50 protein-coding genes and 2 pseudogenes (1 of these 52 cut by a window edge) are annotated in these 56,801 nt (G+C 71.0%); 42 read left to right on the forward strand and 10 right to left on the reverse strand.

Going from position 1 to position 56,801, the window contains the following annotated elements:
* The 6 genes from ACH47Z_RS17275 to ACH47Z_RS17300 form a co-directional block, all read left to right on the forward strand.
* Nucleotides 1-1,681 carry the 3' portion of an ABC transporter substrate-binding protein gene (locus ACH47Z_RS17275; protein WP_399074346.1) on the forward strand. The gene continues 44 nt to the left of window position 1, outside the view, so 1,681 of the gene's 1,725 nt are visible here — the last part of the coding sequence; the start codon falls outside the window, past its left edge; it ends in the stop codon at nt 1,679-1,681.
* Between the two features lie 90 nt (nt 1,682-1,771).
* On the forward strand, nt 1,772-2,782 hold the full coding sequence (locus ACH47Z_RS17280; RefSeq protein WP_399074348.1) for an ABC transporter permease: 1,011 nt from the start codon (nt 1,772-1,774) through the stop codon (nt 2,780-2,782).
* Nucleotides 2,779-3,861, forward strand: coding sequence for an ABC transporter ATP-binding protein (locus tag ACH47Z_RS17285; protein ID WP_399074350.1), 1,083 nt, complete (start codon nt 2,779-2,781; stop codon nt 3,859-3,861). The genes ACH47Z_RS17280 and ACH47Z_RS17285 overlap by 4 nt, the downstream gene beginning before the upstream one ends.
* Before the next feature lie 11 nt (nt 3,862-3,872).
* Complete coding sequence (locus ACH47Z_RS17290) at nt 3,873-5,165, forward strand: ABC transporter ATP-binding protein (RefSeq protein WP_399074352.1); 1,293 nt, start codon at nt 3,873-3,875, stop codon at nt 5,163-5,165.
* 100 nt (nt 5,166-5,265) lie between these two features.
* On the forward strand, nt 5,266-6,657 hold the full coding sequence (locus ACH47Z_RS17295) for a M1 family metallopeptidase (protein WP_399074354.1): 1,392 nt from the start codon (nt 5,266-5,268) through the stop codon (nt 6,655-6,657).
* A gap of 47 nt (nt 6,658-6,704) precedes the next feature.
* Complete coding sequence (locus ACH47Z_RS17300) at nt 6,705-7,364, forward strand: trimeric intracellular cation channel family protein (protein WP_399074356.1); 660 nt, start codon at nt 6,705-6,707, stop codon at nt 7,362-7,364.
* Here ACH47Z_RS17300 and ACH47Z_RS17305 read toward each other — a convergent pair.
* Nucleotides 7,273-8,520: an alpha/beta hydrolase gene (locus ACH47Z_RS17305; RefSeq protein ID WP_399074358.1), complete on the reverse strand. Its 1,248-nt coding sequence runs from the start codon at nt 8,518-8,520 to the stop codon at nt 7,273-7,275. The two genes, ACH47Z_RS17300 and ACH47Z_RS17305, sit on opposite strands and share 92 nt — an antisense overlap.
* Nucleotides 8,521-8,693: 173 nt before the next feature.
* On the opposite strand from ACH47Z_RS17305, the gene ACH47Z_RS17310 reads away from it, so the two are divergent.
* Entirely contained in the window at nt 8,694-9,563 is an 870-nt protein-coding gene (locus ACH47Z_RS17310) for a thioesterase family protein (protein ID WP_399074360.1), read from the forward strand.
* Nucleotides 9,564-9,790: 227 nt separating this feature from the next.
* Here ACH47Z_RS17310 and ACH47Z_RS17315 read toward each other — a convergent pair whose 3' ends face one another.
* Nucleotides 9,791-10,387: a TIGR03086 family metal-binding protein gene (locus ACH47Z_RS17315; RefSeq protein ID WP_399074362.1), complete on the reverse strand. Its 597-nt coding sequence runs from the start codon at nt 10,385-10,387 to the stop codon at nt 9,791-9,793.
* 104 nt (nt 10,388-10,491) lie between these two features.
* Between ACH47Z_RS17315 and ACH47Z_RS17320 the strand changes: the two genes are divergently transcribed.
* Nucleotides 10,492-11,517, forward strand: coding sequence for a helix-turn-helix transcriptional regulator (locus tag ACH47Z_RS17320; protein ID WP_399074364.1), 1,026 nt, complete (start codon nt 10,492-10,494; stop codon nt 11,515-11,517).
* 44 nt (nt 11,518-11,561) lie between these two features.
* The gene (locus ACH47Z_RS17325; RefSeq protein ID WP_399074366.1) at nt 11,562-11,837 is read left to right on the forward strand and encodes a hypothetical protein; all 276 of its coding nucleotides are present in this window, start codon (nt 11,562-11,564) and stop codon (nt 11,835-11,837) included.
* 74 nt (nt 11,838-11,911) lie between these two features.
* On the opposite strand, the gene ACH47Z_RS17330 is transcribed toward ACH47Z_RS17325, so the two are convergent.
* A complete protein-coding gene (locus tag ACH47Z_RS17330; protein ID WP_399074368.1) occupies nt 11,912-12,547 on the reverse strand; it encodes a TetR family transcriptional regulator in 636 nt (211 codons plus the stop codon).
* 130 nt (nt 12,548-12,677) lie between these two features.
* Between ACH47Z_RS17330 and ACH47Z_RS17335 the strand changes: the two genes are divergently transcribed.
* The 4 genes from ACH47Z_RS17335 to mnmA all read left to right on the forward strand — a co-directional run bounded on the left by ACH47Z_RS17335 (nt 12,678) and on the right by mnmA (nt 15,882).
* Nucleotides 12,678-12,845 (forward strand): hypothetical protein, encoded by a 168-nt coding sequence (locus ACH47Z_RS17335; protein ID WP_399074370.1) that lies wholly within the window; start codon nt 12,678-12,680, stop codon nt 12,843-12,845.
* A gap of 32 nt (nt 12,846-12,877) precedes the next feature.
* Nucleotides 12,878-13,156 (forward strand): DUF4190 domain-containing protein, encoded by a 279-nt coding sequence (locus ACH47Z_RS17340; protein ID WP_399074372.1) that lies wholly within the window; start codon nt 12,878-12,880, stop codon nt 13,154-13,156.
* An 85-nt stretch (nt 13,157-13,241) separates the two neighbouring features.
* Entirely contained in the window at nt 13,242-14,411 is a 1,170-nt protein-coding gene (locus tag ACH47Z_RS17345; protein ID WP_399074374.1) for a cysteine desulfurase family protein, read from the forward strand.
* Nucleotides 14,412-14,757: 346 nt separating this feature from the next.
* Nucleotides 14,758-15,882, forward strand: a complete 1,125-nt coding sequence (gene mnmA / locus ACH47Z_RS17350) for a tRNA 2-thiouridine(34) synthase MnmA (protein ID WP_399074376.1) — start codon at nt 14,758-14,760, stop codon at nt 15,880-15,882.
* A gap of 33 nt (nt 15,883-15,915) precedes the next feature.
* Here mnmA and ACH47Z_RS17355 read toward each other — a convergent pair whose 3' ends face one another.
* Nucleotides 15,916-16,698: an alpha/beta fold hydrolase gene (locus tag ACH47Z_RS17355; protein WP_399074378.1), complete on the reverse strand. Its 783-nt coding sequence runs from the start codon at nt 16,696-16,698 to the stop codon at nt 15,916-15,918.
* Between the two features lie 37 nt (nt 16,699-16,735).
* The gene (locus ACH47Z_RS17360) at nt 16,736-17,059 is read right to left on the reverse strand and encodes a DUF427 domain-containing protein (protein WP_399074381.1); all 324 of its coding nucleotides are present in this window, start codon (nt 17,057-17,059) and stop codon (nt 16,736-16,738) included.
* A 51-nt stretch (nt 17,060-17,110) separates the two neighbouring features.
* On the opposite strand from ACH47Z_RS17360, the gene ACH47Z_RS17365 reads away from it, so the two are divergent.
* The 5 genes from ACH47Z_RS17365 to ACH47Z_RS17385 all read left to right on the forward strand — a co-directional run bounded on the left by ACH47Z_RS17365 (nt 17,111) and on the right by ACH47Z_RS17385 (nt 24,181).
* The gene (locus tag ACH47Z_RS17365) at nt 17,111-17,650 is read left to right on the forward strand and encodes a TIGR00730 family Rossman fold protein (protein WP_399074383.1); all 540 of its coding nucleotides are present in this window, start codon (nt 17,111-17,113) and stop codon (nt 17,648-17,650) included.
* Between the two features lie 7 nt (nt 17,651-17,657).
* On the forward strand, nt 17,658-18,356 hold the full coding sequence (locus ACH47Z_RS17370; RefSeq protein ID WP_399074385.1) for an SDR family oxidoreductase: 699 nt from the start codon (nt 17,658-17,660) through the stop codon (nt 18,354-18,356).
* Between the two features lie 49 nt (nt 18,357-18,405).
* Nucleotides 18,406-19,413, forward strand: coding sequence for a methionine synthase (locus ACH47Z_RS17375; RefSeq protein ID WP_399074387.1), 1,008 nt, complete (start codon nt 18,406-18,408; stop codon nt 19,411-19,413).
* 15 nt (nt 19,414-19,428) lie between these two features.
* Nucleotides 19,429-21,627: an NAD-dependent DNA ligase LigA gene (gene ligA / locus ACH47Z_RS17380; RefSeq protein ID WP_399074389.1), complete on the forward strand. Its 2,199-nt coding sequence runs from the start codon at nt 19,429-19,431 to the stop codon at nt 21,625-21,627.
* A 259-nt stretch (nt 21,628-21,886) separates the two neighbouring features.
* Entirely contained in the window at nt 21,887-24,181 is a 2,295-nt protein-coding gene (locus ACH47Z_RS17385; RefSeq protein WP_399074391.1) for a putative bifunctional diguanylate cyclase/phosphodiesterase, read from the forward strand.
* 417 nt (nt 24,182-24,598) lie between these two features.
* Here the strand turns inward: ACH47Z_RS17385 and ACH47Z_RS17390 are convergent.
* Nucleotides 24,599-24,869 (reverse strand): annotated as a pseudogene (locus ACH47Z_RS17390) (TetR family transcriptional regulator); the annotation flags it as partial.
* Between the two features lie 93 nt (nt 24,870-24,962).
* Between ACH47Z_RS17390 and ACH47Z_RS17395 the strand changes: the two are divergent.
* From ACH47Z_RS17395 to ACH47Z_RS17455, 13 genes are all read left to right on the forward strand, one after another.
* Nucleotides 24,963-25,334 (forward strand): DUF4267 domain-containing protein, encoded by a 372-nt coding sequence (locus ACH47Z_RS17395; RefSeq protein ID WP_399074393.1) that lies wholly within the window; start codon nt 24,963-24,965, stop codon nt 25,332-25,334.
* A gap of 36 nt (nt 25,335-25,370) precedes the next feature.
* Complete coding sequence (locus ACH47Z_RS17400; protein WP_399074395.1) at nt 25,371-25,865, forward strand: cupin domain-containing protein; 495 nt, start codon at nt 25,371-25,373, stop codon at nt 25,863-25,865.
* A 94-nt stretch (nt 25,866-25,959) separates the two neighbouring features.
* A complete protein-coding gene (gatC, locus tag ACH47Z_RS17405) occupies nt 25,960-26,256 on the forward strand; it encodes an Asp-tRNA(Asn)/Glu-tRNA(Gln) amidotransferase subunit GatC (RefSeq protein ID WP_006130840.1) in 297 nt (98 codons plus the stop codon).
* Nucleotides 26,257-26,261: 5 nt separating this feature from the next.
* Complete coding sequence (gatA, locus tag ACH47Z_RS17410) at nt 26,262-27,761, forward strand: Asp-tRNA(Asn)/Glu-tRNA(Gln) amidotransferase subunit GatA (protein WP_399074397.1); 1,500 nt, start codon at nt 26,262-26,264, stop codon at nt 27,759-27,761.
* On the forward strand, nt 27,758-27,997 hold the full coding sequence (locus tag ACH47Z_RS17415; protein WP_399074399.1) for a hypothetical protein: 240 nt from the start codon (nt 27,758-27,760) through the stop codon (nt 27,995-27,997). The genes gatA and ACH47Z_RS17415 overlap by 4 nt, the downstream gene beginning before the upstream one ends.
* A 16-nt stretch (nt 27,998-28,013) precedes the next feature.
* Nucleotides 28,014-29,528, forward strand: coding sequence for an Asp-tRNA(Asn)/Glu-tRNA(Gln) amidotransferase subunit GatB (gene gatB, locus ACH47Z_RS17420; protein ID WP_399074401.1), 1,515 nt, complete (start codon nt 28,014-28,016; stop codon nt 29,526-29,528).
* A gap of 83 nt (nt 29,529-29,611) precedes the next feature.
* Nucleotides 29,612-29,959, forward strand: a complete 348-nt coding sequence (locus ACH47Z_RS17425) for a hypothetical protein (protein ID WP_399074403.1) — start codon at nt 29,612-29,614, stop codon at nt 29,957-29,959.
* A 205-nt stretch (nt 29,960-30,164) separates the two neighbouring features.
* On the forward strand, nt 30,165-32,396 hold the full coding sequence (locus ACH47Z_RS17430; protein WP_399074405.1) for an MMPL family transporter: 2,232 nt from the start codon (nt 30,165-30,167) through the stop codon (nt 32,394-32,396).
* Complete coding sequence (locus ACH47Z_RS17435) at nt 32,374-32,949, forward strand: GNAT family N-acetyltransferase (RefSeq protein ID WP_399074407.1); 576 nt, start codon at nt 32,374-32,376, stop codon at nt 32,947-32,949. Before ACH47Z_RS17430 ends, ACH47Z_RS17435 begins: the two co-directional genes overlap by 23 nt.
* A 35-nt stretch (nt 32,950-32,984) precedes the next feature.
* Entirely contained in the window at nt 32,985-33,566 is a 582-nt protein-coding gene (locus ACH47Z_RS17440; protein WP_399074409.1) for a hypothetical protein, read from the forward strand.
* 215 nt (nt 33,567-33,781) lie between these two features.
* Nucleotides 33,782-33,973, forward strand: coding sequence for a hypothetical protein (locus tag ACH47Z_RS17445; protein WP_399074411.1), 192 nt, complete (start codon nt 33,782-33,784; stop codon nt 33,971-33,973).
* Nucleotides 33,974-34,110: 137 nt separating this feature from the next.
* Nucleotides 34,111-37,152 (forward strand): AAA family ATPase, encoded by a 3,042-nt coding sequence (locus ACH47Z_RS17450; protein ID WP_399074413.1) that lies wholly within the window; start codon nt 34,111-34,113, stop codon nt 37,150-37,152.
* Nucleotides 37,153-37,188: 36 nt separating this feature from the next.
* Complete coding sequence (locus tag ACH47Z_RS17455; RefSeq protein WP_399074415.1) at nt 37,189-37,386, forward strand: DUF6191 domain-containing protein; 198 nt, start codon at nt 37,189-37,191, stop codon at nt 37,384-37,386.
* Nucleotides 37,387-37,423: 37 nt separating this feature from the next.
* Here the strand turns inward: ACH47Z_RS17455 and ACH47Z_RS17460 are convergent, their stop codons facing one another.
* Both ACH47Z_RS17460 and ACH47Z_RS17465 read right to left on the reverse strand, forming a co-directional pair.
* Nucleotides 37,424-38,566, reverse strand: coding sequence for a PQQ-dependent sugar dehydrogenase (locus tag ACH47Z_RS17460; protein ID WP_399074839.1), 1,143 nt, complete (start codon nt 38,564-38,566; stop codon nt 37,424-37,426).
* Between the two features lie 91 nt (nt 38,567-38,657).
* Nucleotides 38,658-39,656 (reverse strand): aldo/keto reductase, encoded by a 999-nt coding sequence (locus ACH47Z_RS17465; protein WP_399074417.1) that lies wholly within the window; start codon nt 39,654-39,656, stop codon nt 38,658-38,660.
* 74 nt (nt 39,657-39,730) lie between these two features.
* Between ACH47Z_RS17465 and ACH47Z_RS17470 the strand changes: the two genes are divergently transcribed.
* The 6 genes and pseudogenes from ACH47Z_RS17470 to serA all read left to right on the forward strand — a co-directional run bounded on the left by ACH47Z_RS17470 (nt 39,731) and on the right by serA (nt 49,783).
* Nucleotides 39,731-40,708: a 2-hydroxyacid dehydrogenase gene (locus ACH47Z_RS17470; protein ID WP_399074419.1), complete on the forward strand. Its 978-nt coding sequence runs from the start codon at nt 39,731-39,733 to the stop codon at nt 40,706-40,708.
* A gap of 496 nt (nt 40,709-41,204) precedes the next feature.
* A pseudogene (locus tag ACH47Z_RS17475) lies at nt 41,205-44,191 on the forward strand (putative bifunctional diguanylate cyclase/phosphodiesterase).
* Nucleotides 44,192-44,434: 243 nt separating this feature from the next.
* Nucleotides 44,435-46,282, forward strand: a complete 1,848-nt coding sequence (locus tag ACH47Z_RS17480; protein WP_399074421.1) for an acetolactate synthase large subunit — start codon at nt 44,435-44,437, stop codon at nt 46,280-46,282.
* A gap of 22 nt (nt 46,283-46,304) precedes the next feature.
* A complete protein-coding gene (gene ilvN, locus ACH47Z_RS17485; protein WP_018544678.1) occupies nt 46,305-46,829 on the forward strand; it encodes an acetolactate synthase small subunit in 525 nt (174 codons plus the stop codon).
* 120 nt (nt 46,830-46,949) lie between these two features.
* The gene (gene ilvC, locus ACH47Z_RS17490; RefSeq protein ID WP_399074424.1) at nt 46,950-47,948 is read left to right on the forward strand and encodes a ketol-acid reductoisomerase; all 999 of its coding nucleotides are present in this window, start codon (nt 46,950-46,952) and stop codon (nt 47,946-47,948) included.
* A 245-nt stretch (nt 47,949-48,193) separates the two neighbouring features.
* Nucleotides 48,194-49,783 (forward strand): phosphoglycerate dehydrogenase, encoded by a 1,590-nt coding sequence (gene serA / locus ACH47Z_RS17495; protein ID WP_399074426.1) that lies wholly within the window; start codon nt 48,194-48,196, stop codon nt 49,781-49,783.
* Between the two features lie 65 nt (nt 49,784-49,848).
* Here serA and ACH47Z_RS17500 read toward each other — a convergent pair whose 3' ends face one another.
* On the reverse strand, nt 49,849-51,375 hold the full coding sequence (locus ACH47Z_RS17500; RefSeq protein WP_399074428.1) for an MFS transporter: 1,527 nt from the start codon (nt 51,373-51,375) through the stop codon (nt 49,849-49,851).
* Nucleotides 51,376-51,473: 98 nt separating this feature from the next.
* Here ACH47Z_RS17500 and ACH47Z_RS17505 point away from each other — a divergent pair, with 98 nt between their 5' ends.
* The 3 genes from ACH47Z_RS17505 (at nt 51,474) to ACH47Z_RS17515 (ending at nt 52,816) form a co-directional block, all read left to right on the forward strand.
* A complete protein-coding gene (locus tag ACH47Z_RS17505) occupies nt 51,474-52,061 on the forward strand; it encodes a TetR/AcrR family transcriptional regulator (RefSeq protein WP_399074430.1) in 588 nt (195 codons plus the stop codon).
* A gap of 91 nt (nt 52,062-52,152) precedes the next feature.
* Nucleotides 52,153-52,602, forward strand: a complete 450-nt coding sequence (locus ACH47Z_RS17510) for a DUF5753 domain-containing protein (RefSeq protein WP_399074432.1) — start codon at nt 52,153-52,155, stop codon at nt 52,600-52,602.
* A 4-nt stretch (nt 52,603-52,606) separates the two neighbouring features.
* A complete protein-coding gene (locus ACH47Z_RS17515) occupies nt 52,607-52,816 on the forward strand; it encodes a DUF397 domain-containing protein (RefSeq protein WP_399074434.1) in 210 nt (69 codons plus the stop codon).
* Nucleotides 52,817-52,820: 4 nt separating this feature from the next.
* Here the strand turns inward: ACH47Z_RS17515 and ACH47Z_RS17520 are convergent, their stop codons facing one another.
* Nucleotides 52,821-54,026: a PucR family transcriptional regulator gene (locus ACH47Z_RS17520; protein WP_399074436.1), complete on the reverse strand. Its 1,206-nt coding sequence runs from the start codon at nt 54,024-54,026 to the stop codon at nt 52,821-52,823.
* A 163-nt stretch (nt 54,027-54,189) separates the two neighbouring features.
* On the opposite strand from ACH47Z_RS17520, the gene ACH47Z_RS17525 reads away from it, so the two are divergent.
* Both ACH47Z_RS17525 and pruA read left to right on the forward strand, forming a co-directional pair.
* On the forward strand, nt 54,190-55,116 hold the full coding sequence (locus ACH47Z_RS17525) for a proline dehydrogenase family protein (RefSeq protein WP_399074438.1): 927 nt from the start codon (nt 54,190-54,192) through the stop codon (nt 55,114-55,116).
* Nucleotides 55,117-55,154: 38 nt separating this feature from the next.
* Nucleotides 55,155-56,786, forward strand: a complete 1,632-nt coding sequence (pruA, locus tag ACH47Z_RS17530; protein ID WP_399074440.1) for an L-glutamate gamma-semialdehyde dehydrogenase — start codon at nt 55,155-55,157, stop codon at nt 56,784-56,786.
* The last annotated feature ends 15 nt before the right edge of the window (nt 56,787-56,801 follow it).

Here is a 56,801-nt window from a genome sequence, read left to right on the forward strand (position 1 = left end):
CGCGTGCGGCGGCGGGGGCGGCAAGAGCAGCAGTGGCGGCAACGGAACAAAGGACGCGGCGCTGGACTCCATCGTCAACGCGTCGAGCAAGAAGGGAGGTACGGTCACGCTGGAGGACTCCGACGTGCCGGACTCCCTGGACCCGGGCAACACCTACTACGGCTTCGTGCAGAACTTCTCGCGCCTGTACGCGCGGACGCTCGTCACGTTCAAGCCGGCCGCCGGCAAGGACGGCCTCACCGTCGTCCCGGACCTCGCGACGTCCCTCGGCACGCCGAGCCCGGACGCCAAGACCTGGACCTACCACCTGCGTCCGGGCCTGAAGTACGACGACGGGTCCCCGATCACGTCCAAGGACGTCAAGTACGCCATCGAGCGCTCCAACTTCGCGCCCGAGGCCCTGTCCAACGGCCCGACGTACTTCAAGTCGTACCTGCAGGGCGGTGACAAGTACCAGGGCCCCTACAAGGACAAGAAGGGCCTGGACTCCATCGCCACCCCGGACGACAACACGATCGTCTTCCACCTGAACCAGCCGTTCGCCGACTTCGACTACCTGGCGACCTTCTCCCAGACGGCCCCCGTGCCGCAGGCGAAGGACGACGGCGCGAAGTACGTCCAGCACATCGTGTCCTCCGGCCCCTACAAGTTCGCGTCGTACCAGGAGGGCGCCAGCGCCAGCCTCGTCCGCAACCCGAACTGGGACCCGAAGACGGACCCGATCCGCAAGGCGCTGCCGGACAAGATCGACGTCAAGTTCAAGGTCAACCCGGTCTCGATCGACAACGACCTGCTGGCCGACAAGATCACGGCCGACATCGCCGGCGCCGGTGTGCAGCCGCAGACCCAGCCGAAGATCCTGAGCGGCAAGTACGCCAAGGAGACGGACAACTCCTACGCGGGCGCGACCTCGTACATGGCGCTGAACCAGCACGTCGCGCCGTTCGACAACGTCCACTGCCGCAAGGCTGTCCAGTGGGCGGTCGACAAGCAGTCGGCGCTCGACGCCATGGGTGGTGCGCCGAAGGGTGACGTCGCCAGCACGCTGCTGCCGCCGAGCGTCAACGGCTACACCAAGTTCGACGAGTACCCGACCCCGGGCAACAAGGGCGACGTGGCCAAGGCCAAGGACGAGCTGAAGCAGTGCGGCAAGCCGAACGGCTTCTCCACCACGCTGACGGCCCGTTCCGACCGTCCCGCCGAGGTCGCGGCCGCCACGGCCATCCAGAACTCGCTGAAGGCCGTCGGCATCAACGCCGACATCAAGCAGTTCCCCGCCGGTAAGTACTTCTCCAACTTCGCCGGTGTCCCGAGCTACGTCCACGACCACAAGCTCGGCATGATGATGACCGCGTGGGGTGCCGACTGGCCCACGGGCTACGGCTTCCTGGACCAGATCGTCGACGGTTCGGCCATCAAGCCCTCGGGCGGCAACAACCTCAGCGAGCTGAACGACCCGAAGATCAACGCGGCGCTCAAGGCCGCCATCTCCAACACCGATGCCGCCGCCCGCACCAAGGCGTGGGGTGACATCGACAAGATGGTGCAGGACAACGCCTCGATCGTCCCGCTCGTCTACCGCAAGAACCTGCTGATCAGGCCCACGTCCGCGACCAACGTCACGGTCACGCAGGCGTACCTCGGCATGTACGACTACCTGCTGATGAGCTCCTCGAAGTAACAGCAGGCCGGATACCCCTGAAAGGCAGGTGAAGGCACCGGGTGGCCGGGGCGGACACACACCGCCCCGGCCACCCGGAGCCGCACAGCTGTGGCTGCGTACATCATCCGACGCGTCTTCGGCGCATTGGTACTGCTGCTGGTGGTCAGCGCAGTCACCTTCGCCATCTTCTTCCTGGTCCCCCGTCTGGGCGGCCAGACAGCCACCCAGCTGGCCACCCAGTACGTCGGCAAGGACGCCAACCCCGAGTCCATCGCCGCGATCAAGCACAACCTGGGTCTCGACCAGCCCATCTACGTTCAGTACTGGGACTACATCAAGGGCCTGTTCGTGGGCGCCGACTACAAGTTCGGCCCCGACGCGACGCACTGCAGCGCCCCCTGCTTCGGGTACTCCTTCAAGAGTCACGTCGAAGTCTGGCCCCAGCTCCAGCAGCGCATCCCGGTCTCCTTCTCGCTGGCCGTCGGCGCGGCGGTGATCTGGCTGATCTTCGGTGTGACGACCGGTGTCATCTCGGCGCTCCGCAAGGGCAAGCCGGTGGACCGCATCTCGATGTTCATCGCGCTCGCCGGCGTCTCCCTCCCGATCTTCTTCACCGGCCAGGTGATGAACGCGTTGTTCGTCTACCAGTGGCCCATCTGGGACAGCACGGACTACGTGCCGTTCACCCAGAACCCGGCCGACTGGGCCTGGCACCTGCTGCTGCCCTGGATCAGCCTCGCGTTCCTCTTCTCCGCCACCTACGCCCGGCTCACCCGGGCGGGCATGCTGGAGACGATGAGCGAGGACTACATCCGGACGGCACGTGCCAAGGGCCTCAAGGAGGCCGTCGTCGTCACCAAGCACGGGCTGCGTTCCACGCTCACCCCGATCGTGACCATCTTCGGCATGGACTTCGGCACCCTCATCGGTACCGCGGTGCTCACCGAGACGGTCTTCTCCCTGCAGGGTGTCGGCGCGTACTCCATCCAGGCCATCAAGGACAACGACCTGCCCATCGTGATGGGCGTGACCCTGGTCGCCGCGTTCTTCATCGTCTTCTGCAACCTCGTCGTCGACCTGGTGTACGCAGCCATCGACCCCCGCGTGAGGTACTCGTGAGCAAGCTCGACAAGGCGGCGCTCGGCGAACCGGCCGGCTCCGCCCCCTCCGACGCCGACGACGCGTTCCTCTCCGTACGCGATCTGCGTATCCACTTCAACACCGACGACGGCCTGGTCAAGTCGGTGGACGGAGTCAGCTTCGACGTGCAGCGGGGCAAGACCCTGGGCATCGTCGGCGAGTCCGGTTCCGGCAAGTCCGTCACCTCGCTCGGCGTGATGGGCCTGCACCGTCAGGCCAACGCCCGGGTCTCCGGCGAGGTGTGGCTGGACGGCCAGGAACTGATCGGCGCCGACCCGGACGAGGTCCGGCGGATGCGTGGCCGCAAGATGGCGATGATCTTCCAGGACCCGCTGTCCGCCATGCACCCCTACTACACGGTCGGGGCGCAGATCGTCGAGGCCTACCGGGTCCACCACAAGGTCAGCAAGAAGGTCGCCAAGCAACGGGCGATCGAGATGCTGGACCGCGTGGGCATCCCGGAGCCGGCCAAGCGCGTCGACGGCTACCCGCACGAGTTCTCCGGTGGTATGCGCCAGCGCGCGATGATCGCGATGGCGCTGGTGAACAACCCCGAGCTGCTCATCGCCGACGAGCCGACCACCGCTCTGGACGTCACCGTCCAGGCGCAGATCCTGGACCTGATCCGGGACCTGCAGAAGGAGTTCGGCTCCGCGGTCATCATGATCACGCACGACCTCGGTGTGGTCGCCGAGATGGCCGACGACCTGCTGGTCATGTACGGCGGCCGGTGCGTGGAGCGCGGGCCGGCCGAAGAGGTCTTCTCCGCGCCCCGCCACCCCTACACCTGGGGCCTGCTCGGCTCGATGCCGAGGCTGGACCGGGAGGACACCGACCGGCTCATCCCGGTCAAGGGCTCCCCGCCCTCCCTCATCAACGTCCCGTCCGGCTGTGCCTTCAACCCGCGCTGCCCGTACGCGGACATCCCGAAGGACAACGTCACCCGCACGGTCCGGCCCGAGCTGACCGAGGTCGGCAGCGGACACTGGGCGGCCTGCCACATGACGCAGGAGCAGCGGGAGCGTATCTGGACCGAAGAGATTGCGCCGAAGCTGTGAGCGACGAAAAAGTGAGCATCCCCGCGCAGAGTGAAGGTGCCGCCACCGAGGAGGCCGCCGTCTCCGACGGCGAGATCCTGCTGAAGGTGACCGGGCTCCAGAAGCACTTCCCGATCCGCAAGGGCCTGCTGCAGCGGCAGGTCGGGGCGGTGCGCGCCGTCGACGGCATCGACTTCGAGGTGCGCAAGGGCGAGACCCTGGGCGTCGTGGGCGAGTCCGGCTGTGGCAAGTCGACCATGGGCCGGCTGATCACCCGGCTGCTCGAACCGACCGCCGGCACGGTGGAGTTCGAGGGCAAGGACATCACGCACCTCGGCGTCGGCGGGATGCGTCCGCTGCGCCGCGACGTGCAGATGATCTTCCAGGACCCGTACTCGTCGCTGAACCCGCGCCACACCATCGGCACCATCGTCGGCGCGCCCTTCAAGCTCCAGGGCGTCGAGCCCGAGGGCGGCATCAAGAAGGAAGTGCAGCGGCTGCTGTCGGTGGTCGGCCTCAACCCCGAGCACTACAACCGCTATCCGCACGAGTTCTCCGGCGGTCAGCGCCAGCGCATCGGCATCGCCCGCGCGCTGGCCCTGAAGCCGAAGCTGGTCGTCGCGGACGAGCCGGTCTCCGCGCTGGACGTGTCGATCCAGGCGCAGGTCGTGAACCTGCTGGACGACCTCCAGGAGGAGCTGGGCCTGACGTACGTGATCATCGCGCACGACCTCTCGGTCGTCCGGCACGTCTCGGACCGGATCGCGGTGATGTACCTCGGCAAGGTCGTGGAGCTCGCCGACCGGGACTCGCTGTACAAGGCGCCGATGCACCCGTACACCAAGGCGCTCATGTCCGCGGTGCCGATCCCGGACCCGAAGCGGAAGAACGCCAAGAGCGAGCGGATCCTGCTCAAGGGCGACGTTCCCTCGCCGATCGCGCCGCCGAGCGGCTGCCGCTTCCACACCCGGTGCTGGAAGGCGACGGAGATCTGCAGGACGACCGAGCCGCAGCTCGTCGAGCTGCGCCCCGGCCAGCGGGTCGCCTGCCACCACCCGGAGAACTTCGCGGACCAGGCCCCGCAGGACACCGTCCTGCTGACCGCCGCGAAGGAGGCCGCCGAGCTGGTCGCCGACGAGGTCCTCGCGGAGTCGGCGGAGACGTCGGCGGCGGTGGCGGCGGAACTGGCCGAGGAGGCTGCCGAGGAGACCTCGGAGGAGGCGACTGCGGAAGAGACGACCGCGGAGGCCACCGAGGCCTCTGAGCCGGCCTCCGAGGAGGAGACCCCCGGGGCCCCCGAGACCCAGGAGTCAACCGACAAGTAGCACATGACAACTGGGCAAAGTCATGTACATGCCTGAACGGGAGAGTGCAGAGTCGTCCGTGTCCGACCACTGATCGGTACACGCTCGAAAGGGACGACGCATGGCACTCTCCCGTTCGGCACGTCTGGGGGCTGTCGCGACCGCGGCGGCCTCCTTCCTGCTCATCGCCGCCGCTCCCGCCCCCACTCCGGGCGCCCCCGGCATCGGCGACCCCTACTTCCCGAACCTCGGCAACGGCGGCTTCGACGCCCTGCACTACGGCCTCGACATCGCCTACGCCCCGGACACCGGCCGTCTGGACGGCCGTACGACGCTCACCGCACGCGCCACCCAGAACCTGTCCTCCTTCGACCTCGACCTCCAGCAACTGGACGTCAGCGGCGTCGAAGTGAACGGCAGACGGGCCGAGTTCACGCGCACCGGGGACGAGATCGTCGTCACCCCGCGCCACAGCGTCGCCCGGGGTCGGGACTTCACCGTCACCGTCACCTACGGCGGGATACCCCAGCCCCTCAGCGGGCCCATCGTGTTCGGCTCCAAGTACGGCTGGATGAAGACCTCCGACGGCGTCTTCGTGGCCTGTGAGCCCAACGCCGCCTCCACCTGGTTCCCGTCCAGCGACCACCCCTCCGACAAGGCCACCTACGACATCCGGATCAAGGCACCCGAGGGCCTCACCGCCGTCTCCAACGGCCGGCTGGTGTCGACGTACGACAAGGACGGCTCGACGTACACCCACTGGCGCGAGTCGAAACCGATGGCGACCTATCTCGCGACCGCCACCATCGGGAAGTTCGACGTGCGCACCGGGCGGACCCCCGGCGGCATTCCGATCTACGTCGCGATCGACCCGGTGCTGAAGAACAGCAACAGCGTCGACGTCTACGCCGTCACCGCCGCCGCCACCGACTACTGGTCGCAGGTCTTCGGGCCTTACCCGTTCGAGGAGACCGGCGCGATCGTGGACGACATGCCCGAGGCCGGTTTCTCGCTGGAGGTGCAGAGCAAGCCCGCCTATTCGGCCGTGCGCAACGAGACGACCATCGTGCACGAACTGGCCCACCAGTGGTTCGGCGACTCGGTGAGCGTGGCGCGGTGGAGGGACATCTGGCTCAACGAGGGATTCGCCACCTACGCCCAGTGGCTGTGGGCCGAGCACCAGGGGACCAGGCCGGCGCACGATTCCTTCCTGGCCGCGTACAACGCCCGCCCTGCTGACAACGCCTTCTGGCAGATCAAGGTCGCCGACCCGCAGCGCGACACCATGTTCGCCTCAGCCGTCTACCAGCGCGGCGCGATGACGCTCCAGATGCTCCGGGAGCGCATCGGCGACAGGGCCTTCTTCCGGCTGCTGCCCGCCTGGACGAAGCTCCACCGGTACGGCAACGCGGACACTGCCGACTTCATCCGCCTCGCCGAGCGCGTCAGCGGGCAGAACCTGGACGGCCTGTTCCAGACCTGGCTGTTCACCCAAGGGAAACCCGCCCTGTGAGCCTGGCTTTGTAAGGTTCACGCCCTTCGAAGGGTGAGAATGTAGGGGTGCAGCTCCAGCCTCTCTTCACCCCCTCCGTCCAGCACACGCTGGATGTCATCGGCATCTTCGTGTTCGCGATCTCCGGCGCGCTGCTGGCCGTCCGGAAGAACTTCGACGTGTTCGGCATCGCCGTCCTCGCCGAGGTCACCGCGCTGGGCGGAGGGCTGTTCCGCGACCTGGTCATCGGGGCCGTCCCCCCGGCCGCCTTCACCGATCTCGGGTACTTCCTCACCCCGCTCGTCGCCGCGCTCGTCGTCTTCTTCCTGCATCCGCACGTGGAGCGGATCCAGGCGGCGGTGCTCGTCTTCGACGCGGCCGGCCTCGGCCTGTTCTGTGTCAGCGGTACGACGAAGGCGTACAGCTACGGCCTCGGCCTGACCGCGTCGGCGACGCTGGGCCTCGCCACCGCCGTCGGCGGCGGCGTGCTGCGGGACGTGCTCGCCAACGAGGTGCCCTCACTGCTTCGCTGGGACCGCGATCTGTACGCGGTCCCAGCGATCGTGGGCGCCACAATGGTGGTGCTGTGCATCCGTTACGGCGCCCTGACCCCCCTCACCAGTGGGCTCGCGGTCGTCACGGCTTTCGCGCTCCGCCTGCTCGCGATGCGCTTCCACTGGCGAGCTCCGCGTGCGTGGAACCGCCGGACGACGGTGTCAGAGGACTGAGCGGGGTGGACGCGGAGGTGTGCCCGGGGGCGCTGTGCCCCGTCAGCTCCATGGTCAGCCACTCGAACACCGTGGGCACCTGCGGCCGCCACAGCGCCATCGAGTGCCCGCCCGCGCTGCGCGGCAGGAACACCACCCGCACATACGTCGGCGGCTTCGCGATCTGTTCCAGCGCCACACCGGCCTGGTAGCCGTCGCCGTTCTCGCCGGAGATGTACAGCGCGATCCTCGGCGGGGTGCGGTAGCCCTTCAGGATGTCATAGGGGTTGTTGGCCCGACGCAGATCAAGGCTTCCCGCGGCCAGCGAGTTGCGCTCGCCGATCGGGTCGTTGTAGCCGGAGAGGCTGACGGCGGCCCGGTAGCGGTCGGGGTGCGCGACGGTGAGCTTGGTCGCGCAGTGCGCGCCGGCCGAGTAACCGGCCGTGGCCCAGCCGTCCGGCCCGGACTGGGCACGGAAGTTGTCCGTGATCATCTTCGGTACGTCGATGCTCAGCCAGCTGTCCGCGTTCACGGTGCCGGGGATGTTGGCGCACCCGGTGTCGATCTTGGCGATCAGGTTCGTGCGCGGGGACACCAGGATGAACGGGGCGACCCGGCCGCTCTTCATGAGCGGCGCCAGCTGCTCGTGCACCTTCAGGGAGCCGAACCATGCCTTCGCCGAGCCCGGGTAGCCCGAGAGCAGCTCGACGACCGGGAACTTCCTGTTCTTGTACGCCGGCTCGTTGTACTCCGGCGGCAGCCAGACGTAGACCTCGGCGTTCACGCCCGACACCCGGCCCTTGAGCTGGGTGACCTTGACCCCGCCGGCCGCGTGCATGGCGGGACCGTCCGCCTGGGAGAACTTCTGCTGCACCTTGGGCAGCTTCTTGTACGCGATACCGCCCGTGCCGTCGGCGCCGAGGTTGGCGGCCTGCTGCACATGGTTGCCCGTGCCGATCAGGTCGGCCCAGTTGTCGTACAGGTTGTTGGAGTTGTTGACCAGCACGAAGACGAGCGTGATGGCGGTGCCCTGGGCGAAGAGCAGCATCAGTACACGGACCGCGGCACGCAGGGCCTTGGGCCCGCGCACTCGCGACCACAGGACGAGCGGCAGTATCAGTGCGACCACGGCCAGCACGATGGTCGTGTAGAGGAACGGAGTCCCGGTGAGGCTCATGTCCCCATAGAGGGGAATCAGCGGCCAGGGGTTGTGGACGTCTCCGGGCACTTACCTAGAAATTGCCGGAACCTCACCCGGACGGCGGATCCACGGGTGTATGCAACCCGCCGTTCAGAGTATCGTAACGTGAAAAGCTACCGCTTAGTAATTTCCTGTTGTACCGTTCATCCATGTCAGAAGCAGCTTCCGGGGGCGTGGCTCCCGCCGTGCGGGCCGTCATCGGCGACAGCGAGTTCGACCGCGACACCGCGGTCACCCGCCGCGAGCCCGGCGTCTACGACATCGACCTCTCGGCCGGCTGGACCATCATCAGCGCCGTCAACGGCGGCTATCTGCTGGCCGTGCTCGGCCGGGCCCTCGCGGACACGCTGCCGCACCCGGACCCCTTCACGATCTCCGCGCACTACCTGACGGCGACCCGGCCCGGCCCGGCGGTCGTCCGCACGGAGACGGTCCGCACGGGCCGCACCCTCTCCACGGGCCAGGCCTCCCTCTACCAGTACGACGACGAGGGAAACGAGGTCGAGCGCATCCGCGTCCTCGCGTCGTACGGCGACCTCGCCCAGCTCCCCGACGACGTCCGCACGGCGGCGGCGCCGCCCCCGATCCCGCCGCTGGAGCAGTGCTTCGGCCCCGAGGACGGGCCGGCCCCGGTCGAGGGCAGCTCGGCGATCGCCGACCGCCTGATGCTCAAGCTCGACCCGTCGACCCTCGGCTGGGCGCTCGGGCAGCCCTCCGGCAAGGGCGAGATGCGCGCCTGGTTCGGCCTGGCCGACGGCCGCGACGCGGACCCCTTGTCGCTCCTCCTGGCGGTGGACGCCCTGCCGCCCACCGCCTTCGAGATCGGCCTCAAGGGCTGGGTCCCCACGGTGGAACTCACGGTCCACGTCCGCCACCGCCCGGCCCCCGGCCCGCTCCGCGTCTCCATCACCACCCGCAACCTGGCCGGCGGCTTCCTCGAGGAGGACGCCGAGATCTGGGACGCCGACGACCGCCTGGTCGCCCAGTCCCGCCAACTCGCCCGCGTCAGGCTCGGCTGACGGTTCCCTCCGGGGGTTCGGCGGCGGCCGGTCGGCCGTCGTCCGGCTTGGCCGAGCGGCGTGCGGCCCAGCCGGAACGCCGTGCGGCAGGCCGCGGCGGCCCCGCGACTCGGTCGGCCGTGATCAGGCCCGGCCGATCGGAGAACCGGCTCCGCCCGGCCGTGGTCGGGCTCGGCCGGCCGGAGTGCCGGCCCTGCGTGGCCGTCTCGGGCGCCCGCGCTCCGGCTTCAGGCCCGGCTGAGCTGCGTGCGGCCCAGCCAGGCCGCCAGTTCCTCGTAGGGGCCGGCGTTCTCCGGGGCCTCGGTACGGGGGGCGAAGGGGACGGCGGCGTCGCGGGGGCGGGAGTCGGGGAGGACCGTGCGGGCGAGGGCGAGGGCGAACTCGGCCAGGTCCGGCTCGAGTGCGTGCGGGTGGCCCAGGGCCTCGGCGAGGTCCCAGGTGTGCGTCACGATCTCCATCACGTAGCCGGAGAGCGCCGCGTGGCCCGGGACCTCGCCCCAGGGCACGCGCACCAGGCTGGTCATCCGCTCGTCGGTCTCCCAGGCCTTGAGCACCCGGGTCCTGATCTCGTCGTAGGCCGCGGCCCAGCCGTCGTCCTCGATGCCCTCGGCGACCGGCTCGACGGCCATCCCGTCGCCGCCCTCGCCGACCACCGAGATCCGCCGGGTGGCGCCGACGATGTGACTCAGCAGGCCGCGCACGTCGAACTCGGTACAGGGCGTGGGCCCGGTCAGGTCCTGCGGTCGGGTCCGGATCAGCGCGGCCGCCTGCGCGGTGGCCGCGACGTAGACGGGGCGGGGGTCGGTGAAGCCGGTGGTGGTCATGCGATACCTCTTCCTCGTGGGCTGGTTCACCGAGCATCCCCGGATAACCTGACAGATTCCGTCAACATTTGCGCCGGGGCCGGAAAGGGCGGGATGCTCCCGGCGTGAAGTCCGACCGGCTGCTGTCGATCCTGCTGCTCCTGCAGACCCGGGGCCGGGTCCCCGCGCACGAACTCGCCGACCGGCTGGAGGTGTCGGTCCGCACCATCTACCGGGACATCGAGGCCCTGTCGGCCTCCGGCGTCCCGGTGTACGCCGAGCGCGGCAGGCGCGGCGGCATCGAACTCCTCGCCGGATTCCGCACCGACGTCACCGGCCTGACCGCCGACGAGTCCCGCGCCCTGTTCATCCTGGCCGCGCAGGGCGCCCACGCCGCGCTCGGCCTCGACGCGGCCCTCGGCTCCGCCCTGCGCAAGGTGATGGCCGCGCTCCCGGCGCCGTACCGGCCCGCCGCCGAGGTCACCAGCCGCCGCATCCTGGTCGACGCCACCCGCTGGCGCAGCGGACCCCGGCAGACGGCCGACCTGGAGGTGCTCCAGGACGCGGTCTTCTCCGACCGGCGCCTGCGCCTGCGCTACCGGCACAGCGGGCAGCCGGAGCCGCGGACGTACACCGTGGACCCGTACGGACTCGTCGCCAAGGCCGGGGTCTGGTACCTGGTCGCCGACCGGCGCGGCCGCCCCCAGCTGTTCCGCGCCGACCGGGTGCGCTCGGCCCGGCTCCTCGACGACCCCGTGCGGCGCAGGCCCGGCGTCGAACTCGCCGACGCCTGGGAGGTGTTGCGCCGCCAGGTGGAGGAACGGAACGGCGGGACCGAGGTCACCGTCCGGGTCCGGCGCTCCTTCCTGGACATCTTCCGGCGGATGGCGGCCGCCGAGCTGACCGCCCCGCCCGACGACGACGGCACCGGCGAGTGGGTCACCGCCCGGCTGACGTACCCGGGGCTGCGCGCGGTGCGCCAACTCCTCGCCTTCTCCGACCGGGTGGAGCTGCTGGACCCGCCCGAGGCCCGCGCGGAGCTGCTGGCGGGTGCCCGTTCCGTCACGGCTCTGTACCAGGAGCCCCCGGAAGCGGAATTGACAGCCGGCGGACAGGAGGAGCCCAAGTACCGCCCAGGCACCGTTGGTTGAGTGCGGCTCTCAGGACTTCCCCATCCTCACCGGAGCTGACTCTCATGAAGCGTGTCCGTCTCGCCCCCGCCGTCGCCCTGCTGGCCCTCTCCCCGCTGCTCCTCGCCGCGTGCGGCTCGGGCGACTCGTCGTCCTCCGGGTCCTCCGGCGGCGGCAACTCCGGGCAGCGGCAGGCCTGTACGGCACCGTCCGGCATGCCGAGCGCCGGCCAGGGCGGACCCGGCGGTGGCCAGGGCGGCGGCTGCGGCGGTCAGAGTGGCCGCGGCGGGGGCGGTACGGCACCCAGCGGTGCCCCGACCCGGCAGGCGACGAAGAGCTGACCCCAGGGGGGCGTACGACAGGGGCGGCGCGTCCGGTGAACGGGCGTGCCGCCCCTGTGTGCCGAGGCCCCGGGTCAGTCCAGCCAGTGCTGACGACCGATGCTGATCAGCCGCATCTGGCGGGTGGCCACGTGGGCGACGCGCCGCCGCTCCGCCTCCGAGGGCTCCGGCGCCTCCAGGGCCTCCAGGAACAGCGAGGCGGTGATGAGCATCTGGTCGACGTAGAGGTGGGCGAGCATCAGCAGGTCGTCGTCGGTCCAGCCCTCGGCCTCGGGGTCCTTGGCCAGCTCGGCCTTGACCTCCTCGGCGAACCGGGCCAGTTGGGCCTGTATCGCCTCGCGCACCGGTTGCACGCCGCCGTGCCGCTCCCGGGCGATGAACCGCACGTGCGACGGGTGGGCGGCCACATGATCGGCGATCAGCCGCACGGCTCGCGTGATGCGTTCCTCGCTGTCGCCCGCCGTCGACACCGTCGTACGCACCATCGGGTGCAGGCTGCCCAGCGCCTCGTCGACCAGCGCCACACCGAGGTCGGCGGTCGAGCGGAAGTGCCGGTAGAAGGCGGTCGGGGCGACGCCGACGGCCCGGGTGACCTCGCGCAGCCCCAGGCTGCTCAGGCTCTGCTCCTCCAGCAGCGCGAGCGCGGCGTCGAGGAACGCCTGCCGGGTCTTCTGCTTCTGCGCCTGCCGGATGCCGAGGGTGTGACTCATGTCATCCAGTTAACAACTGTTCTCTGGAATTGGAAAGCCGAGCAACGCGCTAGACTCAAAGTCAGTGAACAACTGTTACTACAACTGTTCACCCAAACTTCACATGATCCCAGAGGGGGGATCCGATCCCATGCTGTTCCTCGTCGCCGCACTCATGCTCTTCGGAGTCGTGCTGGGCACCGTCGCCCACGCGCCGCTGACCGTCACCGCCCTCATCGCCACCGGCATCGCCGTCTGGCTCGGCGTCTTCGCGATCCGCGAGCGCCACGGCCGCCGTCGCCGTACGCAGGCCAACTGACCGTCCGCCACGACTTCCTGGAGCTGAGCACCATGCAACTCACCGCACCGGTCACGAGCGGTACCGACACCCGCAGGAGCGCGCGGGACGCCGACGGCATGGCCGTGGGGTCCTTCATCCTCGGCCTGCTCGGCCTGCTCGTCCTCAACATCTTCCTCGGCCCGATCGCCATCGCCCTGGCCGTGGTCTCCCTCTGGCGAGGCACCACCCGCCGCGGCCGCGCCTGGCTGGGCCTGGCACTCGGCGTCGCCGACCTGGCGGTCCTGGTGCTGTCGATGCAGCTGAGCCACACGGTGTCCTGGAGCCTGTGACCGGGACGCCGAGCCCGGTCGCGATCCCGGCATGGCGCATACGGGGCCGAGGCCGGCCGTGAAGGGCCCGTAGAATCAGGGCACCATGGCTTACCTCGACCACGCCGCGACAACCCCCATGCTCCCGGAGGCGGCAGAGGCACTGACCGCCCAGCTGAGCATCACGGGCAACGCCTCCTCCCTGCACGCAGCCGGCCGCCGGGCCCGCCGCACCGTCGAGGAGTCCCGCGAAACCCTCGCGGAAGCGCTGGGCGCCCGCCCCAGCGAGGTCGTCTTCACCTCGGGCGGCACCGAGGCCGACAACCTCGCCGTCAAGGGCCTGTACTGGTCCCGCCGCGCCGCCGACCCGGCCCGCACCCGGGTGCTGTCCAGCCCCGTCGAGCACCACGCCGTCCTCGACGCCGTGCACTGGCTCGGTGAGCACGAGGGCGCCACGGTCGAGTACCTCCCCGTCGACTCCTACGGCCGCGTCCACCCCGACGCTCTGCGCGAGGCCATCGCCCGCGACCCCGGCGACGTCGCCCTGGTCACCGTGATGTGGGCCAACAACGAGATCGGCACGATCCTGCCGGTCCGCGAACTCGCCGACGTCACCGCAGAGTTCGGCATCCCGCTGCACGCCGACGCGGTCCAGGCCTTCGGCCAGGTCCCGGTCGACTTCGCCGCCTCCGGCCTCGCCGCGATGACCGTCTCCGGCCACAAGATCGGCGGCCCGTACGGCATCGGCGCGCTGCTCCTCGGCCGCGAGTACACCCCCGTCCCCGTCCTGCACGGCGGCGGCCAGGAGCGCCATGTCCGCTCCGGCACCCTCGACGTCCCCGTCATCGCCTCCTTCGCCGTCGCCGGCCGGCTCGCCGCCGAGCGGCGCGAGGGATTCGCCCGCGAGATCGGCACGCTGCGCGACCAGCTGATCGACGCCGTCCGCAGTGCCGTACCGGACGCGATCCTCGGCGGCGACCCGGCCTCCGAGGGGCGGCTTCCGGCCAACGCCCACTTCACCTTCCCCGGCTGCGAGGGCGACTCCCTGCTGCTCCTGCTGGACGCCCAGGGCATCGAGTGCTCCACCGGATCCGCCTGCACCGCGGGCGTCGCCCAGCCCAGCCACGTGCTGCTCGCCACCGGCACCGATCCGGAGCTGGCCCGCGGCACCCTGCGCTTCTCGCTGGGCCACACCTCCACCGAGGCGGACGTGGAGGCGGTCGCGAAGGCGATCGGCCCGGCGGTGGAACGGGCGCGCGCGGCGGGCCTGAGCTGAGCTTCCGTACGCGGGCATGAAAGCGACCTACGAGGCGGGTTCCCTTCGCCGGTATTGTCCGGATCAGGTAGCTGGGGGTCGCCTTCCGGTCCCGTACCGGCAACCTTCGGGCCTCTCAGTCCGAGCGTCGATGTCGGCACCAGCGGAGATCTTGTACCTCTCGTGAAGGGAGATCCTGTATCTCTCGCTGAAGTCGGCTACTCCGCTTGAACTCCCTCACTCGTCTCGTAGGCCTATTACCAGAGTAAATCGGCACGTATCGGACGCAAGGGTCTGGGCCTTGATTTTTTCGTCCGCTTCATTTTTTTCTGGGGGGCCTCCCGCCGCCCCGTACCCTGGAGGGGCTATGACTGAGACCCCGCAGCGCCCCCTCCGCGTCCTCGCCGCCATGTCCGGCGGAGTCGACTCCGCCGTCGCCGCCGCGCGCGCCGCGGAAGCCGGCCACGACGTCACCGGCGTCCACCTCGCGCTCTCCGCGAACCCGCAGTCCTTCCGCACCGGCGCGCGGGGCTGTTGCACGATCGAGGACTCGCGCGACGCCCGCCGCGCGGCCGACGTCATCGGCATCCCCTTCTACGTCTGGGACCTCGCCGACCGCTTCCGCGAGGACGTGGTCGAGGACTTCATCGCCGAGTACGAGGCCGGCCGCACCCCCAACCCCTGCCTGCGCTGCAACGAGAAGATCAAGTTCGCCGCGCTGCTCGACAAGGCGCTCGCCCTGGGCTTCGACGCGGTGTGCACGGGCCACTACGCCAAGGTGATCGTGACCGAGGACGGCTCCCGTGAGCTGCACCGCGCCTCCGACATGGCCAAGGACCAGTCGTACGTCCTCGGCGTGCTCGACGACCGGCAGCTCGCCCACGCGATGTTCCCGCTCGGCGACACCGTGACGACGAAGGACGAGATCCGCGCGGAGGCCGAGCGGCGCGGGCTGGCGGTCGCCAAGAAGCCCGACTCGCACGACATCTGCTTCATCGCCGACGGTGACACCCAGGGCTTCCTCGCCCGGCGGCTCGGCAAGGCCGAGGGCGACATCGTCGACGAGTCCGGCACCAGGCTGGGCACGCACGAGGGCGCGTACGGCTACACCATCGGCCAGCGCAAGGGCCTCAGGATCGGCACCCCGGCCCCCGACGGCAAGCCGCGCTACGTCCTCGACATCTCCCCGGTGACCAACACGGTCACCGTCGGCCCGGCCGCCGCCCTGGACGTCACCGCCCTGACCGCGATCAAGCCCCGCTGGTGCGGCACCGCCCCCACCGGCCCCGGCACCTACACCGCCCAGCTGCGCGCCCACGGCGGCGAGACCGAGGTCACCGCGGAACCGGTCGACGGCGAGCTGCGCGTGACCTTCACCGAGCCGGTCCGCGGCGTCGCCCCCGGCCAGGCGATCGTCCTCTACGACGGCACGCGCGTGGTGGGCTCGGCGACGATCGCGACGACCACGCGCGCGACAGCGGCCACGGTGTAGCTCTCCAGGGGTACCTCTCCAAGGGGTACGGCCCTAGTCCGTGCAGTAGTCCGCCAGCACCGGCCCCAGCACGTCCGGCTCCACCATGTGGGTCTGCCTCGGCAGTACGCGGTACGTGCCCTGGGGCACCGCTTCGGCGACGGCCTGGCTCGCCCGGTGCATCCACTCCGGGCTCGCCCCGCCCGCGACCGACAGCACGGGTACGGAGATCGCGGCGAGCCGCTCGCGCGGAAGCAGCCCGTCGCCCATGACCGCGTCGTCGTACGCCAGGCTGGGCGCCACGGCCTCCATGCCGGCCCACATCGGCGACTGGCGGGCGCCGTGGATCATCTCCTCGCCGAGCCCGGTCAGCCGCAGGAACAGCTCCACCGCGTCCCCGCGGCGGCCGTCCGCGAGCGCCTTCGTCAGGGCCTCCTTGTACGCGGCCTCGCGCTCGGCGCCACCCCGCAGGAAGTCGGCGTACGGCACCTCGTACACGGCCACCCGGCGCACCGGCAGCCCGCTCGCCGCCGCCTCGAGCACCAGCGCGCCGCCCGAGGACACCCCGAACAGCGAGGCGTCGCCGCCCACCGCGTCGAGCAGTGCGGCCAGGTCCTCGACCTCGCGCGCGACCGCGTACGGCGCCGTGTCCCCGCTCGCGCCGCGGCCCCGGCGGTCGTAGACGACGGCAGTGCAGCGGTCCGCGAGCCGGGCGGCCAGGGGTGCCACGGTGCCGCCGGTGGACATCGCGCCGCACACCAGGATCACCGCGGGTCCCTGGCCGGTCACTTCGTACGCGAGGGCGGTGCCGTCGCGGGAAGTCGTCTTCTTGTCCATGTCCGTGCAGACTGCCGTACCGGCACGGACTCGTCGCTCACGACACGTCGACGTCGTAGAAGCAGTAGTGATCCTTGATCTCTGCGACTCCCGGCTTGGGGTCCGGATAGGCCCAGACCAGGTCCGGCGCGTCCGGCAGCGACCAGTACGACGCCGTGCCCTTGAAGGGGCAGACCGTGTGCGTGGCGGACGGGGTCAGCAGGTCGAGGCGTACGTCCTCGGCGGGGACGTAGTACCGCGCCGGGCTGCCGGTCTCGCGCAGCACCAGGGGACGGTCGGACTCCGCGAGCACCAGATCGCCGTGCACCACGCGCACGTGCCGCTCGCTCTTCTCGATGGTGATGGTGTGTCCTTCGGTCATACCTGGACAGCGCCGGCGGGCGCCCACTTCTTCCCGCGTACGGTGGGGGCCATGAACATCTGCGTCTTCCTGTCCGCCGCCGACCTCGACGAGCGTTACACGCGCCCCGCGCGCGAGTTCGCGGAACTGCTCGGCAAGGCCGGCCACACCCTGGTGTGGGGCGGCTCCAACGTCGGTCTGATGAAGGTCGTCGCCGACGGGGTGCACGAGGCGGGCGGCAGGCTGCTGGGCGTGTCCGTGGAGTTCCTGGCGAACAAGGCGCGGCCCGGCGCCGACGAGATGGTCATCGCGCCCGACCTCGCCGAGCGCAAGAGGCTGCTGCTGGAGAAGGCCGACGCCGTGGTGATCATGGTGGGCGGCACCGGCACGCTGGACGAGGCGACGGAGATCCTGGAGCTGAAGAAGCACGGCCGCACCGACAAGCCGGTCGTCCTGCTGAACACCGCGGGCTTCTACGACGGCCTCAAGCAGCAGTTCCGCCGCATGGAGGACGAGGGCTTCCTGCCGCGCCCGCTGTCCGAGCTGGTGTTCTTCGCCGAGGAGCCGGTCGGCGCGCTGGCCTACCTGGAGGAGACCGTGCCCGCCCGCTGATGCGAGCATGGCGGGCATGGCTACTCATGTGATCACCGGCGCCGGTTCCGGCATCGGCGCCGCCGTCGCCCGCCGGCTGCACGCGCGCGGGGACGAAGTCGTCCTCCACGCGCGCGACGCGGGCCGCGCGAAGGAGCTGGCGGCCGAGTTCCCCGGCGCCCGCACCCTGGTGGGCGACCTGGCCGACCCGGACCGCCTGTCCTGGGCCTTCTCCCACCAGACGCTCCCGGACCGGGTGGACTCGCTGCTGCACATCGCGGGCGTGGTCGACCTGGGGGAGGTCATCGACCTGACCCCGAGGTCCTGGCACCACCAGCTCAACGTCAACCTGATCGCCCCGGCGGAACTGACCCGTCACTTCCTGCCCCAGCTCCGCGTGGCCCGGGGTCATGTGATCTTCGTCAACTCCGGCGCCGGCCTCAACGCCAACGCCGGCTGGTCCGCCTACGCCGCCTCGAAGCACGGCCTGAAGGCCCTGGCCGACTCCCTGCGCCAGGAGGAGCACACCAACGGCGTCCGCGTCACCTCCGTCTACCCCGGCCGCACCGCCAGCCCCATGCAGGCCAAGGTCCACCGGCAGGAGGGCAAGGACTACGACCCCATGGAGTGGATCGACCCCGAGTCGGTCGCCACGACGATCCTCATGGCCCTGGACCTGCCGCGGGACGCGGAGGTCAACGACCTGACGGTACGGCCGGGCCGGTGAGCTTTCGGCCGACGGTTCCGGGCGGCGCGGGACGACTTACCCTTCCGGGGTGAGTGAGAACAGCGAGTTCACGTTCCCCCCGGCCACCGGGGTCGGATCCATGCCCGGCGGGGACGCGCGGGAAGCGGCCAGGACAGTCACCGGCAGCTTCGAGGACTTCCCGTTCCTGCCCGAGTTGCCCGCGCGCGGACCCGGCGCCGACATGATCGGCCGTACCGCGGGGATGCTGGTCGAGCTGTACGCGCGCGTGGAGCCCAGTGGCTGGCGGATCGGGGACCGGCCGGGCCGGGACACCAAGCGGGCGCGGTCCTGGCTGGGGGAGGACCTGGACGCCCTGGAGGAGTTCACCCAGGGGTACGAGGGCGACCTCAAGGTCCAGGCCGTCGGGCCCTGGACGCTCGCCGCCGCGCTCGAGCTGAGGAACGGCGAGGCCGCCCTCTCCGACCCCGGCGCCTGCCGTGACCTCGTCGGCTCGCTCGCCGAGGGCCTGCGCCTCCACCTCGCCGAGGTACGGCGCCGTGTGCCCGGCGCCCGCCTCGTCCTCCAGCTCGACGAGCCCTCGCTCGCCGCCGTCCTGCGCGGCCAGGTCCGTACCGCCAGCGGCTACCGCACCCACCGCGCCGTCGACCGCCAGATCGTGGAGTCCACCCTCCGGGACCTCGTCGCCGTCCACGGCGACGGCCCGGTGGTCGTCCACTCCTGCGCCCCCGACGTGCCCTTCGCCCTGCTGCGCCGGGCCGGTGCGGCCGCCGTCTCCTTCGACTTCTCGCTGCTCACCGAGCGTGACGACGACGCCATCGGTGAGGCCGTCGAGGCCGGGACACGGCTGTTCACCGGTGTCGTGCCGGGCACGGACGGCCCATTGTCAGACCCTGCCGGTAGCGTCATGGGTGTCAGGACGCTGTGGCGCAGGCTGGGGCTGCGACCAGGGCTGCTCGCGCAGGCCGTCACGGTGACCCCGGCGTGCGGTCTGGCGGGCGCTTCCCCCGCCTATGCGCGCCAGGCGCTCGCCCACTGCGTCCGGGCGGCGAGATCCCTCGCGGACAACCCAGAGTAACGGGAGGACAACACGGTGGCCGGCGACAAGCAGCAGGCGGAGACGGCGGTGCCCGCCGAGGCACGGGACAAGCACGCGCAGCTGGCGGAGCAGGTCGAGGAGCACCGCTTCCGGTACTACGTGAAGGACGCTCCCGTCATCAGCGACGCGGAGTTCGACAAGCTCCTGAAGTCCCTGGAGGCCCTGGAGGGGGAGTATCCGGAGCTGCGCACCCCGGACTCGCCGACCCAGAAGGTCGCGGGGTCGTACGCGACGGAGTTCACGGCGGTCGAGCACCGCCAGCGCATGCTCTCCCTCGACAACACCTTCAACGACGACGAGCTGGCCGCCTGGGCCGACCGCATCGCGCGTGAACTCGGCGACCAGAAGTACCACTTCCTGTGCGAGCTGAAGGTCGACGGCCTCGCGGTCAACCTCACGTACGAGAACGGCCGCCTCACGCGCGCGGCCACCCGTGGCGACGGCCGCACCGGCGAGGACATCACGCCCAACGTCCGTACGATCGCCGAGATCCCGGACCGCCTGGGGGGCGACGAGGTGCCCGGCCTGGTGGAGATCCGCGGCGAGGTCTACTTCCCGATGGAGAAGTTCCTCGAGCTGAACGAACGCCTGGTCGCGGCCGGTGACAAGCCGTTCGCCAACCCCCGCAACGCCGCCGCCGGTTCGCTGCGCCAGAAGGACCCGCGGGTCACCGCCACCCGCCCGCTGCACATGGTCGTCCACGGCATCGGCGCCCTGGAGGGCTTCACGGGCATGACCCGCCTCTCCCAGGCGTACGACCTGCTGAAGACCTGGGGCCTGCCCACCTCGCCGCACAACCGGGTGGTCGAGGACCTCGAGGGCGTACGGCAGTTCATCGCCCACTACGACGGCGAGAACCGCCACTCCGTGGAGCACGAGATCGACGGCGCCGTCGTCAAGCTGGACGAGATCCGCCTCCAGGGCCGCCTCGGCTCCACCGCGCGGGCGCCCCGCTGGGCCATCGCGTACAAGTACGCGCCGGAAGAGGTCAACACCAAGCTCATCGACATCAAGGTGGGCGTCGGCCGCACCGGCCGGGTCACGCCGTACGCCCAGGTGGAGCCGGTCACGGTCGCGGGCAGCGAGGTCGAGTTCGCCACCCTGCACAACCAGGAGGTCGTCAAGGCCAAGGGCGTCCTCATCGGGGACACGGTCGTCATCCGCAAGGCCGGTGACGTCATCCCGGAGATCCTCGGGCCGGTGGTCGACCTGCGGGACGGCAGTGAGCGGGAGTTCGTGATGCCGGGCGAGTGCCCCGAGTGCGGCACACCGCTGCGGCCCATGAAGGAGGGCGACATCGACCTCCGCTGCCCCAACGGCCGTACCTGCCCGGCCCAGTTGCGCGAGCGCGTCTCCTACCTCGCGGGCCGCGAGTGCCTGGACATCGAGGGCTTCGGCGCGGTGGCCGCCGCCGCGCTCACCCGGCCGCTGGAGCCGGCCGACCCGCCGCTGGTGGACGAGGGCGACCTGTTCGACCTGACGGTGGAGAAGCTGCTGCCCATCAAGGCCTACGTCCTCGACCCGGACAGCGGTCTGCCCAAGCGGGACCCGAAGACGGGCGAGGAGAAGGTCGTCACGGTCTTCGCCAACCAGAAGGGCGAGCCGAAGAAGAACACCCTCGCCCTGCTGGAGAACGTCGAGGCGGCCAAGCAGCGCCCGCTGGCCCGGTTCCTCAACGGACTGTCCATCCGGCACGTCGGACCGGTGGCCGCGCAGGCCCTCGCCCGCGAGTTCCGCTCCATCGACCGCATCGAACAGGCCACCGAGGAGGAGCTGGCGACCACCGACGGCGTCGGCCCGATCATCGCCACGGCGCTCAAGGAGTGGTTCGCCGAGGAGTGGCACCGCGAGATCGTCCGCAAGTGGAAGGCCGCCGGAGTCCCGCTCGAGGACGCCGCGACCGGCGAGGACGAGGGCCCGCGCCCGCTGGAGGGGCTGACCGTCGTCGTCACCGGCACGCTGGAGAACTTCACCCGGGACGGCGCCAAGGAGGCGCTGCAGAGCCGGGGCGCGAAGGTGACCGGATCGGTATCGAAGAAGACATCGTTCGTCGTTGTGGGTGACAACCCCGGATCGAAGTACGACAAAGCCATGCAATTGAAGGTCCCGGTCCTGAACGAGGACGGTTTCTCCGTCCTCTTGGAGCAGGGCCCGGACGCCGCGGCCGAAGTCGCGCTTCCGACCGAGGAGTAGCGGTTGAAGGCCACCCGATCGGCGCATATCAGTTGCATACGGGTGGCCTGGGCGCATTCGGGCAACCGTCGACGACCGGTGCCCGTGGAAGCCTTCAGCGGCCTACTGTTGAGGTGTGCGCCTGCCGTGCCCAACTGCGGTCGGGGCATCTCCGCGTGCTCTCAAGGCGCGGGGAACGTTTCTTCAACGCGCAGCCGCTGATGGGTGTCGGACATCGGGCCGCGTGGCGTGGGCACCGCCGGGTGTGAGAGGGACGGGAATGGAACCGACCGAGAGTGTCGCCCCGGACTCACGGCTGCGGCTGCGCCGTCGCGCGAGCGCCTGGCGGGAAACCCTGTGGACGGGACGGGTGGACGGGCGTACGGGACGGGGTGACCGACGCGCGGCCGGCAGGGTCCGCCCGGCCGGACCGGGCGCCGTCGCCGAGACCCATCCGCCGATACCCCTGGCCGGACCGCTGGCCGCCGTCGGAACCGCCCGCGCCCTGACCGGCACCGGAGCCGGCACCGGCTCGGACACCGACCGGCATCCGCACCGGCCCGACCTGCCCGCGGCCGTCGTGGCCGCCGCCGCACTCGTCCTGGGTGCCGGCTTCTACCGCGCCTTCGCCGGCCACCACGCCCTCTTCCCGGGCGGCACCGTCGGCTGGTCGCTGGCCCTGCTCACCGGCGTCATCGTCGGTCACCTCGTCATGCTCGGCCGCGCCCGCTGGTGGGGCGGCACCGGCTCCGGCGCCGCCCTCACCCTCGCCGTCCTGCTGCTCTACGGCTGGGTGCCCGCCGGCATGGTCAGCCTCACCGTCGTCGTCCTCGTCGGCATCGCCCGCCGCCACCGCTGGCGGCAGGGCGTCCTGCACGGCGCGGTGGACATCCTCGGCATCGGCACCGGCGCCCTGCTGCTCGGCGCGTTCGGCCGTTTCCCGAGCGTCGAGACGCCCTGGCGGCCCGGCGGCTGGAGCGTCGCCACCGCACCCGAGGTCGTCCTCGTCGCCGTCGCCTACCTCGCCGTCAGCCGCGGCCTGCTGTGGTTCCTGCACGCCCCGCGCGACGGCAGGATGCCCGTCGTCGACCGCGCCGCCCTGGTCAGACAGGGCCTGGTCGCCGCCGCGCTGCTCGGTATCGCGCCCCTGCTGTGCGTCGTCGCCGACGCCCGGCCGATCCTGCTGCCGCTGTTCGCCATCCCGCTCATCGCCCTCGACTCCACCCTGTGGATGGCCCGCGCGCGTGCCGAGGAGCAGCTGCGCGACCCGCTGACCGGGCTGCCCAACCGGCAGTGGCTGCTGGAGCGGATCTGGACCGCCCTCGACGACGCCGAACGCATCGGCGCCCGCTCCGCGCTCATGCTGATCGACCTCGACCGGTTCCGGTCGGTGAACGACACCCTCGGCCATCTCGCCGGTGACCGGCTGCTGCTGCAGATAGCCGACCGGCTGCGGGTCGCCCTGCCCCGCGGGGCGGAGGCCGCGCGGCTCGGCGGGGACGAGTTCGCGGTCTTACTGCCCGTCGCCGACTCCACCACGTCGGCCACGCGCGTGGCCCGCGGCCTCGTCGCCGCCCTCAGCTCCCCGCTCGACCTCGACGGCCTCACCCTCGTCCTGGAGGCCAGCGCCGGCGTCGCCGTCTTCCCCGACCACGCCCTGGACGCCGAAGGGATGCTGCGCCGGGCCGATGTGGCGATGTACCAGGCGAAGCGGGACCGTACCGGCGTCGAGGTCTACGAATCCAAGCGGGACTCCAACACCCCGGACCGGCTCGGTCTGCTGGGGGATCTGCGCCGGGCGCTGGACGCGCACGAGGTGCAGCTGCACTACCAGCCCAAGGTCCGCTTCGACGGCCAGGTCGCCGGCCTGGAGGCGCTGGTGCGCTGGGTGCATCCCGAGCGCGGGAAGGTGCCGCCGGACGAGTTCATAGCGATCGCCGAGTCCTCGGGGCTGATGCCCCATCTGACCGAGTACGTGCTGGAGACCGCGCTCGGGCAGGTCGCCCGGTGGCGCGCGCAGGGCCTGCGGGTGCCGGTGGCCGTGAACGTCTCCCCCCGCGATGTGCACACGCCCGGTTTCGCCGGATCGGTCGCGGCCCGGCTGGCCCGGCACGGGGTCCCTGCGGGGGCCTTGCAGCTGGAGATAACCGAGCATGTGCTGCTGGAGGACCCGCAGCGGGCCGCGGACACCCTCGCGGGGCTGACCGGGCACGGCGTGAAGATGTCGCTCGACGACTTCGGTACCGGGTACTCGTCGCTCGTCCATCTACGGCGGCTGCCGGTGAGTGAGCTGAAGATCGACCGGTCGTTCGTGGCGCGGCTCGCCGTCGACACGGAGGACGCGGAGATCGTGCGCTGCACCGTGGATCTGGCGCACTCCCTGGGGTTGCTGGTCGTCGCCGAAGGGGTGGAGGACGACGAGACGTGGGAGCGGTTGCGGGACATGGGGTGTGATGCCGTGCAGGGGTGGCTGGTGGCCGCGGCGATGCCGCCCGAGGAGACCACGGCGTGGTTGCGGGCGCGGGGGTCGCGTGGCTGGCAGCGGCCGCGTGCGGCGCTGCCTGCCGCCGAGTAGTCGTCCCGCCCGCCCGCCCGTTCGACTTGCCCGAGTGGTGGCCCTTTCCCGTGGGGGCTTGTCGACGTCGGCGGCCGCAGGTCGCTCGCGCCCACGCGACGAAGCCGCATATCGCTACAACCCCGCGCCCCTTACGGAACGCTCAACTCACCTCGGCCTCGCCGCCCGCCGCCCGCCCCGGCTCCGCCGCTCACTCTCGGCGTCGCTGCCCGTCCCCGGTCCCGCCGTTCGCCCTCGGCACCGTTGCCTGTCCTCGCCCTCGGGTCCGCCGTCCGCTGCTCGCCGTGGGCACCGCGGTCTGTCCTCGTCCCCGGCTGTGCCCCTCACTCTCGGCGTCGCCGCCGCTGCCTGCCCTCGTCCTCGGCGTCGCCGCACGCCCCCGCCGCGCTCCGTCAGTCCCCCGTGAAGCGGGCGATCAGCAGCTCCAGCCTTCGGTCGTGTCTCCCGCGTGCCCGGTGCCGTCGCGCGGGCCTGTCGTAGCTCTGTCGCCAGGTCGACACAGCCCTGGACCGCGACGGCCGCCATGATCGCGTCCTTGCCCTTGAAGTGGCTGTAGAGGACCGGCTGGCTGTACTCGATCTCGGCGGCCAGCCGGCGGGTGGTCACCGCGTCCCGGCCCCCGCGCGGCCGTCACGATCAGCCGCTCGCGTTCCGCTCGTTCGCGCTCCCGGCGCGTCTGGATCGCCATGCCCGGAATTCTAGCAGCGCTAGTCATTCTGTCGATGATCTGCTAGCTTCATTCTCAGTCCTAGCGCTGCTAGAATCCGTCCAAGGGGGAGACATGACCGTCACCGCGTACACACTCGCCGTCCTGCTCGACCTGTTCTGCGTGTTCCTCGGCTATCGCTTCCTGTTCCGGCCCGGCCCGTCCGCGGCCGGTTACGGCGTCCCGGCCGACCCGCGCGGCGACGCCCGCGCCTACCTGTCGATCAAGGGGGTCAGGGACGGCGCCTTCGGCCTCCTCGGGCTGGTGCTGCTGGCCTTCGCCGGAGCGCGCGCCGAGGCGTGGTTCATGGTCTGCGTGGCACTCGTCCCCTTGGCCGACACGCTGATCGTCCTGCGCAACGGCGGGACGAAGGCCGTCGCCTTCGGGATCCACTTCGCCACCGCGATCGTCGTCCTGATCGGCGCCGGACTGCTTTTCACGGTCTGAGGACACCACGAAGAGGCGTCACAAAGGGGAAAAGCCATGTCACTGTTCGTGCCGAAGTTCGACGAGTCCGTGATCGTCCGTGACGCCGAGGCCGAGGTGGTCGGAGACACCCCCGTCGGCGTCCAGCTGCTGGCCGACCGCAGTACGGCCGGAGGGGCGCTGTCCACCGTGCGCGTCACCCTGGCGGAGGGCGCCGACGGTGCGCGGCCCCACCTCCACCACACCGCGGCCGAGATGTTCTACCTGATCGACGGGACCGCCGAGATCCTCTCCGGCGACGACATCGTCACCGCCGAGCGTGGCGATCTCGTCATCGTCCCGCCGGACAAGCCGCACGCCTTCGCCGCCGTCCCGGACGCCACGGCGGACATCCTCATCGTCATCACCCCGGGCATCGAGCGCTTCGAGTACTTCCGCCACCTCCAGCGCATCCGCGTCGGCGAGGCCACCCCGGAGAGCATCCTCGAGGTGCAGGACCGGTACGACAACCACTTCCTGAAGAGCGAGGTCTGGGAGGGCCGCCGGGGCTGACGGGCGCAGACCCGGGAAACCGTTTCACGGGCACCGGCCCCCGCCCCATAGGATTGGCCCCAAACCACACACACTCACCCCAGAGGATCGCTGCATGCCTGGCATCACGCGCGAGGAGGTCGCCCACCTCGCCCGGCTGGCGCGTCTGGAGCTGAAGCCCGAAGAACTCGACCACTTCGCGGGACAGCTGGACGACATCATCGGCGCGGTCGCCCGCGTCAGCGAGGTCGCCGACCAAGACGTACCGCCGACCTCGCACCCGCTCCCGCTGACGAACGTCATGCGCGCGGACGAGGTCCGTCCCTCGCTCACCCCCGAGCAGGCGCTCTCCGGCGCCCCGGCCCAGGAGCAGCAGCGTTTCAAGGTGCCGCAGATCCTGGGGGAGGAGTGACCGCCATGACGGACAGCAACATCATCAAGCTCACGGCCGCGCAGACCGCCGAGAAGATCGCCTCCGGCGAGCTCACGGCCGTCGAGGTCACCGAGGCCCACCTCGCCCGGATCGAGGCCGTCGACGAGAAGGTGCACGCCTTCCTGCACGTCGACCGCGAGGGCGCTCTCGCCCAGGCCCGCGCCGTGGACGAGAAGCGGGCCCGTGGCGAGAAGCTCGGGCCGCTCGCCGGCGTCCCGCTCGCGCTCAAGGACATCTTCACCACCGAGGGCGTGCCCACGACCGTCGGTTCGAAGATCCTGGAAGGGTGGATTCCGCCGTACGACGCCACCCTCACCAAGCGGCTGAAGGCCGCTGACGTCGTCATTCTCGGCAAGACCAACATGGACGAGTTCGCCATGGGGTCCTCCACCGAGAACAGCGCCTACGGCCCGACCGGCAACCCCTGGGACCTCACCAAGATCCCCGGCGGCTCCGGCGGCGGGTCGAGTGCCGCCCTCGCCTCCTTCCAGGCCCCGCTCGCCATCGGCACCGACACCGGCGGCTCCATCCGTCAGCCGGCCGCCGTCACCGGCACGGTCGGCGTGAAGCCGACGTACGGGGCCGTGTCCCGCTTCGGCATGGTCGCGTTCTCGAGCTCCCTCGACCAGGGCGGGCCCTGCGCCCGTACGGTCCTGGACGCGGCGCTGCTGCACGAGGTCATCGCCGGGCACGACCCGCTCGACTCCACCTCCATCGACGCCCCGGTCCCGCCGGTCGTCGAGGCCGCCCGCAACGGCAGCGTGCAGGGCATGCGCGTCGGCGTGGTCAAGCAGTTCCGCGGCGAGGGCTACCAGGCCGGTGTCATCCAGCGCTTCGACGAGTCGGTCGAGCTGCTGAAGGAGCTGGGCGCCGAGATCGTCGAGCTGGACTGCCCGTCCTTCGACCTCGCGCTGTCGGCGTACTACCTGATCGCGCCGTCCGAGTGCTCCTCCAACCTCGCCCGCTTCGACGGCCTGCGCTACGGCCTTCGTACGGGCGACGACGGCGGCCACTCGGCCGAGGAGGTCACCTCGCTCACCCGCGAGGCGGGATTCGGCCCCGAGGTCAAGCGCCGCATCATGCTCGGCACGTACGCCCTGTCGAGCGGGTACTACGACGCGTACTACGGCTCCGCCCAGAAGGTCCGCACGCTCATCACGCGGGACTTCGAGAAGGCCTTCGAGCAGGTCGACGTCATCGTCTCGCCGACGACCCCGACCACCGCCTTCGCGATCGGCGAGCGCGCCGACGACCCGATGGCGATGTACCTCGCGGACCTGTGCACCATCCCGACCAACCTGGCGGGCAACGCGGCCATGTCCCTGCCCTGCGGCCTCGCCCCGGAGGACAACCTCCCGGTGGGCCTGCAGATCATCGCCCCGGCGATGCAGGACGACCGCCTGTACAAGGTGGGCGCCGCCGTCGAGGCCGCCTTCGTGGAAAAGTGGGGACACCCGCTGCTGGAGGAGGCTCCGTCGCTGTGAGCGCACTGACCAAGGCCAAGGGCTTCAAGAAGTCCAAGTCCGGTACGTACCTGTCCATGGCCACCACCGCGTTCGGCGCGTTCGGTGTCGCCAAGCAGATCAAGAAGGCCCGCTCCGAGGGCGACACACTGCGGCTGATCGACGCCACCGTGTCCGCCGTCGCGATCGTCACCGGCCTCGCGATCCTCTGCCGTGAGCTGAAGCGGCTGGGCGACGACGACGTCCTGCTGGGCTGAGAGGGAAGTTTTCACCGTGACCACCACGACCGACCTGGTGTCGTACGAGGACGCGCTGGCGTCGTACGACCCCGTCATGGGCCTCGAGGTCCATGTCGAACTCGGCACCAAGACCAAGATGTTCTGCGGCTGTTCGACGGCGCTCGGCGCCGACCCGAACACCCAGACCTGCCCCGTCTGCCTCGGCCTGCCGGGCGCGCTCCCGGTCGTCAACGCGACCGGCGTCGAGTCCGCGATCAAGATCGGTCTCGCGCTGAACTGCGAGATCGCCGAGTGGTGCCGCTTCGCCCGGAAGAACTACTTCTATCCGGACATGCCGAAGAACTTCCAGACCTCCCAGTACGACGAGCCGATCGCCTTCAACGGCTACCTCGACGTGCAGCTGGAGGACGGCGAGACCTTCCGCGTGGAGATCGAGCGCGCCCACATGGAGGAGGACACCGGCAAGTCCACCCACGTGGGCGGCGCGACCGGTCGTATCCACGGCGCGCAGCACTCGCTGCTGGACTACAACCGCGCGGGCATCCCGCTCATCGAGATCGTCACCAAGCCGATCGTCGGTGCCGGCGACCGTGCCCCCGAGGTGGCGAAGGCGTACGTCCGTGAGCTGCGCGAGGTCATCCGTGCCCTCGGTGTCTCCGAGGCCCGCATGGAGATGGGCCAGATGCGCTGCGACGTGAACCTGTCGCTGATGCCCAAGGGCGGCGAGAAGTTCGGCACGCGCTCCGAGACCAAGAACGTCAACTCGCTGCGTTCCGTGGAGCGCGCGGCCCGCTTCGAGATCATGCGGCACGCGGCCGTCCTCGGCGGCGGCGGCACGATCGTGCAGGAGACCCGCCACTTCCACGAGGACACGGGGTCCACGACCTCGGGCCGCGTGAAGGAGGAGGCCGAGGACTACCGGTACTTCCCGGAGCCCGACCTCGTCCCGGTGGCCCCCTCCCGTGAGTGGGTCGAGGAGATCCGCGGCGCGCTGCCGGAGATGCCGCTGGCCCGCCGCACCCGGCTGCTCGCCGAGTGGGGCATCTCGGCCACCGACATGCAGGCGATCCTCAACGCCGGCGCGCTGGACCCGATCGTCGCCACGATCGACGCCGGTGCCGACGCGGCCTCCGCCCGCAAGTGGTGGATGGGCGAACTGGCACGCAGCGCCAACGAGTCCGGCAAGGCGCTGGACGAGCTGGCCATCACGCCGCAGCAGGTGGCCCGGGTCGCCGAGCTGGTCGCGAAGGGTGACCTGAACGACAAGCTGGCCCGGCAGGTCATCGAGGGCGTCCTCGTGGGCGAGGGCACCCCGGACGAGGTCGTCGAGAAGCGCGGCCTGAAGGTCGTCTCGGACGACTCCGCGCTGGGTACGGCCGTCGACGAGGCCATCGCCGGCAACCCCGGCATCGCGGACAAGATCCGCAGCGGCAAGGTGGCCGCGGCCGGCGCCCTGGTCGGCGCGGTCATGAAGGCCACCCGCGGCCAGGCCGACGCGGCCCGCGTCAAGGAGCTGATCCTGCAGAAGCTGGGCGTCAGCGAGGGCTGAGCCCACCCTGTGTACGGCCCCGGAGGCATGTCCTCCGGGGCCGTTCTCATGCTCCCCGGCCGCAGGTACTACGCTCGCCCGCCATGAGGGCACGCACCGATTCCGACCCCCGACCCGCGATAGCCGACTTCGAGGACACTGCGGAAGACACCGACGAAGAAGCGGAAGAAGCGGAGGACTACGTCGAGGACGCCCGCCGGGCCCGCTGGCTGGCCGCCGGTACCGGTGTGCTGCTGACCCTCGCCGGCCTCGCCGCCTCCCTGCTCAAGCTCACCGCTTCCGCCCCCGCCCGCGTCCCCGCCGCCTACGCCCTCGGCGGCGCCGTGTGCGCCCTCGCCGCCGTACTCGGGGCCAGGGGCCGTACCCGCAGGGCCCTGTGGCTGCTGATCGCCGGGACGATGGTCATGGCGCTGGGGGACCAGTCCGGCTGAAGTGCCCAGGGGACGCGACAGAGTTCGCCCGACTGTCCTGTGACGTCCCTCGCACTCCTGTGAAGAAGCCCACGAACACGGCAAACGATCACTTTCGCCTGCAAGAGTGTCCTGCGATTGCTCATCCGTTCTTTGCGGGCTGTTCAGTTTATGGACGATCGTTCCCGGCCAAAGATCCACAAATCGTCATCCTGGGAGCACGTCCGTGGCAGACCTCGCCCGTTGGTGTGTCCGGCACCGGCTGATCACCGTGCTGCTGTGGCTCCTCGCCTTCGGCGGGGTGAGCGCGGCCGCCGCCGTCGCCGGTACGTCGTACTCGAACGACTACGAGGTCCCGGGCACCGAGTCCGGCCGGGCGGCCCAGCTGCTCACCGAGGGTTTCCCGGGCCTTGGCGGGGACAGTGACACCGTCGTCTGGCACACCACCGGCGGCGGCGTCCGGGCCACCGACGTCGAGCAGACCATGACCCGCACCCTGGACCGGATCGCCTCGCTGCCCGGCGTGGCCTCGGTGTCCGGCCCGTACGGCGGCCAGGGCACGCACCGGATCAGCGCCGACGGCCGTACGGCGTACGCCACCGTCACCTTCACACGGCCGTCCGAGGAGATCGGAAAGTCCGAGGCGCAGGCCGTGGTGCGCACCGCCAAGGCCGCCGAGAGCCAGGGCCTCCAGGTGGAGCTGGGCGGCAGTGCGATCGGGCTCACCGCGTCCCCGCGCGAGCACACCGCCGAGCTGGTCGGCGTGCTCGTCGCGGCCGTCGTCCTGTTCCTCGCCTTCGGCTCGCTCGCCGCCTCGGTTCTGCCGATCGCCACCGCGCTGGTCGGCGTCGGCACCGCGTACGCCGGCATCGGGCTGCTCGGGCACGCCATGACCGTCGCCGACTTCGCGCCGATGCTGGGCATGCTGATCGGGCTCGGTGTCGGCATCGACTACGCGCTGTTCATAGTGACCCGGCACCGGCGCGGTCTGAAACGCGGCCTGAGCGTCACCGAGGCCGCCACGAACGCCGTCGCCACCACCGGACGCGCCGTCGTGTTCGCGGGTGCGACGGTGTGCATCGCCCTGCTGGGGATGCTGATACTGCGGCTGAGCTTCCTCAACGGGGTCGCCGTCGCCGCCTCGCTGACGGTCGTGCTCACCGTCGCCGCCTCGGTCACCCTGCTGCCCGCCCTGCTGTCGTACATCGGCCCGCGCGCCCTCAGCCGCCGCGAGCGGCGCCGGCTCGCCGCGCACGGGCCGCGCCCGGAGCTGCCCACGGGCCTCGCCGCCCGCTGGTCGGCGCTGGTCGAGCGTCACCCCAAGCTGCTCGGCGCGCTCGCCGTCGCCGTCATCGCGGTGCTCGCCCTGCCCACCCTCTCGCTGCATCTGGGCACCTCCGACCAGGGCAACGACCCGCGCACCTCCACCACCCGCAAGGCCTACGACCTGCTCGCCGAGGGCTTCGGCCCGGGCGTGAACGGGCCGCTCACCCTGGTGACCCGGGTGGACGGAGCCGGCGACAAGCTCGTCCTGGACAACCTCGACACCACCCTGCGCGCCACCCGGGGCGTCGCCTCCGTCACCCCGGTCGTCTACGACACCGGCGGCGACACCGCCTACCTCACGGTCGTCCCCGACTCGGCGCCCCAGTCACAGGACACCAGCGACCTCGTGGACCGGCTGCGCACCCATGTGCTGCCCCGCGCGGAGACCGGCACCTCCCTGGACGTCCAGGTCGGCGGAGTGACCGCCGGGTACGACGACTTCGCGGATGTGATCGTCGGCAAACTGCCGCTGTTCGTCGGCACGGTCGTCGGGCTCGGCTGCCTTCTGCTGCTGGTCGCCTTCCGTTCCCTCGGCATCCCGGCCAAGGCCGCCGCGATGAACATCGCCGCCGTCGCCGCCGCGTTCGGCATCGTCGTCGCCGTCTTCCAGTGGGGCTGGGGCAGCGAGCTGCTCGGCCTGGGCCGGGCGGGACCCATCGAGCCCTTCCTGCCGGTGATCATGGTCTCGGTGCTCTTCGGCCTCTCCATGGACTACCAGGTCTTCCTGGTCAGCCGGATGTACGAGGAGTGGCTGGAGACCGGCGACAACCGGCGCGCCGTCCGCGTGGGTCTCGCCGAGACCAGCCGGGTCATCAACTCCGCCGCGGTCATCATGATCTCGGTCTTCCTCGCCTTCGTGCTCAGCGGCGACCGGGTCATCGCCATGTTCGGCATCGCGCTGGCCTCCGCCGTCGCCCTCGACGCCTTCGTGCTGCGCACGCTGCTCGTGCCCGCCCTGATGCATCTGCTCGGCGCCGCGAACTGGTGGCTGCCCGCCTGGCTGGAGCGCCGCCTGCCCCGCGTCAGCATCGAGCCGCCCGAGTGCCGCACCGCCCATGAGAGGCTCGGGAACGTCTCGATGGCAGAGCTGGGGGAGGAACAGGAGCACGATGTACGCGATATCCCTGGGTGACGAAGGCGCCGAACTGCGGCCCCTGGAGGTCTGGCACGTCGAGGAGTTCCTCGCCCACCTGGACCGCGGCAGGGAGTTCATCGGGCAGTTCATCCCGTTCGGCGCACAGGCCACGGACGTGGACTCCGCACGGGCCACGCTCCAGCGGTACGCCGATCTGCGCGCCGCCGACAGCGCCTCGTACCACGGCATCTGGCTGGACGGGAAGCTCGTGGGCGGGGTGCTGACGCTGAACTTCGACGCCGAGCGCGGCAACTGCGAGGTCGGCTGCTGGCTGGAACCCGCCGCGACCGGGCGCGGACTGATCACCCGCGCGATGCGGATCCTCATCGACTGGGCCGTCGAGGACCGGGGCATCCACCGCGTGGAGTGGCACGCGGCCTCCGGCAACCAGCCGAGCATCAACGTCGCCCGGCGGCTCGGCATGACCCGCGACGGCGTGCTCCGCCAGAACCACCCGCACCAGGGCGTCCGGCACGACACCGAGGTCTGGTCGGTCCTCGCCCCCGAGTGGCGCGCGGCACGCGCGCGTACCGGGCAGAACGATCATTAAGAGACCTCTCAGACAGCGTCCGTACGGTGCCGGGCATGGCTACGAAGACACAGAAGGGCGCCGAGGCCGGCACCGAGGCGCAGGGCGACGAGACGGCGGTGGAGGCCGCACAGGTTCTTGAGGAGGACGCCGGGCAGGCGGATGCCACCGAGGAGGAGGCTGAGGTGGCCGTCGAGGAGGAGGCTGCTGAGGACGAGGCCGGTGAGCCGGAGGCCAAGGCCCCGTCCGGGGTCGGACAGGGCGCCGGTGCGGTCGTGTCCGCCGCGCTGGGCCTGGTCTCGCTCAGCGGCGGCTGGATCGGCACCGTCGCCGGCGCCCGCCAGCAACTCGTCGGCCAGCTGCGGACCTCGTCCACGGCGAGCGTCGCCCGACAGATCAAGGCGGTCTACGGCGACGCCTGGCACAGCACCGCCCTGTGGGCCGGCCTGTTCGCGCTGGCCGCGCTGCTCACCGGCGTGGTCGTGCTCGCCCGGCCCGCGTTCGGCGCTCCGGGCCGGCCGCAGGCGCCCTGGATCAGGTCGGTGGCCTGGGCGGGTGTCTCGCTCGGTGTCATCGGCCTGGTCCTGGCCGTCCTGAAGTACTCCGACGCACTGCTCGGCCTGCCCTCGACGAGCTGAGAAACCGCAGGTCCCAGGGGCCTTAGGGAATCCATGAGCACCTTAGGGACTCCCTGAGGCCCCTTACACGCGCGTGCGGCCCGCGGCCGGCGCGAAGATGCGGAACTCTCCCGATGTGGCACACCCCCCTCAAAGACGAAGGTGGAGTCATCGCAGAACGCGACGCACCACACCGACTCTCTTCGGACCCTCTCCGAAGGAAACGAGGAAACGCCGTGATCGGGATCGATTACCAGAAGACGCACACCGCCCAGCTGCTGCGCGAGGCCGAGCAGGAGCGGCTGGCCCGCTCCGCCGTCCGGGCCCGCCGCGCCGCCCGTCGCGCGGAGCAGGCCGGCCACGACGGCGCGGGTGCCCCGTCCCATACCGACCGGCCCCGCCGGCACCGGCTCCCGCGCACCGCGTGAACACCGGGCCGGCGGACCCGGGCGGGACGGAAGGAGGCCGTACGGGGGTCGGCCGTCTTCCGTCCCGTACAGGGGTTGGTACGACCATCACACCGGGCCTGTGGAAAACCGGTGACGCACCGCCCGGACCTCATGCGATGCTCGGGCCCGTGGAGACCAGGTCCGTCAGTCCCGTGTTCGTCGGCCGCACCGACGAGCTGGACACGCTGAACGACGCGCTCGGCCGCGCCCGCGCCGGCGAGCCGCAGGCGCTGCTGCTCGGCGGGGAGGCCGGGGTCGGCAAGACCCGCCTCGTCGAGGAGTTCGCCGCGGCCGCCGGCCGGCACGCGGTCGTCGCCGTCGGCGGCTGCGTCGAGATCGGCGCGGACGGACTGCCGTTCGCCCCCTTCTCCACCGCGCTGCGCACCCTGCGCGACGCCCTGCCCGAGGAGTTCGCCGCCGCCGCGAGCGGTCAGGAGGAGGAGCTGGCCCGGCTCCTGCCCGACCTGGGCGAGGCCGGCGCCGGCCGGCACGACGAGCAGGGCATGGCCATCCTGTTCGAGCTGACCGTCCGGCTGCTGGAGCGGGTCGCCGCCGAGCGGCCGGTCGTGTTCGTCCTGGAGGACCTGCACTGGGCCGACGCCTCGACCCGCCACCTCCTCGCCTACCTCTTCCGCACCCTGCGCGCCGGCCGGCTCCTGGTCCTCGCCAGCTACCGCTCCGACGACATCCACCGCCGCCATCCGCTGCGCCCCCTGCTCGCCGAGCTCGACCGGCTGCGCACGGTCCGCCGGATCGAGCTCGCCCGCTTCACGCGCGAGGAGGTCGCCCGCCAGATCGCCGGCATCCTCGCTGCCGAACCCGACCCCGCGCGCGTGGACGACATCTTCGAACGCTCCGACGGCAACGCCTTCTTCGTCGAGGAACTGGCGGTCGCCGGCTGCGACGAACGCTGCACCTGCCTCACCGACTCCCTGCGCGACCTGCTCCTGGTGCGGGTCGAGACGCTGCCCGAGAGCGCCCAGCGGGTCGCCCGCATCGTCGCCGAGGGCGGCTCCACCGTGGAGTACCGGCTGATCGCCGCCGTGGCCGGGCTCGCCGAGGACGACCTCATCGAGGCGCTGCGGGCCGCCGTCGGCGCCCACATCCTCACCGTCACCCCGGCAGGCGACGGCTACCGCTTCCGGCACTCCCTGGTCCGCGAGGCCGTCTCCGACGACCTGCTGCCCGGCGAGCGCTCCCGGCTCAACCGCCGCTACGCCGAAGCCGTGGAGGCCGACCCCGCGCTGGTCCCGGCCGACGCGCGCGTGATGCGCCTGGCCAGTTACTGGTACCACGCGCACGACGCGGCCAAGGCCCTGCCCGCCGTCCTGGACGCCTCCGTCGTGGCCCGCCGCCGGCACGCCTACACCGAGCAACTGGGGCTGCTGGAGCGGGCGATGGAGCTGTGGGACAGCGCACCCGAGGAGGTCCGCTCCGCCCTGCGCCCGGTCGACTACACCGAGGCCTTCCCCCCGTGCGGCTGCGACCCGGCCACCACCCCGCTGCGCTATCTCGACCTGTTGGCCGAGGCCGCCGTCGCGGGCCGCTTCGGCGGCGAGCGGGAGCGCGCGCTGAAGATCACCAAGCGGGCGCTGCGCCTCCTGGAGGACGAGCCGGACCCCCAGCGCGCAGCCTGGTTCTGGGTGCAGCGCTCCCTGCTGGTCCAGGCTCAGGCCCGCGGCGACGGCCGGCAGGAACTGGCCACCGCCCAGGACCTGGTGCGCGGTCTGCCCCCGTCCGAGGTGCACGCCGAGGTACTGGCCCTGGCCGCCAACTGGTCCATGCTCCACCGGCCCGGACCCGAGGCGTTCGCCGCCGCCGAGCGGGCCGTGGAGTACGCGCGGATGGTCGGCGCCCGCGACATCGAACTGCACGCCCGTCTGACGCTGGGCGGCCTCATGGTGGACGCCGGCGACTTCGGCACCGGGCTCACGGAGATGCGGCAGGTCCTGCAGGACACCCTCGCGGAGGGCGTGCACCATGTCGCGGGCCGCGCCTATGTGAACCTGCCCTCCGAGCTGCAGAGCGTCGGCCGGGACCGCGAGGCGGCGCCCCTGCTGCGCGAGGGCATCGCCTTCGCCCGCAGGTACGGGCAGCTGGACTCCGAGGCATGGATGTGGGGCAATCTGTCCGACGCGCTGTACTCACTCGGTCAGTGGCAGGAGGCCGCCGAGGCCGCGGCGCACGCCACCCGGGTCGGTCACGGCGCCAAGCCCCGCGGCGCGGGCGCCCTGAAGCTGGCCCACCTCGCCCTGGCCCGCGGCGACCTCGCCGAGGCCGGCCGGCACCTCGCGGCCGCCCGCACGCACTACGGCAGCCACGACCCCATGCCCCAGCAGTCGCTGCCGCTGGCCCGCATCACCCTGGGCGTCGCCGCCGAGGAGGGCCGTGTCGCCGACGCCCGTGCCGTACTGCTCCAGGCCCTGGACGCCGGATTCCCGCCCGGCACCCACCGCTACGGCTGGCCGCTGCTGCTGGCGGCCGCCGGCGCCGAGGCCGACGCCCGCACCCAGCCCGCCGCCGGGCCCGGCCGCGCGGAGATCCTGGACCGCCTCTTCGAGACGGTCCGGAAACTCACCACGGGGGCGCCCCTGTGGCAGGCCTACGACCACTGGACCCGCGCCGAGTTGCTTCGCGCGGAGGGCCGGGACACCGTCGACACCTGGTCCCCGGTGGTCACCGCCTTCGAGTGCCTGGACCGCCCCTACGACCTCGCCCGCGTCCGCCACCGCATGGCCGGGGCCCTGCTGGCCGACGGCGGCGACGACGAACGCGACCGCGCGCTGGAACTGCTCCGGCTGTCCGGGGCGGTCGCCGCCCACCTGGGCGCCCGCCCCCTGGCCGACGCGGTCACCCGCCTCGCCCAGCGCGCCCGCCTCACCCTCACCCGCGCCCCCCGCCAGGCCCTGGCCCCCGCCGACCCGGCCGCGGCCCTCGGCCTCACCAGCCGCGAACGCGACGTCCTGCGCCTGGTCGCGGCCGGCCGCACCAACCGCCAGATAGCCGAGGAGCTGTTCATCTCCCCGAAGACGGCGAGCGTCCACGTCTCCAACATCCTCGGCAAGCTCGGCGTCTCGGGCAGAGGGGAGGCGGCGGCCGTGGCCCACCGGCTGGAACTGTTCCCGGCCGAGACGCTCACCGCGCCTTCGGCGGGCTGACCCGTACGCTGGAGGAAACCGGCGAGGGGAGGGGCCGTGTTCAACGCCTTCGAGGAACTGTTCGCGCCCGGCCGCAGACACACCCACGACGAGCAGAACCGCCTGGAGCTGACCCGCGAGGACGTCGGGGACGCCGACCCGGGCCGGGGGCCCATAGACCTGGCCTCGGGAAAGGTCGTCGTACGCCTGCCGGAGCCGGCGCCCGCCGAAGTGGAGACCACGGACGACGACTGACGGACGACGACTGACGGACGACGACGAACGGTGCCCCTCAGCTCACCTCGACCTCCAGCACCCGGTCGTCCCCCGGCTTCGGCCTGCCGCGGCCGTCCGTGTTGCTCGTCAGCAGCCAGAGCCTGTCACCGTCGGCCGCGACCACCGTGCGCAGCCGGCCGTACTCGCCGGTGAGGAAGGCCTGCGGAGCGGCGGCTGCCTCCGTTCCCTTCAGCGGGATGCGCCACAGGCGCTCTCCCCGCAGGCCCGCCATCCAGATCACGCCGTTCACGTAGGCGATGCCACTGGGGGAGGCCTCGTCGGTGTGCCACTGGGCGACCGGGTTCTGGAAGGCGGGGTCGGACGACCTGCCCTCGGCGGCGGGCCAGCCGTAGTCGCCGCCGGGCTTGATCGCGTTCAGCTCGTCCCAGGTGTCCTGCCCGAACTCCGAGGCGAACAGGCGCTGTCGGTCGTCCCAGGCCAGCCCCTGCACGTTCCGGTGGCCGTACGAGTACACCGGGGAGCCGGGGAAGGGGTCGCCCGGCGCCGGTTCGCCCTCCGGGGTCAGGCGCAGGATCTTGCCGCCCAGGGACTTCCTGTCCTGCGCCAGGCCCCGCTCGCCGCTCTCGCCGGTGCCCGCGTACAGCATGCGGTCCGGGCCGAACGCGATCCGGCCGCCGTTGTGGACGGTGCCCTTGGGGATGCCCTTGAACACCGTGTCCGGAGCGCCCAGTTGCTCGCCGGCCGGTTTCCTGTCGTCGTACAGCACGCGCACGATGCGGTTGTCGGATTCGGAGGTGAAGTAGGCGTAGATCATGTGGTCCGAGGCGAACGCGGGGGACAGCGCGATGCCCAGCAGGCCGCCCTCGCCGGCCGGGGAGACCCCGGAGACCGTGCCCAACTCGGTCTTCCTGCCGGTCCTCTCGTCGATCCGGGTGATCGTCCCGTCGTCACGCGAGGAGACGAGCAGGCCCCCGCCGGGCAGCGGAGCGAGTCCCCAGGGTGTCCTCAGCCCCTCGGCCACGGTACGCAGCACCTTCACCGAACCCTTGGCCGGTGGGACCGGATCGGCGGCCGACGAGGAGGCGGAGGTCCCCGGCGCCGTACCGCCCGGCGCCGAGTCGCCGTCCCCCGGAGACCCCGCGCTCCCCGCGGAGCACCCGGCCGTCAGCAGCAGGGCGGCAGCCAGCGCGGCCGTCACAGCGCGAGCGTGCACGATCGATGTCCCTTCGGCCGACGGCGGCGGTGCGACACCCTCAACCTCTCATACCCGCCCCGTGCCCGCCCGGTCCTCAGTCCCAGGACCCCCGTGCCCCCGGCAACCGCGACACCTCCGCCAAGTCCTGCTCGGTCAGCCGCAGTTCGGCCGCCGCCGCGTTCTCGGCGGCCCAGCGCTCCCGTTTGGTACCGGGCAGCGCGATCACATGGCGGCCCTGGGACAGGACCCAGGCCAGGGCCACCTGGGCCGGGGTGACCTGCTCGCCGTGGCGGTGGGCGATGCGGCGCAGGCCTGCGATGATCGGCTGGTTGGACGCCATCATCTCGGCCGTGAAACGGGGGTGGCGGGCGCGGAGGTCGTCCGGTTCGAAGCCCTCGCCGGGGGTCAGCGTGCCGGTCAGGAAGCCGTTGCCCAGCGGCATCGCCGCGAGGAAGCCCACGCCTCGTGCCTCGCACCACGGCAGCAGGCCCTGAAGCGCCTCCGGTGACCACACCGACAGCTCCGCCTGCACCGCGGTCACCGGGAACACCTGCTGCACGCGCCGCAGCTGGTCAAGGGTCGTGTCGTGCAGCCTGGCGCCCGACCGGCGCCCACCGCGCGCTCCCACCGCGCACAGGCCCAGCGCCCGCACCTTGCCCGCCCGTACCAGCTCCGCCATCGCGCCCCAGGTCTCCTCTACGGGCACCTCGGGGTCGGCGCGGTGCAGCTGGTAGAGGTCGATCACGTCCGTCTGGAGGCGGCGGAGCGAGGCGTCGCACGCCCGCTTCACATAGCCGGGGCGGCCGTTGGCCACGATGTGCTGCTCGCCCACCAGCAGACCCGCCTTCGTCGACACGAAGGCGTCCCCGCGGCGCTCCTTCAGCACCCGGCCCAGCAGCAGTTCGTTGGTGAACGGGCCGTACATGTCCGCCGTGTCCAGAAGGGTCGAGCCCAGGTCCAGCGCCCGGTGCACGGCTCTCACCGACTCCTCGCCCCGCTGCCGCGAGGTGCTGTACGCCCAGCTCATCGGCATGCACCCGAGTCCGACGGCCCCCACCGCGAGTGCCCCCGCGCCGATCGTCCTGCGCTCCACCTGCTCGTGAACCTCCCTCTCCGGCTCCCAACCTAACCTCTGCCGTCTCATGCCCCTGACATAGCCTCCATCCCATGACTACGGATGTGTGGCTTCCCATCCCGCCGGAGGAGATCGAGGGGCTTCCCGAAGGGCCCCGGTACCTGTTCTGGGACGGCGGCGTGGACGGTGAGCAGGAGTTTCCCGGCGACCCGGCGGACTGCGCCGCGTACGTCGTGCCGTACATGAAGCCGATGCCCGTGCGGGTGCGGCCACTCGAGCGGCTGACGCATGTGCGGCTGATCCAGACGCTCACCGCGGGCGTCGACGACATCACCGCGCACCTCGACTCCATCGTGCCGGGCGTCGCGCTCTGCAACGCGCGCGGGGTGCACGAGGCGAGCACCGCCGAACTCGCCCTCACCCTCACCCTCGCCGCCCTGCGCGGCATCCCCGGGTTCGTGCGCGCCCAGCAGCAGGAACGCTGGGAACAGGGGTTCTATCCCGCGCTCGCCGACAAGAACGTCCTCATCGTCGGCTACGGCCCCATCGGTGCCGCCATCGAGGACCGGCTCACGCCCTTCGAGGTTGCGCGGGTGGCGCGCATCGCGCGCTCCCGGCGCACCACGGCGCGCGGTCTTGTGCATCCGATCGACGATGTGCTCTCACTGCTTCCGGACGCGGATGTCGTCATCCTCGCCACTCCGCTCACTCAGGCCACACACCGTCTCGTCAACGCGGAGTTCCTGGCGCGGATGAAGGACGGGGCGCTGCTCGTCAACGTCGCGCGCGGGCCCGTCGTGGACACCGAGGCGCTGCTCGCCGAGCTGAAGAGCGGCCGGATCAGCGCCGCTCTGGACGTCACCGATCCCGAGCCGCTGCCCCCGGGCCACCCCCTGTGGCAGGCGCCTGGTGTGCTGATCAGCCCCCATGTGGGCGGGCCCTCCTCGGCCTTCCTGCCCCGCGCCAAACGGCTCCTCGTCGACCAGTTGACCCGCTTCGTGAACCAGGAGCCGCTGCGCAACGTGATCCTGACGACGGACGCCGGAACGGCGGGTACGGGCGCGCACTGAATCCGGTTCCGGCACCCTCCGCAACCCCCCGGACGCGGCCCGTGCTCGCATCTCCGCTGGTCGTCACGGAGCGTAGAGAAGCTATGTCCCTGAGTGACGATCCTGGTGTATCGTCCCGGACAGGGGCTGCGCCGCTCACTGTTTCGGCGCCGGGGATGGACATTTCAGATTTGTGAGGGGGGCGACGGGCGATGCACGGCCTATGGACGAACGATCCGACGCGGCGGAGCCGCCGACGGCGACCCTGGCGCACGGCCGCGCGCAGACGCGGTCATCACACCGGCCACCACAGCCACCACCAGCGCAGGCACAGCACCCGCAGGCGCCATGCGCATCCAGCGCACCGGGAGATGCGGGACGCGGGAGCGGCGCGGACCGGGAGGCCCCGGTGACTGCGCCGCTCACGGTGACGACCGCGCTCGAAGACGCGGTGCGCGCACCGCATCCGCAGCAGGCCCCGCCGCCCCGCCGGCCGGCCGCCGACGCGTGCACGCGCGTGAGGGAGCAACTCGCCCTCGCCCTGGTCTGCGCGGCCTACGCCGTCGGGGCCGCGTTCGACTGGGGTGCGCACGAACTGGCGTTGATCATGGGCGACTTCGGGCTGAGCGCGGCGGCGGGCGCCGCCGCCGTCTCCTGCTTCCTGTACGCCCGCAGCCCACGCGTCCGCTTCCGCTCGGCCTGGCTGCTGTTCGCCCTGTCGTCGACGATGGCGTCCCTCGGTAACGCGGTCTGGGGGTGGTACGAGGTCGTCCTCGCCCGGCCCGTGCCCACGCCCTCCTACGCCGACCTGTTCTTCCTGTGCTTCGCGCCGCCCGCCATCGTGGGCCTGCTGGTGCTGGCCAAACGGCCGGTGACCAAGGCCGGCTGGATCTGCCTGGGGCTGGACGCCTGGCTGATCGGCGGCTCGCTGCTGACCCTGTCGTGGAGTCTCGCGCTCGCCCAGGCGGCCCGCTTCGACGGACCGAGCGTGGCGCACACCGCGCTGTCGCTGGCGTACCCGCTGCTCGACATCGCGCTGGTCAGCATGGTGCTCGCGCTGCACTTCCGGCGTACCCCGGGCAGTCGTACGGCGGTGAACACCGCGATCGGCGGACTCGCGCTGACCGTGATGTGCGACGCGCTGTTCACCTCCCCGCTGCTGCACAACAGCTACCGCTCCGGACAGCTGCTGGACGCCGGCTGGTTCGCCGGTTCGCTGATCATCGCCTACGCCCCCTGGGCCGCACCCCGGCACAAGGGCGCGCACGAGCCGCACGTACCGGACGGGCACACGCGCGTGGTCCACGAGCACGTACCCGGACCGCGCGGCACGGGTCACCACCACGTGCCCGTGCCCGCCCCGGGCAGCGACCACAGCCGCTACCCGGCGGGCCGTCCGCTCACCGGTTCCCTCGCCGCGCTCACCCCGTACCTGGCCGCCGCCGTGTGCACCCTGGGCATCCTGTACAACGTCCTCGACGGCCGCCGGCCCGACCACGTCGTGCTGATCACGGCGGGCATGGTCGTGCTCGCGCTCGTGATCCGGCAGGGCATCATGCTGCTGGACAACATCACCCTCACCCAGGAACTGGCGCAGCAGGAGAACCACTTCCGCTCCCTGGTGCAGGGCTCCAGCGACGTCATCATGATCGCCGCGCCCAACGGCATGCTCCGGTACGTCTCCCCGGCCGCCGCCGGGGTCTACGGCCGGCCCGCCGAGGAGCTGGTGGGCACCGAGCTGGCCGCCCTGATCCATCCGGAGGACCTGGGCTGTGTGGTGCACGAGGTGCGGCGCTTCCTCGCCGTCAGTCCGCTGGAGGAGCCCACCACCCGCATCGAGTGCCGGTTCCGGTCCGGTGACGACGGCTGGCTCAACGTCGAGTCGACCGTCAACCGCCACCACGGCGGGCTGATCTTCAACAGCCGGGACGTGACCGAACGCGTGCGTCTGCAGGCACAGTTGCAGCACAACGCCGAGCACGACCCGCTGACCGACCTGCCCAACCGCGCGCTGTTCACCCGACGCGTCCAGCAGGCCCTGTCCGGCCGCCGCGCCACCGACCGGGGCACCGCCCTGCGCAACACGGCGGTGCTCTTCATCGACCTGGACGGCTTCAAGGCCGTCAACGACACGATCGGGCACCAGGCCGGGGACGAGCTGCTCGTCCAGGCCGCCCGCAGACTCCAGGACGCGGTCCGGCAGGGGGACACCGCCTCCCGGCTGGGCGGCGACGAGTTCGCGGCCCTGATCGTCGGGGACGGCACCCGTGACCGTGCCGCCCGGGAGCGCAACATCCTGGAGCTCGCCGACCGCCTCAGGGTGACCCTCTCCCAGCCCTACGCCATCGACGGCAACGATGTCCGGGTCAACGCCTCCATCGGCGTCGCCTTCGCCGAACCGGGCCTCGGCGCGGGCGAGCTGCTGCGCAACGCCGACCTGGCGATGTACCGCGCGAAAGCGGCCGGAAAGGGCCGGGTCGAGCTGTACAAGCCGCAGATGCAGCAGGACGTCGTACGCAAGGCGGAGCTGGCCACGCGCCTGCGTGCCGCGCTGCACGACGGCGAGTTCGCGCTGCTGCACCAGCCGGTGGTGTGCCTGGAGAACGGCCGGATCACGGCGGTCTCCACGCAGGCGCGCTGGCGCTCCTCGCAGGGGGTGCTGTTCACCCCGGCGGAGTTCCTGCGGGTGACCGAGGACGGCGACAAGACCGCCGAGCTGGACCGCTGGATCCTGCAGGAGGCCGTCGAGCAGGCCGCCGAGCGGGCCGCGAGCGGGCTCGTGATGCCGGTGGCCGTCCGGATGAGCGCCCGGCGGCTGCTGGACCGGTCGAGTCCGCTCGGCTCCGTGGAGGCGCTGCTGACCCGGCACGGGCTGCCGCCCGGCGCGCTGGTCGTGGAGCTGTCCGACACCGATCCGCGGATCTCCCTGGACGAGCTGGAGCGGCGGCTGACCGCGCTCAGCAGGCTCGGGGTGCGGATCGCGCTGGACGGTTTCGGCAGCGGCTACGCGGCCATCACGGCCCTCAGAAGGCTCCCGGTGGACATCCTGAAGCTCGACCGCAGCCTGGTCGAGGGCGTCGTGGAGTCCGCGCGGCTGCACAAGATCACCAGTGGTCTGCTGCGGATCGCCGGCGATCTCGGGCTGCAGTCCGTGGCCGAGGGCGTGGATCTGCCGGAGCAGGTGGTCGCGCTGCGCGCGATGGGCTGCTCGCACGGGCAGGGCATGGCGTTCGCCGGTCCGGTGGACGAGTACCGGCTGCGCCGGGCGCTCGGATCCGGCCACTATCCGGTGCCGCACCCACCGGCGGAACCGGCGTTCGCGGGCAGTGTGCGGGAGGCGCACCGGCCGGTGCGCCCCGGAGGAGAGCGAGCCATGGAGGAGCGGGGCGCGGGGGTGTAGACAGGGAGTGTTCCGGCTGTCCACTTCAGGTCGGCAGGCCCCGTGTCTCCGGAGGCGGCAGTGCCCTTCGCCCACATTCTGAGACTCCCGTCCCACCCACTTGACACGTGGTGTGCGCCGGGGGGAGGGTCAGTGCCATGCGCACCCGAATTCTCGTACTTGGCAAGCGCGTCGGCTGAGCTGGGACCCACCGGAGGACGATCCGGAATCCCCAGCGACCACACCGGCGCGCTCCCCTCGCTTGCCTTTCGGCACGAGGGGTTTTTTGTTGCACGAGCACCGACCGTGCAGCGCTTGAACTCCGCACAAACCTCGCAAAAACCCTCAGCATCGAGAAGAGAATGCCGATGACCGAGCAGGCCACCGGGGCCCATCCGCAGCCGCGGCCCCGATCCGGAGGACAGCAGTCCGCCCCCGTCGAGCACGTCACGGGTGCGCAGTCCCTCATCCGCTCCCTCGAGGAGGTCGGCGCGGACACGGTATTCGGCATTCCCGGCGGCGCGATCCTGCCGGCGTACGACCCGCTGATGGACTCGACGCGGGTGCGCCACGTCCTGGTCCGCCACGAGCAGGGCGCCGGCCACGCGGCCACCGGCTACGCGCAGGCCACCGGCAAGGTCGGCGTCTGCATGGCGACGAGCGGCCCCGGCGCCACCAACCTCGTCACGCCGATCGCCGACGCCCACATGGACTCCGTCCCGCTGGTCGCGATCACCGGCCAGGTCGCCTCGAAGTCGATCGGCACGGACGCCTTCCAGGAGGCGGACATCGTCGGCATCACCATGCCGATCACCAAGCACAACTTCCTCGTCACCAAGGCCGAGGACATCCCGCGGGTCATCGCGCAGGCGTTCCACATCGCCTCCACCGGCCGCCCGGGCCCGGTCCTGGTCGACATCGCCAAGGACGCCCTCCAGGCGAAGACCACCTTCACCTGGCCGCCCACCATGGACCTGCCCGGCTACCGCCCGGTGACCAAGCCGCACGCCAAGCAGATCCGCGAGGCGGCCAAGCTGATCACCTCCGCCAAGCGGCCCGTCCTCTACGTCGGCGGCGGCGTCCTCAAGGCGCACGCGACCGCCGAGCTGAAGGTCCTCGCCGAACTCACCGGAGCGCCCGTCACCACCACCCTGATGGCGCTCGGCGCGTTCCCCGACAGCCACCCGCTGCACGTGGGAATGCCGGGCATGCACGGTGCGGTCACCGCCGTCACCGCGCTGCAGAAGGCCGACCTGATCGTCGCCCTCGGCGCCCGCTTCGACGACCGCGTCACCGGCAAGCTGGACAGCTTCGCCCCCTACGCCAAGATCGTCCACGCCGACATCGACCCGGCCGAGATCGGCAAGAACCGCGCCGCCGACGTGCCGATCGTCGGTGACGCCCGCGAGGTCATCGCCGACCTGGTCCAGGCCGTGCAGAAGGAGCACAGCGAGGGCCACCGGGGCGACTACACCGCCTGGTGGAGCGACCTCAACCGCTGGCGCGAGACCTACCCGCTCGGCTACGACCAGCCCGAGGACGGCTCGCTGTCCCCGCAGGCGGTCATCGAGCGCATCGGGCAGCTCGCCCCGGAGGACACGATCTTCGCGGCGGGCGTCGGCCAGCACCAGATGTGGGCCGCGCACTTCATCCAGTACGACAAGCCCGCCACCTGGCTCAACTCCGGCGGCGCCGGAACCATGGGCTACGCGGTCCCGGCCGCGATGGGCGCCAAGGCCGGCCAGCCGGGCCGTACGGTCTGGGCGATCGACGGCGACGGCTGCTTCCAGATGACCAATCAGGAACTGACCACCTGCGCGCTGAACAACATCCCGATCAAGGTCGCCATCATCAACAACGGCGCCCTCGGCATGGTCCGCCAGTGGCAGACCCTGTTCTACAACCAGCGCTACTCCAACACCGTGCTGCACTCCGGCCCGGACGACGTCAACCCGGACGCGAAGGGCACGCGCGTGCCGGACTTCGTGAAGCTGTCCGAGGCGATGGGCTGCGTGGGCCTGCGCTGCGAGCGCCCGGAGGACCTGGACAAGGTCATCGAGGAGGCGAACTCCATCAACGACCGTCCGGTCGTCATCGACTTCATCGTCCACGAGGACGCGATGGTCTGGCCGATGGTCGCCGCCGGCACCTCCAACGACGAGATCATGGCCGCCCGGGACGTCCGCCCCGACTTCGGCGACAACGAAGACGACTGAGCGAGAGAGACGTAAAAAGACCATGTCCAAGCACACGCTCTCGGTCCTGGTGGAGAACACCCCGGGCATCCTGGCCCGGATCGCCGCCCTGTTCTCCCGCCGCGGCTTCAACATCGACTCGCTCGCCGTCGGCGTCACCGAGCACCCCGACATCTCCCGCATCACCATCGTGGTGGGCGTCGAGGACCTGCCGCTGGAGCAGGTCACCAAGCAGCTCAACAAGCTCGTCAACGTGCTGAAGATCGTCGAGCTGGAACCCGGTCAGGCCGTTCAGCGCGAACTCGTTCTGGTGAAGGTCCGCGCCGACAACGAGACCCGCTCCCAGATCGTGGAGATCGTCCAGCTGTTCCGCGCCAAGACCGTCGACGTCTCCCCGGAGGCCGTGACCATCGAGGCCACCGGATCCGGCGAGAAGCTGTCCGCCATGCTCAAGATGCTGGAGCCGTTCGGCATCAAGGAGCTGGTCCAGTCCGGCACGATCGCGATCGGCCGCGGCGCCCGTTCGATCACGGACCGCTCGCTGCGCGCTCTGGACCGATCCGCGTAAGGCTGGAAACAGGCGGTCGGCGCCTCGCCGGCCGCCCGTATGCCGAGACCCGCAAACTTCCCTTCCCCTCACCGGCATACGGTGGGACGCACAACCTGCACACCAAGGAGAGAACCCAAAGTGGCCGAGCTGTTCTACGACGCTGACGCCGACCTGTCCATCATCCAGGGCCGCAAGGTCGCGGTCATCGGCTACGGCAGCCAGGGCCACGCCCACGCGCTGTCGCTGCGTGACTCCGGTGTCGACGTCCGCGTCGGTCTGCACGAGGGCTCCAAGTCCAAGGCCAAGGCCGAGGAGCAGGGCCTGCGCGTGGTGACCCCAGCCGAGGCCGCCGCCGAGGCCGACGTCATCATGATCCTCGTCCCGGACCCGATCCAGGCCCAGGTCTACGAGGAGTCCATCGCCCCGAACCTGAAGGACGGCGACGCGCTGTTCTTCGGTCACGGCTTCAACATCCGCTTCGGCTTCATCAAGCCCCCGGCCGGCGTCGACGTCTGCATGGTCGCCCCGAAGGGCCCGGGCCACCTGGTGCGCCGTCAGTACGAGGAGGGCCGCGGCGTTCCCTGCATCGCCGCCGTCGAGCAGGACGCCTCCGGCAACGCCTTCGCGCTGGCCCTGTCGTACGCCAAGGGCATCGGCGGCACCCGCGCCGGCGTCATCAAGACGACCTTCACCGAGGAGACCGAGACCGACCTCTTCGGTGAGCAGGCCGTGCTGTGCGGTGGTACGGCCGCGCTGGTGAAGGCGGGCTTCGAGACCCTGACCGAGGCCGGCTACCAGCCGGAGATCGCCTACTTCGAGTGCCTGCACGAGCTGAAGCTGATCGTGGACCTCATGTACGAGGGCGGCCTGGAGAAGATGCGCTGGTCCATCTCCGAGACCGCCGAGTGGGGCGACTACGTCACCGGCCCGCGCATCATCACCGACGCCACCAAGGCCGAGATGAAGCAGGTCCTCGCCGAGATCCAGGACGGCACCTTCGCCCAGAACTGGATGGACGAGTACCACGGCGGTCTGAAGAAGTACAACGAGTACAAGCAGCAGGACTCCGAGCACCTGCTGGAGACCACCGGCAAGCAGCTGCGCAAGCTGATGAGCTGGGTGAACGAGGAGGCGTAAGCCCCACGTCAGGGGGTCGGGGCAGGCTGCTCCGGCCCCCTGCTTCCGTCTGTTGTCCACCCCGTCCAGCCCCGGACGGGTGATCCTTCCGCAGAGGCGCAAGACGACCCCCGTCACGCCACTACACTGCCGTACTACATACGCGTCAGGCCCACAGCGTCGTGCGTCTTCCGCGGCTAGCCCCCTCCTCCGCCTGCGGCCGTCGGGACGGCCGTCCGCACGCTTTGGACTAGTGAGGACCTCACGTGAGCTCGAAACCTGTCGTACTCATCGCTGAAGAGCTGTCGCCCGCGACCGTGGACGCGCTCGGCCCGGACTTCGAGATCCGGCACGCCAACGGAGCCGACCGAGCCGAACTGCTCCCCGCCATCGCCGACGTCGACGCGATCCTGATCCGTTCCGCGACCAAGGTCGACGCCGAGGCCATCGCCGCCGCGAAGAAGCTCAAGGTCGTCGCCCGCGCCGGTGTCGGCCTGGACAACGTCGACGTCTCCGCCGCCACCAAGGCCGGCGTGATGGTCGTCAACGCCCCGACCTCCAACATCGTGACCGCCGCCGAGCTGGCCTGTGGTCTGCTCCTCGCCACCGCCCGCAACATCCCGCAGGCCAACGGCGCGCTGAAGAACGGCGAGTGGAAGCGCAGCAAGTACACGGGCGTCGAGCTCGCGGAGAAGACCCTCGGTGTCGTCGGCCTCGGCCGCATCGGCGCCCTGGTCGCGCAGCGCATGTCCGCCTTCGGCATGAAGGTCGTCGCCTACGACCCCTACGTGCAGCCCGCGCGCGCCGCCCAGATGGGCGTCAAGGTGCTGTCCCTGGACGAGCTGCTCGAGGTCTCCGACTTCATCACCGTCCACCTGCCCAAGACCCCCGAGACCCTCGGTCTGATCGGCGACGAGGCGCTGCGCAAGGTCAAGCCGAACGTGCGCATCGTCAACGCCGCGCGCGGCGGCATCGTCGACGAGGAGGCGCTGTACGCGGCGCTGAAGGAGGGCCGGGTGGCCGGCGCCGGCCTCGACGTGTACGCGTCGGAGCCCTGCACCGACTCCCCGCTCTTCGAGCTGGACCAGGTCGTGTGCACGCCGCACCTCGGTGCCTCCACTGACGAGGCCCAGGAGAAGGCGGGCATCGCGGTCGCCAGGTCCGTGCGCCTCGCCCTCGCCGGTGAGCTGGTCCCGGACGCGGTGAACGTCCAGGGCGGTGTCATCGCCGAGGACGTCAAGCCCGGTCTGCCGCTCGCCGAGCGTCTCGGCCGCATCTTCACCGCGCTCGCCGGCGAGGTCGCGCACCGCCTCGACGTCGAGGTCTACGGCGAGATCACCCAGCACGACGTGAAGGTGCTGGAGCTGTCCGCGCTCAAGGGCGTCTTCGAGGACGTCGTCGCCGAGACGGTGTCGTACGTCAACGCCCCGCTGTTCGCGCAGGAGCGCGGCGTCGAGGTCCGGCTGACCACCAGCTCCGAGTCGAGCGACCACCGCAACGTCGTCACCGTGCGCGGCACGCTGGCCGGCGGCGAGGAGGTCTCGGTCTCCGGCACGCTGGCCGGCCCGAAGCACCTGCAGAAGATCGTCGCGGTCGGCGAGTACGACGTCGACCTCGCGCTCGCCGACCACATGGTCGTCCTGCGCTACGAGGACCGTCCCGGTGTCGTCGGCACCGTCGGCCGCATCCTCGGCGAGGCGGGCATCAACATCGCCGGCATGCAGGTCGCGCGTGCGGCGGTGGGCGGCGAGGCGCTGGCCGTCCTGACCGTCGACGACACGGTGACCGCGGGCGTGCTGGCCGAGGTCGCCGCCGAGATCGGTGCGGCCTCCGCCCGCTCCGTGAACCTGGTCTGAGACCCGTCCTCCGGAAACGCCGGACGGGCTGACTTTCGTCAGCCCGTCCGGCGTTTCCCGTTTCCCTACTTCTCGCCGACCTCGATGCTCCGCAACCCCAGCACCGCCCCCACCGCGGCCAGTACCAGGATCACCGCCCCGGCGATCGCCGCGCCCCGGAACCCGCTCGTGAACGCCTCGCGGGCGGTGGCGATGAGGGACTCACCGGCCGGGCCGGGCAGATGGGCGGCCGTGGCGAGCGCGTCGCCCAGGGTCTCGCGCGCCCCGGCCGGGGCGGTGGACGGCATCTCGTGGCGGTAGACCGCCGTACCGATGGAGCCGAGCACCGCCATGCCGAGCGCGCCGCCGAACTCGGTGCCGGTCTCCAGCAGCGAGGAGGCCGTGGCCGCCCGCTCCACCGGGGCGCTGCTCATGGCCAGGTCCACCAGCTGGGACGAGATCGCGACCATCCCGCAGGCGAGGACGCCGGCCCCGGCCAGCGCCAGCCACAGCGAGTCGGTGCCGAGGAGGGCGAGCATCGAGAAACCGGCCGCCATGGCCGCGAAGCCGCCGGCGACGACGTGACCGCGGTTGACGCCCCGCTGGACCAGCTGTGCGGTGACCGGACCCGCCAAGCCGATGAACACCGAGGGCAGCAGGCTCCACAGGGCGGCCGACAGCGGGCTCTTGCCGAGGACCGACTGCAGGTACTGCGTGGTGAAGACGGCCGAACCCATCATGGCGAGGGCGGCGACGAGGTTCAGCACCAGCGCCGGGGCGAAGCCGTGGCCTCTCAGCAGGGCCGGCGGGATCAGCGGGGAGGCGCTGGTGCGCTGCCGGTGGACGAACAGGGCGGCGAAGAGCAGGCCGACGGCGATCGAGACGACGTACAGCGGGTGCCAGCCCTCGGACGGGATCTCCTTCAGGCCGTAGATCACGGGGAGCACGGCGGCCATGGACAGCGGGACGCTCGGCCAGTCGAAGCGGCCCGGGTCCGGGTCCTTCGACTCCGGCAGCAGCACCGGGCCGAGGACCAGCAGCAGCGCCATCGCGGGCAGGTTGACCAGGAAGACCGAGCCCCACCAGAAGTGCTCGACGAGGATGCCGCTCATCACCGAGCCCAGCGCGATACCGCCGGTCATCACGCCGGACCACAGCCCGATCGCCTTCGCCCGCTGGCCGGGGTCGGTGAACATCGTGCGCAGCAGCGCCATCGTGGACGGCATCAGGGTCGCGCCGCCGATGCCGAGGACCGCGCGGGCCGCGATCAGGGTCCCGGCGCTGTTCGCGTAGGCCGCGAGGAGCGAGGCTCCGCCGAAGGCGAGGGCGCCTGTGAGGAGCAGCCTGCGCCGGCCGACGCGGTCGCCGAGCGAGCCCATCGTCATCAGCAGGCCGGCCAGGACGAAGCCGTAGATGTCGAAGATCCACAGCTGCTGGGTGCCACTCGGGTGCAGGTCCGCGCTGATCGCGGGGGTCGCGAAGTACAGGACGGAGACGTCCATCGAGACCAGCAGCAGCGGCAGCATCAGCACGCCGAGAGCGGTCCACTCGCGGCGTCCGGCGCGGGCGCCCTCGGCGCCGGCGGTGGGGGTGGTGCTCGTCAGGTTCGTCATGCCGAGGAATGTACAAGCGTCTTAAACACTTGTCTAGAACGCTTGTATAAGTCACGCGTCTAGGACGGTTGTATGGATCGCGGGGTAGGGTGAGGGGCATGGGACACCGTGAGGATCTGCTCGAAGGCGCCAAGCGCTGCCTGCTGGAGAAGGGGTTCGCGCGCACCACCGCACGCGACATCGTCAAGGCCTCGGGGACCAACCTGGCCTCGATCGGCTACCACTACGGCTCGAAGGACGCGCTGCTCGCCCAGGCCTACATCACGCTGGTGGAGAACCTGTCCGGCGCCTTCGACGGGGGCAACGGCGTCGCGCTCGAGGGCGCGCCCGGTTCGCTGGAGCGCTTCCGGCACGTGTGGTCGAACATCGTCGGCACCATGCGGGAGCCGAACTCGATGTGGCGCCTCAGCATGGAGGTCATGACCATCGACATGCCCGAGGTGCGCGACCATCTGGCCCGTGCCCAGCGCGAGGGCGGGCGCGGGCTCGTGTCCCTCCTCCAGGGCGTGCCGGAGCAGGAGGTCTCCGACGAGACGGCCGACACCCTCGGCCGCTTCTACATGACCCTGATGACCGGGCTCATCGCGCAGTGGACGTTCGACGCGAAGACCGCCCCGGACGGCGACGCCCTCACCGAGGGCCTCCGCCGGATCGTCGAAGGGGCGAGCACGGGCACCGAGAAGTGACCGTCGGGCCGCTCGCTTCTTGGTGCAGCGCCCTTGACTCGGCTCGCGGAAGTACGACACCAGCAAGCGGTACGCTCTGGCCAAGAACGAGGTGGACAAGCCGATCGAGGAGTACACCACCGAACTCATCCGAAGTAGCGTGGAGTTGCGGATGCGGCGCCAGGAGGTGCTCACTCGGGAGAACCCGGTCAAGCTGCACGTCATCCTCGGCGAAGCCGCGCTTCGGTACGTGGTCGGAGGCGCCGACGTGATGCGCGAGCAGTACGAAAAGATCGCCGAGATGTCAGGGTGGGACCACATCACCATTCAGGTGCTGCCGTTTCGCAGGAGCTACCGTTCGACCAACGACTTCGCGATCCTCGACTTCGGCAACGAGTTCCCGCCCCGGGTTCAGACGGACAGCGCCTGGGGATCCGTCTCCACTTCGGACAAGCAGCGTGAAGTCGACCGGTTCACCCGCCGCTTCGTCGCCATGGCAGCATCGGCCCTGCCGCCCGAGGATACGACCGAGTTCCTGCAACGACTAGAACGAGAGCTTTAGGACCATGCCTACGTATCCCGTTTCCACCGAACTGGCTCCTGAGCACGCTTGGTTCAAGTCCTCCTACAGCGACTCCGGCGGCCAGAACTGCCTCGAAGCAACCCCCCTCCACCCCCACATCGCCATCCGCGACTCCAAGAACCCCGCCGGCCCCGCCCTCCTCCTCCCCTCCCGCGCCTGGACGGAGTTCATCGACCGCCTCGCCGGGAACTGAGAACTCAGAGCCGCGCCCTCTTCAGCGCCATGTGCAGCAGCAGCCGGTCCTCGCCGTCGTCCAGGTCGAGGCCGGTCAGCTGCTCCACGCGGGACAGGCGGTAATAGAGGGTCTGCCGGTGGATGCCCAGCGCAGCCGCCGCACGGCCGGCCTGGCCCGCGCAGTCGAGATAGACCTCGGCCGTGCGGGCCAGCTCCTGGTGGGCGGGGGAGAGGAGCAGGCCCAGCACCGGGTCGTGGGCGGCTTCCGGGGGCAGCGCGGTCAGCAACCGGTACGGCCCGATGCGCGACCACTCGGCGACCGGCCCGAACCGTGGCTCGGCCAGTGCGGCGCGCGCGGCGGCGGCGGCCTCCTGCCACACCGTCCCCAGCTCCAGGAGCCCGAGCCGGGGCTCACCGACACCGGCGGCGCGAACTCCCCGGCCCCCTTCTGTCTCCTTCAGCAGCCGGGAAGCCGCCGTGAGCGCCGCTGTCGCCACGTCCGTCGTCCGGAGCCGTACCAGGGCCGCCAGACTCTGGCCCGTCGCTCCCCACGGCACCGTGCACAGTGCCGTGGTGTGCGGGACCGTACGGACCGAGGGGGCCTCGTCCGGGTCGGCCGACGGCCAGGGGGCGACGCAGACCACCGTGTGTGGGCCCTCCGCGCGCGTACCCAGGGCCGTGCGGAGTTCCGCCACCGCCATGTCCCGTTGCCAGCCGCCCTCGGCGGTCAGTACCGCCCGCAGTTCCCGGCTCAGCCCGGCCCCGGCCTCCACCTCGTCCGCGAGCAGCGCGCCGATCCGGCCGGCCACGTCCATCGCGGCGGCCAGCTGCGCGTCCGTGGGGCCGGGGTCGTAGTCCAGGAGCCAGACGTAGCCGAGGACGACACCCCGGTGGCGTACCGGCAGGCAGATACGGCCCCGGTTCACCCCCGCCTCCGGGGTCCGCGGGATCCGCACCGGCCCGGTCGCGCGCGTGATGCCGAAGCCCTCGAACCACGTCCGCACCGCCGCCGTGGAGCGCCGGGTCAGGATCGAGCGGGTGCGCACCGGGTCCAGCGCCGAGGGATCGAGGTCGCCCTCACTGTCGTACGCGCCGAAGGCGATCAGCTCGAAGTCCCGGTTCTCCAGGGTCGCCGGGACGCCCAGGAGCTCCGAGATCTCGTCCACGAGCTCTTGGTAGTCGCCCTTGAAGGCCTTGAAATCCGCCGCCACTCGGGCATTCTCCCTCATTTTCCGGCGTCTTCATACATCTGTCTGAGATCCGGTGCGTGGATGCGTGACAGCTGTCGATGGCCCACGATCGGAGAGATCCTTAGGTTTCACGGTGGTTCTCCGTGCCGTACCCGAATCGCTGGGTAATGGCCCCTTTGATGCTTGTCTGTGGAGGTGCCCCGTGCTGGGTCCCGTGATTCTCGCCGCGTCGCGCAGCGACCGGATGCGACGCCTGATCTCGGCGGCCCCGGTGACCAAGCAGGTCGTCGACCGCTTCATCCCGGGCGAGACCGTGGACGACATCGTGCCGATCATCAAGGACCTGACCGCCAGGGGCCTGGAGCTGACGATGGACGTCGTCGGCGAGGACATCACCACCCCGGAGCAGGCCGGCGCCGCCCGGGACGCCTACCTGCTGCTGATCGACCACCTCAAGGAGCTGGAGCTCGGCGAGAAGGTCGAGATGTCGGTCAAGCTGTCCATGTTCGGCCAGGCCCTCCCCGGCGGCCACGAGCTGGCCCTCGCGAACGTCCGCCCGGTCGTCGAGGCCGCCGCCGCCATCGGTACGACCGTGACGCTGGACGCCGAGGACCACACCACCCTCGACTCGATGTTCGCCATCCACGAGGAGCTGCGGAAGGACTTTCCGCAGACCGGCTGCGTCATCCAGGCCTACCTCTTCCGCACCGAGGCCGACGCCCGCCGCCTCGCCGCCGCCGGCAGCCGCGTCCGCCTGGTCAAGGGCGCCTACAAGGAGCCCGCCGAGGTCGCCTACCAGCAGAAGCACGAGATCGACAAGGCGTACGTCCGGGTCCTGCGCATCCTGATGGAGGGCGAGGGGTACCCGATGATCGGGTCCCACGACCCGCGCCTGATCGCCATCGCCCAGGAGCTGGCCCACAAGGCCGGCCGCAAGCTCGACGAGTACGAGTTCCAGATGCTGTACGGCATCCGCGGCGACGAGCACCTGCGGCTGGCCGCCGAGGGCCACCGCATGCGCGTGTACACCGCCTACGGCACCGACTGGTACGGCTACTTCATGCGCCGTCTCGCGGAGAAGCCCGCCAACCTGCGCTTCTTCCTCCGCTCGATGGTCAGCAAGGGCTGAGCCCCAACACCCGCTCAAGATCAAGGAGTTCGGATCTCATGGACGCTGTGACCCAGGTCCCCACCCCCGTCAACGAGCCGGTGCACGGCTACGCCCCCGGCTCGCCCGAGCGCGCCCGGCTGGAGGCCAGGCTCAAGGAGCTGGCCGAGAACCCGATCGAGCTGCCGATGACCATCGGCGGCGAGAAGCGGCTGGGCGGCGGCGAGACCTTCCAGGTGGTCCAGCCGCACAACCACAAGGCCGTCATCGGCACCGGCCGGCACGCCACCCAGCAGGACGCCCAGGACGCCGTCGACGCGGCCCTCGCCGCCGCGCCGGCCTGGCGCGCGATGTCCTTCGACGACCGCGCCGCGATCATCCTGCGCGCCGCCGAGCTGCTGGCGGGTCCGTGGCGCGAGACCATCGCCGCTTCGACGATGCTCGGCCAGTCCAAGACCGTCCAGCAGGCCGAGATCGACACCCCCTGTGAGCTGGTCGACTTCTGGCGCTTCAACGTCCACTACGCCCGCCAGATCATCGCCGAGCAGCCCCCGGCCAACTCGCCCGGCGTCTGGAACCGCCTTGACCACCGCCCGCTGGAGGGCTTCGTCTACGCGATCACGCCGTTCAACTTCAGCGCGATCGCGGGCAACCTGCCGACGGCCCCGGCCCTCATGGGCAACGTCGTCGTCTGGAAGCCGTCCCCGACCCAGACCCACGCGGCCGTCCTGCTGATGCAGCTCCTGGAGGAGGCCGGTCTCCCCAAGGGCGTCATCAACCTCGTCACGGGTGACGGCATCGAGGTCTCCAAGGTCGCCCTCGAGCACCGCGACCTCGCGGGCATCCACTTCACCGGCTCGACCAAGACCTTTCAGTACCTGTGGAAGACGGTCGGCACCAACATCGAGAAGTACCGCTCCTACCCGCGTCTGGTCGGCGAGACCGGCGGCAAGGACTTCCTGGTCGCCCACCCGAGCGCCGACCGCGCCGTCCTGAAGACCGCCCTCACCCGGGGTGCCTTCGAGTACCAGGGCCAGAAGTGCAGCGCGACCTCCCGGGCGTACATCCCGGCGTCGATCTGGAACTCCGGCTTCAAGGAGGAGTTCGCGGCCGAGGTCGACTACCTCACCATGGGTGACGTCACCGACCTGTCGAACTTCATCGGCGCCGTGATCGACGACCGCGCGTTCGCCAAGAACAAGGCCGCGATCGACCGGGCGAAGTCCGACCCGACCTGCGAGATCGTCGCGGGCGGCAGCTACGACGACTCGGTCGGCTACTTCGTCCGCCCGACGGTCGTCGTCTCCACCGACCCGGAGAACGAGATCTTCCGTACGGAGTACTTCGGCCCGTTCCTCGGCGTCTACGTCTACGAGGACGACCAGTACGACGAGATGCTGACCCAGATGGAGTCGGTGTCGGACTACGCCCTCACTGGCTCGGTCATCGCGGGCGACCGCGCGGCGGCGGCGTACACGATGGAGAAGCTCCGCTACGCGGCGGGCAACTTCTACATCAACGACAAGTCGACCGGCGCCGTCGTCGGCCAGCAGCCCTTCGGCGGCGGCCGCGCCTCCGGCACCAACGACAAGGCCGGCGCCCCGCAGAACCTGCTGCGCTGGACCCTGACCCGCGCCATCAAGGAGACCCTGGTCGCGCCGACCGACTACACGTACCCGCACATGGGCTGACCTTCAGCCCCCGTG

It is taken from the genome of Streptomyces sp. NPDC020192 (genome assembly GCF_044388685.1).
Lineage (GTDB): Bacteria > Actinomycetota > Actinomycetes > Streptomycetales > Streptomycetaceae > Streptomyces.

Excerpts from the sequence above, each read along its gene's own strand:
- ACH47Z_RS17295 (WP_399074354.1), top strand. The coding sequence starts at position 5,266 with ATGGCACTCTCCCGTTCGGCACGTCTGGGGGCTGTCGCGACCGCGGCG.
- ACH47Z_RS17305 (WP_399074358.1), bottom strand. The coding sequence starts at position 8,520 with ATGAGCCTCACCGGGACTCCGTTCCTCTACACGACCATCGTGCTGGCC.
- ACH47Z_RS17310 (WP_399074360.1), top strand. The coding sequence starts at position 8,694 with ATGTCAGAAGCAGCTTCCGGGGGCGTGGCTCCCGCCGTGCGGGCCGTC.
- ACH47Z_RS17315 (WP_399074362.1), bottom strand. The coding sequence starts at position 10,387 with ATGACCACCACCGGCTTCACCGACCCCCGCCCCGTCTACGTCGCGGCC.
- ACH47Z_RS17325 (WP_399074366.1), top strand. The coding sequence starts at position 11,562 with ATGAAGCGTGTCCGTCTCGCCCCCGCCGTCGCCCTGCTGGCCCTCTCC.
- ACH47Z_RS17330 (WP_399074368.1), bottom strand. The coding sequence starts at position 12,547 with ATGAGTCACACCCTCGGCATCCGGCAGGCGCAGAAGCAGAAGACCCGG.
- ACH47Z_RS17335 (WP_399074370.1), top strand. The coding sequence starts at position 12,678 with ATGCTGTTCCTCGTCGCCGCACTCATGCTCTTCGGAGTCGTGCTGGGC.
- ACH47Z_RS17340 (WP_399074372.1), top strand. The coding sequence starts at position 12,878 with ATGCAACTCACCGCACCGGTCACGAGCGGTACCGACACCCGCAGGAGC.
- ACH47Z_RS17345 (WP_399074374.1), top strand. The coding sequence starts at position 13,242 with ATGGCTTACCTCGACCACGCCGCGACAACCCCCATGCTCCCGGAGGCG.
- mnmA (WP_399074376.1), top strand. The coding sequence starts at position 14,758 with ATGACTGAGACCCCGCAGCGCCCCCTCCGCGTCCTCGCCGCCATGTCC.
- ACH47Z_RS17355 (WP_399074378.1), bottom strand. The coding sequence starts at position 16,698 with ATGGACAAGAAGACGACTTCCCGCGACGGCACCGCCCTCGCGTACGAA.
- ACH47Z_RS17360 (WP_399074381.1), bottom strand. The coding sequence starts at position 17,059 with ATGACCGAAGGACACACCATCACCATCGAGAAGAGCGAGCGGCACGTG.
- ACH47Z_RS17365 (WP_399074383.1), top strand. The coding sequence starts at position 17,111 with ATGAACATCTGCGTCTTCCTGTCCGCCGCCGACCTCGACGAGCGTTAC.
- ACH47Z_RS17370 (WP_399074385.1), top strand. The coding sequence starts at position 17,658 with ATGGCGGGCATGGCTACTCATGTGATCACCGGCGCCGGTTCCGGCATC.
- ACH47Z_RS17385 (WP_399074391.1), top strand. The coding sequence starts at position 21,887 with ATGGAACCGACCGAGAGTGTCGCCCCGGACTCACGGCTGCGGCTGCGC.
- ACH47Z_RS17395 (WP_399074393.1), top strand. The coding sequence starts at position 24,963 with ATGACCGTCACCGCGTACACACTCGCCGTCCTGCTCGACCTGTTCTGC.
- ACH47Z_RS17400 (WP_399074395.1), top strand. The coding sequence starts at position 25,371 with ATGTCACTGTTCGTGCCGAAGTTCGACGAGTCCGTGATCGTCCGTGAC.
- gatC (WP_006130840.1), top strand. The coding sequence starts at position 25,960 with ATGCCTGGCATCACGCGCGAGGAGGTCGCCCACCTCGCCCGGCTGGCG.
- gatA (WP_399074397.1), top strand. The coding sequence starts at position 26,262 with ATGACGGACAGCAACATCATCAAGCTCACGGCCGCGCAGACCGCCGAG.
- ACH47Z_RS17425 (WP_399074403.1), top strand. The coding sequence starts at position 29,612 with ATGAGGGCACGCACCGATTCCGACCCCCGACCCGCGATAGCCGACTTC.
- ACH47Z_RS17435 (WP_399074407.1), top strand. The coding sequence starts at position 32,374 with ATGTACGCGATATCCCTGGGTGACGAAGGCGCCGAACTGCGGCCCCTG.
- ACH47Z_RS17440 (WP_399074409.1), top strand. The coding sequence starts at position 32,985 with ATGGCTACGAAGACACAGAAGGGCGCCGAGGCCGGCACCGAGGCGCAG.
- ACH47Z_RS17450 (WP_399074413.1), top strand. The coding sequence starts at position 34,111 with ATGCTCGGGCCCGTGGAGACCAGGTCCGTCAGTCCCGTGTTCGTCGGC.
- ACH47Z_RS17470 (WP_399074419.1), top strand. The coding sequence starts at position 39,731 with ATGACTACGGATGTGTGGCTTCCCATCCCGCCGGAGGAGATCGAGGGG.
- ACH47Z_RS17480 (WP_399074421.1), top strand. The coding sequence starts at position 44,435 with ATGACCGAGCAGGCCACCGGGGCCCATCCGCAGCCGCGGCCCCGATCC.
- ilvN (WP_018544678.1), top strand. The coding sequence starts at position 46,305 with ATGTCCAAGCACACGCTCTCGGTCCTGGTGGAGAACACCCCGGGCATC.
- ACH47Z_RS17500 (WP_399074428.1), bottom strand. The coding sequence starts at position 51,375 with ATGACGAACCTGACGAGCACCACCCCCACCGCCGGCGCCGAGGGCGCC.
- ACH47Z_RS17505 (WP_399074430.1), top strand. The coding sequence starts at position 51,474 with ATGGGACACCGTGAGGATCTGCTCGAAGGCGCCAAGCGCTGCCTGCTG.
- ACH47Z_RS17515 (WP_399074434.1), top strand. The coding sequence starts at position 52,607 with ATGCCTACGTATCCCGTTTCCACCGAACTGGCTCCTGAGCACGCTTGG.
- ACH47Z_RS17520 (WP_399074436.1), bottom strand. The coding sequence starts at position 54,026 with ATGAGGGAGAATGCCCGAGTGGCGGCGGATTTCAAGGCCTTCAAGGGC.
- pruA (WP_399074440.1), top strand. The coding sequence starts at position 55,155 with ATGGACGCTGTGACCCAGGTCCCCACCCCCGTCAACGAGCCGGTGCAC.